56 protein-coding genes and 1 tRNA gene (1 of these 57 running past the window's edge) are annotated in these 55,805 nt (G+C 67.9%); 30 read left to right on the top strand and 27 right to left on the bottom strand.

The window, feature by feature from the left end; genetic code table 11:
• A protein-coding gene (gene pheT / locus VGC56_RS08655; RefSeq protein WP_464124493.1) for a phenylalanine--tRNA ligase subunit beta crosses the window boundary here: on the bottom strand, positions 1-148 show its start. 2,228 nt of this gene lie to the left of the window's left edge; 148 of the gene's 2,376 nt are visible here — the first part of the coding sequence; its start codon is at positions 146-148; its stop codon lies off the left edge, out of view.
• Complete coding sequence (pheS, locus tag VGC56_RS08650; protein WP_464124492.1) at positions 145-1,239, bottom strand: phenylalanine--tRNA ligase subunit alpha; 1,095 nt, start codon at positions 1,237-1,239, stop codon at positions 145-147. Before pheS ends, pheT begins: the two co-directional genes overlap by 4 nt.
• A 50-nt stretch (positions 1,240-1,289) precedes the next feature.
• On the opposite strand from pheS, the gene VGC56_RS08645 reads away from it, so the two are divergent.
• Positions 1,290-2,219 (top strand): DUF5996 family protein, encoded by a 930-nt coding sequence (locus VGC56_RS08645; protein ID WP_464124491.1) that lies wholly within the window; start codon positions 1,290-1,292, stop codon positions 2,217-2,219.
• Positions 2,220-2,222: 3 nt separating this feature from the next.
• Here VGC56_RS08645 and VGC56_RS08640 read toward each other — a convergent pair whose 3' ends face one another.
• From VGC56_RS08640 to VGC56_RS08615, 6 genes are all read right to left on the bottom strand, one after another.
• Positions 2,223-2,816, bottom strand: coding sequence for a hypothetical protein (locus VGC56_RS08640; protein WP_464124490.1), 594 nt, complete (start codon positions 2,814-2,816; stop codon positions 2,223-2,225).
• 130 nt (positions 2,817-2,946) lie between these two features.
• Positions 2,947-3,327, bottom strand: coding sequence for a 50S ribosomal protein L20 (gene rplT / locus VGC56_RS08635; RefSeq protein ID WP_464124489.1), 381 nt, complete (start codon positions 3,325-3,327; stop codon positions 2,947-2,949).
• Positions 3,328-3,339: 12 nt separating this feature from the next.
• The gene (gene rpmI, locus VGC56_RS08630; RefSeq protein ID WP_464124488.1) at positions 3,340-3,543 is read right to left on the bottom strand and encodes a 50S ribosomal protein L35; all 204 of its coding nucleotides are present in this window, start codon (positions 3,541-3,543) and stop codon (positions 3,340-3,342) included.
• Positions 3,544-3,871: 328 nt separating this feature from the next.
• Entirely contained in the window at positions 3,872-4,429 is a 558-nt protein-coding gene (locus tag VGC56_RS08625) for a hypothetical protein (RefSeq protein ID WP_464124487.1), read from the bottom strand.
• A 1-nt stretch (position 4,430) separates the two neighbouring features.
• Positions 4,431-5,366 carry a ribose-phosphate pyrophosphokinase gene (locus tag VGC56_RS08620; RefSeq protein ID WP_464124486.1) on the bottom strand — a complete coding sequence of 312 codons (936 nt, stop codon included), beginning with the start codon at positions 5,364-5,366 and terminating at the stop codon, positions 4,431-4,433.
• Positions 5,367-5,433: 67 nt separating this feature from the next.
• A complete protein-coding gene (locus VGC56_RS08615; protein ID WP_464124485.1) occupies positions 5,434-5,661 on the bottom strand; it encodes a hypothetical protein in 228 nt (75 codons plus the stop codon).
• 65 nt (positions 5,662-5,726) lie between these two features.
• On the opposite strand from VGC56_RS08615, the gene gltX reads away from it, so the two are divergent.
• The 6 genes from gltX (at position 5,727) to VGC56_RS08585 (ending at position 13,701) form a co-directional block, all read left to right on the top strand.
• Positions 5,727-7,052: a glutamate--tRNA ligase gene (gene gltX, locus VGC56_RS08610; protein WP_464124484.1), complete on the top strand. Its 1,326-nt coding sequence runs from the start codon at positions 5,727-5,729 to the stop codon at positions 7,050-7,052.
• A 61-nt stretch (positions 7,053-7,113) separates the two neighbouring features.
• Positions 7,114-8,031 (top strand): sulfite exporter TauE/SafE family protein, encoded by a 918-nt coding sequence (locus VGC56_RS08605; protein ID WP_464124483.1) that lies wholly within the window; start codon positions 7,114-7,116, stop codon positions 8,029-8,031.
• On the top strand, positions 8,028-8,795 hold the full coding sequence (locus VGC56_RS08600) for a TIGR02186 family protein (RefSeq protein WP_464124482.1): 768 nt from the start codon (positions 8,028-8,030) through the stop codon (positions 8,793-8,795). The genes VGC56_RS08605 and VGC56_RS08600 overlap by 4 nt, the downstream gene beginning before the upstream one ends.
• Positions 8,796-8,876: 81 nt before the next feature.
• A complete protein-coding gene (locus tag VGC56_RS08595) occupies positions 8,877-10,568 on the top strand; it encodes an ATP-binding protein (protein WP_464124481.1) in 1,692 nt (563 codons plus the stop codon).
• A 297-nt stretch (positions 10,569-10,865) separates the two neighbouring features.
• Positions 10,866-13,421 carry a helicase-related protein gene (locus VGC56_RS08590; RefSeq protein ID WP_464124480.1) on the top strand — a complete coding sequence of 852 codons (2,556 nt, stop codon included), beginning with the start codon at positions 10,866-10,868 and terminating at the stop codon, positions 13,419-13,421.
• Complete coding sequence (locus VGC56_RS08585) at positions 13,411-13,701, top strand: RNA-binding S4 domain-containing protein (protein ID WP_464124479.1); 291 nt, start codon at positions 13,411-13,413, stop codon at positions 13,699-13,701. The genes VGC56_RS08590 and VGC56_RS08585 overlap by 11 nt, the downstream gene beginning before the upstream one ends.
• On the opposite strand, the gene VGC56_RS08580 is transcribed toward VGC56_RS08585, so the two are convergent.
• Together VGC56_RS08580 and VGC56_RS08575 are read right to left on the bottom strand one after the other, a co-directional pair.
• The gene (locus tag VGC56_RS08580) at positions 13,653-14,015 is read right to left on the bottom strand and encodes a gamma-glutamylcyclotransferase family protein (protein ID WP_464124478.1); all 363 of its coding nucleotides are present in this window, start codon (positions 14,013-14,015) and stop codon (positions 13,653-13,655) included. The genes VGC56_RS08585 and VGC56_RS08580 overlap by 49 nt on opposite strands.
• Before the next feature lie 129 nt (positions 14,016-14,144).
• A complete protein-coding gene (locus tag VGC56_RS08575) occupies positions 14,145-15,023 on the bottom strand; it encodes an RcnB family protein (RefSeq protein ID WP_464124477.1) in 879 nt (292 codons plus the stop codon).
• 116 nt (positions 15,024-15,139) lie between these two features.
• On the opposite strand from VGC56_RS08575, the gene VGC56_RS08570 reads away from it, so the two are divergent.
• The 3 genes from VGC56_RS08570 to VGC56_RS08560 all read left to right on the top strand — a co-directional run bounded on the left by VGC56_RS08570 (position 15,140) and on the right by VGC56_RS08560 (position 17,207).
• Positions 15,140-15,955, top strand: coding sequence for an enoyl-CoA hydratase-related protein (locus VGC56_RS08570; RefSeq protein WP_464124476.1), 816 nt, complete (start codon positions 15,140-15,142; stop codon positions 15,953-15,955).
• A 148-nt stretch (positions 15,956-16,103) separates the two neighbouring features.
• Positions 16,104-16,316 carry a 30S ribosomal protein S21 gene (rpsU, locus tag VGC56_RS08565; RefSeq protein WP_464124475.1) on the top strand — a complete coding sequence of 71 codons (213 nt, stop codon included), beginning with the start codon at positions 16,104-16,106 and terminating at the stop codon, positions 16,314-16,316.
• 261 nt (positions 16,317-16,577) lie between these two features.
• Complete coding sequence (locus tag VGC56_RS08560; protein ID WP_464124474.1) at positions 16,578-17,207, top strand: FKBP-type peptidyl-prolyl cis-trans isomerase; 630 nt, start codon at positions 16,578-16,580, stop codon at positions 17,205-17,207.
• 8 nt (positions 17,208-17,215) lie between these two features.
• Here VGC56_RS08560 and lepB (VGC56_RS08555) read toward each other — a convergent pair whose 3' ends face one another.
• The 5 genes from lepB (VGC56_RS08555) to pyrE form a co-directional block, all read right to left on the bottom strand.
• Positions 17,216-18,112, bottom strand: coding sequence for a signal peptidase I (gene lepB, locus VGC56_RS08555; RefSeq protein ID WP_464124473.1), 897 nt, complete (start codon positions 18,110-18,112; stop codon positions 17,216-17,218).
• Positions 18,113-18,216: 104 nt separating this feature from the next.
• On the bottom strand, positions 18,217-19,122 hold the full coding sequence (lepB, locus tag VGC56_RS08550) for a signal peptidase I (RefSeq protein ID WP_464124472.1): 906 nt from the start codon (positions 19,120-19,122) through the stop codon (positions 18,217-18,219).
• Positions 19,119-19,535: a holo-ACP synthase gene (acpS, locus tag VGC56_RS08545; protein WP_464124501.1), complete on the bottom strand. Its 417-nt coding sequence runs from the start codon at positions 19,533-19,535 to the stop codon at positions 19,119-19,121. The genes lepB (VGC56_RS08550) and acpS overlap by 4 nt, the downstream gene beginning before the upstream one ends.
• Positions 19,536-19,638: 103 nt before the next feature.
• Positions 19,639-20,367: a pyridoxine 5'-phosphate synthase gene (locus VGC56_RS08540; protein WP_464124471.1), complete on the bottom strand. Its 729-nt coding sequence runs from the start codon at positions 20,365-20,367 to the stop codon at positions 19,639-19,641.
• Positions 20,364-20,948 (bottom strand): orotate phosphoribosyltransferase, encoded by a 585-nt coding sequence (pyrE, locus tag VGC56_RS08535; protein ID WP_464124470.1) that lies wholly within the window; start codon positions 20,946-20,948, stop codon positions 20,364-20,366. Before pyrE ends, VGC56_RS08540 begins: the two co-directional genes overlap by 4 nt.
• A 184-nt stretch (positions 20,949-21,132) precedes the next feature.
• Here pyrE and coxB point away from each other — a divergent pair, with 184 nt between their 5' ends.
• The 12 genes from coxB (at position 21,133) to VGC56_RS08475 (ending at position 30,571) form a co-directional block, all read left to right on the top strand.
• Entirely contained in the window at positions 21,133-22,332 is a 1,200-nt protein-coding gene (coxB, locus tag VGC56_RS08530) for a cytochrome c oxidase subunit II (protein WP_464124469.1), read from the top strand.
• 1 nt (position 22,333) lies between these two features.
• Entirely contained in the window at positions 22,334-24,001 is a 1,668-nt protein-coding gene (gene ctaD, locus VGC56_RS08525) for a cytochrome c oxidase subunit I (protein ID WP_464124468.1), read from the top strand.
• A gap of 68 nt (positions 24,002-24,069) precedes the next feature.
• The gene (locus VGC56_RS08520; RefSeq protein WP_464124467.1) at positions 24,070-24,333 is read left to right on the top strand and encodes a type II toxin-antitoxin system Phd/YefM family antitoxin; all 264 of its coding nucleotides are present in this window, start codon (positions 24,070-24,072) and stop codon (positions 24,331-24,333) included.
• On the top strand, positions 24,330-24,722 hold the full coding sequence (locus VGC56_RS08515) for a type II toxin-antitoxin system VapC family toxin (protein ID WP_464124466.1): 393 nt from the start codon (positions 24,330-24,332) through the stop codon (positions 24,720-24,722). Before VGC56_RS08520 ends, VGC56_RS08515 begins: the two co-directional genes overlap by 4 nt.
• A gap of 55 nt (positions 24,723-24,777) precedes the next feature.
• Entirely contained in the window at positions 24,778-25,683 is a 906-nt protein-coding gene (locus VGC56_RS08510) for a heme o synthase (RefSeq protein ID WP_464124465.1), read from the top strand.
• Entirely contained in the window at positions 25,680-25,838 is a 159-nt protein-coding gene (locus VGC56_RS08505) for a hypothetical protein (protein ID WP_464124464.1), read from the top strand. The genes VGC56_RS08510 and VGC56_RS08505 overlap by 4 nt, the downstream gene beginning before the upstream one ends.
• Positions 25,835-26,401, top strand: a complete 567-nt coding sequence (locus VGC56_RS08500; RefSeq protein ID WP_464124463.1) for a cytochrome c oxidase assembly protein — start codon at positions 25,835-25,837, stop codon at positions 26,399-26,401. Before VGC56_RS08505 ends, VGC56_RS08500 begins: the two co-directional genes overlap by 4 nt.
• A 45-nt stretch (positions 26,402-26,446) precedes the next feature.
• The gene (locus VGC56_RS08495; RefSeq protein WP_464124462.1) at positions 26,447-27,265 is read left to right on the top strand and encodes a cytochrome c oxidase subunit 3; all 819 of its coding nucleotides are present in this window, start codon (positions 26,447-26,449) and stop codon (positions 27,263-27,265) included.
• 67 nt (positions 27,266-27,332) lie between these two features.
• Positions 27,333-27,752: a DUF983 domain-containing protein gene (locus VGC56_RS08490; RefSeq protein WP_464124461.1), complete on the top strand. Its 420-nt coding sequence runs from the start codon at positions 27,333-27,335 to the stop codon at positions 27,750-27,752.
• On the top strand, positions 27,749-28,345 hold the full coding sequence (locus VGC56_RS08485) for an SURF1 family protein (RefSeq protein WP_464124460.1): 597 nt from the start codon (positions 27,749-27,751) through the stop codon (positions 28,343-28,345). The genes VGC56_RS08490 and VGC56_RS08485 overlap by 4 nt, the downstream gene beginning before the upstream one ends.
• Positions 28,346-28,381: 36 nt before the next feature.
• A complete protein-coding gene (locus tag VGC56_RS08480) occupies positions 28,382-29,605 on the top strand; it encodes a M16 family metallopeptidase (protein ID WP_464124459.1) in 1,224 nt (407 codons plus the stop codon).
• Between the two features lie 45 nt (positions 29,606-29,650).
• Positions 29,651-30,571 (top strand): class I SAM-dependent methyltransferase, encoded by a 921-nt coding sequence (locus VGC56_RS08475; RefSeq protein WP_464124458.1) that lies wholly within the window; start codon positions 29,651-29,653, stop codon positions 30,569-30,571.
• 225 nt (positions 30,572-30,796) lie between these two features.
• Here the strand turns inward: VGC56_RS08475 and VGC56_RS08470 are convergent, their stop codons facing one another.
• The 3 genes from VGC56_RS08470 to VGC56_RS08460 are packed head-to-tail and all read right to left on the bottom strand — an operon-like array spanning position 30,797 to position 32,402.
• Positions 30,797-31,438 carry a heme exporter protein CcmB gene (locus VGC56_RS08470; RefSeq protein WP_464124457.1) on the bottom strand — a complete coding sequence of 214 codons (642 nt, stop codon included), beginning with the start codon at positions 31,436-31,438 and terminating at the stop codon, positions 30,797-30,799.
• Positions 31,435-32,004, bottom strand: a complete 570-nt coding sequence (ccmA, locus tag VGC56_RS08465; protein WP_464124456.1) for a heme ABC exporter ATP-binding protein CcmA — start codon at positions 32,002-32,004, stop codon at positions 31,435-31,437. The genes VGC56_RS08470 and ccmA overlap by 4 nt, the downstream gene beginning before the upstream one ends.
• A complete protein-coding gene (locus VGC56_RS08460; RefSeq protein WP_464124455.1) occupies positions 32,001-32,402 on the bottom strand; it encodes a metallopeptidase family protein in 402 nt (133 codons plus the stop codon). The genes ccmA and VGC56_RS08460 overlap by 4 nt, the downstream gene beginning before the upstream one ends.
• Positions 32,403-32,429: 27 nt before the next feature.
• Between VGC56_RS08460 and VGC56_RS08455 the strand changes: the two genes are divergently transcribed.
• From VGC56_RS08455 to VGC56_RS08445, 3 genes are all read left to right on the top strand, one after another.
• Positions 32,430-32,750: a 4a-hydroxytetrahydrobiopterin dehydratase gene (locus VGC56_RS08455; RefSeq protein ID WP_464124454.1), complete on the top strand. Its 321-nt coding sequence runs from the start codon at positions 32,430-32,432 to the stop codon at positions 32,748-32,750.
• A 23-nt stretch (positions 32,751-32,773) separates the two neighbouring features.
• Positions 32,774-32,864 (top strand) — tRNA-Ser (locus VGC56_RS08450).
• Positions 32,865-33,316: 452 nt separating this feature from the next.
• Positions 33,317-34,342, top strand: a complete 1,026-nt coding sequence (locus tag VGC56_RS08445; protein ID WP_464124453.1) for a UDP-glucuronic acid decarboxylase family protein — start codon at positions 33,317-33,319, stop codon at positions 34,340-34,342.
• Positions 34,343-34,365: 23 nt separating this feature from the next.
• Here VGC56_RS08445 and VGC56_RS08440 read toward each other — a convergent pair whose 3' ends face one another.
• Positions 34,366-35,628 carry a glycosyltransferase family 4 protein gene (locus tag VGC56_RS08440; RefSeq protein WP_464124452.1) on the bottom strand — a complete coding sequence of 421 codons (1,263 nt, stop codon included), beginning with the start codon at positions 35,626-35,628 and terminating at the stop codon, positions 34,366-34,368.
• A gap of 49 nt (positions 35,629-35,677) precedes the next feature.
• Between VGC56_RS08440 and VGC56_RS08435 the strand changes: the two genes are divergently transcribed.
• The gene (locus VGC56_RS08435) at positions 35,678-36,727 is read left to right on the top strand and encodes a UbiA family prenyltransferase (protein WP_464124451.1); all 1,050 of its coding nucleotides are present in this window, start codon (positions 35,678-35,680) and stop codon (positions 36,725-36,727) included.
• Here the strand turns inward: VGC56_RS08435 and VGC56_RS08430 are convergent.
• The 4 genes from VGC56_RS08430 to VGC56_RS08415 form a co-directional block, all read right to left on the bottom strand.
• On the bottom strand, positions 36,724-37,620 hold the full coding sequence (locus VGC56_RS08430; RefSeq protein ID WP_464124450.1) for a sulfotransferase: 897 nt from the start codon (positions 37,618-37,620) through the stop codon (positions 36,724-36,726). The genes VGC56_RS08435 and VGC56_RS08430 overlap by 4 nt on opposite strands.
• Positions 37,617-38,639: a hypothetical protein gene (locus tag VGC56_RS08425; RefSeq protein ID WP_464124449.1), complete on the bottom strand. Its 1,023-nt coding sequence runs from the start codon at positions 38,637-38,639 to the stop codon at positions 37,617-37,619. Before VGC56_RS08425 ends, VGC56_RS08430 begins: the two co-directional genes overlap by 4 nt.
• On the bottom strand, positions 38,636-39,856 hold the full coding sequence (locus VGC56_RS08420) for an ABC transporter ATP-binding protein (protein WP_464124448.1): 1,221 nt from the start codon (positions 39,854-39,856) through the stop codon (positions 38,636-38,638). The genes VGC56_RS08425 and VGC56_RS08420 overlap by 4 nt, the downstream gene beginning before the upstream one ends.
• Before the next feature lie 66 nt (positions 39,857-39,922).
• Positions 39,923-40,933, bottom strand: a complete 1,011-nt coding sequence (locus tag VGC56_RS08415; protein WP_464124447.1) for an ABC transporter permease — start codon at positions 40,931-40,933, stop codon at positions 39,923-39,925.
• Between VGC56_RS08415 and VGC56_RS08410 the strand changes: the two genes are divergently transcribed.
• A complete protein-coding gene (locus VGC56_RS08410; RefSeq protein WP_464124446.1) occupies positions 40,926-41,819 on the top strand; it encodes a phytanoyl-CoA dioxygenase family protein in 894 nt (297 codons plus the stop codon). The genes VGC56_RS08415 and VGC56_RS08410 overlap by 8 nt on opposite strands.
• 3 nt (positions 41,820-41,822) lie before the next feature.
• On the opposite strand, the gene VGC56_RS08405 is transcribed toward VGC56_RS08410, so the two are convergent.
• Positions 41,823-43,049 (bottom strand): methyltransferase domain-containing protein, encoded by a 1,227-nt coding sequence (locus VGC56_RS08405; RefSeq protein WP_464124445.1) that lies wholly within the window; start codon positions 43,047-43,049, stop codon positions 41,823-41,825.
• Positions 43,050-43,223: 174 nt separating this feature from the next.
• Between VGC56_RS08405 and VGC56_RS08400 the strand changes: the two genes are divergently transcribed.
• Positions 43,224-44,333, top strand: coding sequence for an acyltransferase family protein (locus VGC56_RS08400; RefSeq protein ID WP_464124444.1), 1,110 nt, complete (start codon positions 43,224-43,226; stop codon positions 44,331-44,333).
• Positions 44,334-44,413: 80 nt separating this feature from the next.
• On the opposite strand, the gene VGC56_RS08395 is transcribed toward VGC56_RS08400, so the two are convergent.
• The 3 genes from VGC56_RS08395 to VGC56_RS08385 form a co-directional block, all read right to left on the bottom strand.
• Positions 44,414-45,853 (bottom strand): DUF6056 family protein, encoded by a 1,440-nt coding sequence (locus VGC56_RS08395; protein ID WP_464124443.1) that lies wholly within the window; start codon positions 45,851-45,853, stop codon positions 44,414-44,416.
• A 142-nt stretch (positions 45,854-45,995) separates the two neighbouring features.
• Entirely contained in the window at positions 45,996-47,036 is a 1,041-nt protein-coding gene (locus VGC56_RS08390) for a cytochrome P450 (protein WP_464124442.1), read from the bottom strand.
• A gap of 626 nt (positions 47,037-47,662) precedes the next feature.
• The gene (locus VGC56_RS08385) at positions 47,663-47,986 is read right to left on the bottom strand and encodes a DUF2218 domain-containing protein (RefSeq protein ID WP_464124441.1); all 324 of its coding nucleotides are present in this window, start codon (positions 47,984-47,986) and stop codon (positions 47,663-47,665) included.
• A 131-nt stretch (positions 47,987-48,117) separates the two neighbouring features.
• Between VGC56_RS08385 and VGC56_RS08380 the strand changes: the two genes are divergently transcribed.
• The gene (locus tag VGC56_RS08380) at positions 48,118-52,125 is read left to right on the top strand and encodes a non-ribosomal peptide synthetase (RefSeq protein ID WP_464124440.1); all 4,008 of its coding nucleotides are present in this window, start codon (positions 48,118-48,120) and stop codon (positions 52,123-52,125) included.
• 128 nt (positions 52,126-52,253) lie between these two features.
• On the top strand, positions 52,254-55,805 hold a 3,552-nt coding region (locus VGC56_RS08375; protein ID WP_464124439.1), incomplete at its 3' end, for a type I secretion C-terminal target domain-containing protein.

Here is a 55,805-nt window from a genome sequence, read left to right as displayed (position 1 = left end):
CCTTGGCGATGGTGAAGGGGGCCAGCTTCTCCGCGGGGTTGTCGACGCCTTCGACCTCGAGACCGATGCGGGTCAGCGTCTCGACGATGGTGTCGAGGGAGGCATCGGTGTCGAGATGCTCCTTGAGCCAGGACAGGGTGAACTTCATGCCCCCACTCCCCCGCTCAAGGTCGGCACGTCGAACGCCGAGAAGCCGTAGTGCCTGAGCCAGCGCAGGTCGCCGTCGAAAAAGGCGCGCAAATCGTCCATCCCGTATTTGAGCATGGCGAGGCGGTCGACGCCGGTGCCGAAGGCGAAGCCCTGCCACTCGTCCGGGTCGAGCCCGCAGGCGCGGATTACGGCGGGATGGACCATCCCGGAGCCGAGCACCTCCATCCACCCTTCCGACCCGCCGACGACCCGGCGCCCCTTCTCCCACGAATAGCCGACGTCGACCTCGGCCGACGGCTCCGTGAAGGGGAAATAGCTGGGCCTGAGGCGCAGGACGATGTCGTCGCGCTCGAAATAGGCCTTGAGGAAGGTCTCCAGCGTCCATTTCAAATGGCCCATATGGATGCCGCGGTCGATCACCAGCCCCTCGATCTGGTGGAACATCGGCGTGTGGGTGGCGTCGCTGTCGGAGCGGTACACGCGGCCCGGGGCGATGATGTAGAGCGGCGGCGGCTGCGCCTTCATGGCGCGGATCTGCACCGGCGAAGTGTGGGTGCGCAGCAAATGCCGCACCGCATTGCCGGCGAAACCCGGATCGAGCTCGCCCTTCTGAGGGAAATAGAAGGTGTCGTGCATCGCCCGCGCCGGGTGGGTCTCGGGAATGTTGAGCGCGGTGAAATTGTGCCAGTCGTCCTCGATCTCCGGTCCGGTGGCGACGGAGAAGCCCAGGTCGGCGAAGATCTCGGCAAGCTCGTCCATCACCTGGCTCACCGGGTGGACGGAGCCTTGCGGACCGGCCGAGACCGGCAGCGTCATGTCGAGGCCCTCGGTGGCGAGCTTCTTCTCCAGCGCCTCCGCTTCGAGGGCGGCCTTGCGGGCCGAGATCGCCTCCGCGACCTGCTCGCGCAGGGCATGGATGCGCGGCCCTTCGGCCTGCCGCTGCTCGGGAGTCATCGCGCCGAGGGTCTTGAGGAGCTGGGTGATGGCGCCCTGCTTGCCAAGCGCGGCGACGCGCTCCGCCTCCAGCGCCTGGAGATCGGGGGCGCGCTCGATCCTGCCGATCAGTTCCGCATGCGTGTCACTTGCCATGCCCCGCGCCGTAGCCGAACCTGCGCCCGGATTGGAAGGCGGAGTCGAAGATGGCCTGGCCCGAACTCAGCGCCGAGCGCGACGGCGGGACGATCGCGACGCTGCACATGGCGAGCCAGATGGTCGGCAAGGCGGCGGCGGCGTTGCTGCCGTGGCGCAACCATGGTTGGCACCTGACGCTCCATCTCCACCCGCGCGGGCTGAGGACCGAGCCGCTCTACGGAGCCGGGGCGCCGTTCGAGCTCGGGCTGGACCTAATGGAGGGCGCTGTCGTGCTGACCGAGCCGGCGGGGGAGCGGCGGGTGCAGCTGCGGGCGGCCTCGGTCGCCGACCTTTGGCGGGAGCTGCTGGACATGCTCGGCGCGTCGGGCCGGACGGTTGCGCTCCATCCGCTTCCGAACGAGCTCGATCCGGCCGTGCCGTTCGCCGAGGACCGGGAGGCGCGCGCCTGCGAGCCGGACAGCGCCCGGCGCCTGCTGGGGGCACTGCTGGAGGCGGACCGGGTCTTCCGCCTGTTCCGCTCGTCCTTCCTGGGCAAGGTCAGCCCGGTCCATTTCTTCTGGGGCAGCTTCGACCTCGCCGTCACCCGTTTCTCCGGCCGGAGAGCGCCGCGCCACCCGGGCGGAATTCCCAACCTCCCGGACGCGGTGACGCGGGAGGCCTACAGCCACGAAGTCTCCAGCGCGGGTTTCTGGCCGGGCGGCGCGGGAGCAACGGGCGGACCGTTCTTCTATTCCTACGCCTATCCCGTGCCCGAGGGGTTCGCGGCCGCGCAGGTGGCGCCGGCGGAGGCGCGGTTCGATGCCGAACTCGGTGAGTTCGTGCTGGACTACGAGGCTGTCCGCGCCGCAGCCGACCCCAACGCGGCGCTGCTCGGCTTCCTGCGCAGCACCTACGCGGCGGCGGCGGAGCTCGGCGGCTGGAACCGGGGCGATCTCGAATGCGCCGCGGGGAGACCGCGGGTGCCGAGGGCGGTCTAGCCGTCAGCGGCGGTAGGTGAGTTTTGCGCGTGCGAAGGCGGCGGCCTGCGCGGCGCCGCAGCGGGAAACGTCGCGCACGAACACCGGGTCTTTGGCGATGATGTCGCCGCTGCCCTGGACGCCGGTTGCAAAATCCCTCGCTTCGGGGTGCGCCGCCATGACGCGGCTGAACTCCTCTTCCTGCGCCGCGGAAAGGACCGCACCCTTCTGCCGCTGCGTGTCGACGGAATCGAGGCGGCGGAACTCATCGCTGCGGTAAAAGGCGATGAGGCGCCGCAGCTTGTCCGGACCGAGCCGGGCGCCGACGACGCGAAGCGCACGCCTGGTGCCAGCCTCGATGACCGGCGCGCTGCAGCGGGCGCTGTCGGTCAGCACAGCGCGGACGTCCTTTTCGCGGCCCGGGTTCAGGGCTTCGATCCGCGCGAGCTCCTCCGCATCGGGATCGGTGCTCATCGCCCATTCCTCCGGGTGGGGTAAGGCGGCGACGAATTCGTCGAGCAGCGCCTCGGACACGGTGAAAACGGGGGGCTGGGCCAGCAAGCCCTGGGGGAGGGCGGCGGCGGAAAATATCAATGCGGCCAAGACGATACGAGGCAAGGCTCTGCTCCAACACTGTGTCAGGGCAGTCTTCCCGCGGTTCCGGGGAACTGTCCAGCCCCCCGTCCATAAGAAAAGGCGCCGGGATTGCCCCCGGCGCCTCGTCTTGATCCTGCGCGAGCAGCGAAGCTCAGGCCGTGGCCTGCGCCCCCTCCTGCGGAAGCGCGCCGCGGGCCTGGGCGATGATGGCGCTGAACGCCTCGCCCTCGTGCATCGCGATGTCGGCCAGGACCTTGCGGTCGAGGTCGACTCCGGCGAGCTTCAGCCCGTGCATGAACTGGCCGTAGGTGAGGCCTTCGGCCCGCACCGCGGCGTTGATGCGCTGGATCCAGAGCGCCCGGAACGAGCGCTTCTTCACCTTGCGGTCGCGATAGGCGTACTGGCCGGCCTTCTCGACGGCCTGCTTGGCGATGCGGATCGTGTTCTTGCGACGGCCGTAATAGCCCTTCGCCTGTTCCAGGATCCTCTTGTGGCGGGCCTTGGTGGTGGTCCCGCGCTTGACGCGTGCCATGTCGGGTCCTCCTTACTTCAGGCCGTAGGGGGCCCAGGCCTTCACCCGTGCCGTGTCGGCGTCGGAGAGAACCTCGGTCCCGCGATTCTGGCGGATGTATTTGGCGTTGTGGCTGATCAGCCGGTGGCGCTTGCCCGCGACACCGTGCTTCAACTTGCCGGTCGCCGTGAGCTTGAAGCGCTTCTTGACGCCGCTCTTGGTCTTCAGTTTGGGCATTTTCGTCTCCTTGTGCGCAATGAAGCGCGACGTTTGTGAACGGCCACGGCAGCCCTTTCAGCCGGGCCGTTCGATTCTTCCAAAGCTGGAAAGAAGCGGCGCCTATAGAGGCACAGGCGAGCGTGCGCAAGGACCGGCGCCTTTCCGTTCCTCCCGAAACGCTAAATCCCGCCGCGACGAGGCGGGTCTGACCTGCCGCTCGGACAATGCTTCGTCCGCTATATGCGTGGCGGAACGATGTAACCTGGAATGTACCTGCGCGGCGGCGCTGGCGGCGGCGGTGGCGGTGGCGGCGGCGAGGGAGGAGGGGGAGGAGCAGGAAGCGCTGTCATCTTGGCTTCTCCAAACGCCCGTTCAGCACGGCATGCTGCACGTTTGCATCCTGCTGTTCCGACTTCACGATGAGGTATGGAACAGCTGCAATACCTAATAAGCAAACCGCGACGATGATGCAAATCCGGGTGTCCTCGAGATACCCGGCTTTTTTGTCGTTGTTGGTTGCATTCACATGGGCACATTCCGCATATTCACGCTCCATCATTTGCCTTAGCTCTTCCTCAGCCTTGAATCGCGAGGCTCCCCGGCTAACGAAATCGTCTCTCCAGCTAAGTTGGGCCGCGATCGTCGCAGGGTGTGCATATCGATAGCGGACTGAGGCCCGGATGAGGTTCACGATGGCTATGATGAGGCTCAGCGCTGCTCCCATGCACAGAGCCACGAGAGCAACCTCAGCCCACCGACTGGACTGGATCTGGGACACCATGGAAATCAAAGCCGTGATTAGCCCGGTGATGAGGGCTAGCGGCAGGGACACGGACTGACTGAGCGCACCGTACCGATCCGCTTCGTGCAGGTAGTGACGCTCCGCTAACTCAAAGCTGTCCATCTCAGTCGAACAAGCTCGACACGGAGGTTTCGTCGGCGATGCGCTTGATTGCTTCGCCCAGCAGCGGGGCGATGGTCAGGGTCCTGATCTTCTTCGACGCGGCGGCGGCTTCCGAGGCCTGGATCGAATCGGTGATGACGAGCTCGGTCAGCACCGAATTGTCGACCCGCGGTACGGCGGCGCCGGAGAGGACGCCGTGGGAGCAGTAGGCGACGACGCCGTCCGCCCCGGCCTCCATCAGGGCGCCGGCGGCGTTGCACAGGGTGCCGGCCGAATCGACGATGTCGTCGATGAGGATGCAGAAGCGGCCGGCGACGTCGCCGATGATGTTCATCACTTCCGATTCGCCGGGCCGCTCGCGGCGCTTGTCGACGATCGCCAGCGGGGCGTTGTCGAGCCTTTTGGCGAGCGCGCGGGCGCGGACGACGCCGCCGACGTCCGGCGAGACGACGGTGATCGGGCGGCGGCCATGGTGAGTCTTGATGTCCTCGGCCATCACAGGCGCCGCCCAGAGATTGTCGGTGGGGATGTCGAAGAAGCCCTGGATCTGGCCGGCGTGGAGGTCGACCGAGAGGACGCGGTTGGCGCCGGCGACGGTGATGATGTTCGCCACCAGCTTGGCCGAAATGGGGGTGCGCGGGCCGGGCTTCCGGTCCTGCCGGGCATAGCCGAAATAGGGGAGGACGGCGGTGATCCGCTTGGCCGAGGCGCGGCGTAGCGCGTCGATGCAGATCAGCAGCTCCATGAGGTTGTCGTTGGCGGGGAAGGAGGTCGACTGGACGACGAACACGTCCTCGCCGCGGACATTCTCGTTGATCTCGACGAACACCTCCTCATCCGCGAAGCGGCGGACGGAGGTGTCGGTGACCTTCATCTCGAGATAGGCGGCGATGTCCCGCACCAGCGGCAGGTTCGAATTGCCGGCCATCAGTTTCATGCGCGCTTCCCCTCGCCCAAGGCCGGTTCCGTGCTCCTTAGACAGGGGCACCCCGCGGGGAAAGGCCCTAGGGTTTGTACGGGCGGCGGAGCAGCAGGACGCACCCGGCGAGGAGGAGCACCGCGCCGGCGAGTGCCGCCACCACCCAGCCGAGATTCTGCTCCAGCAAGTCCGAGCTCCAGGGAATCCCGCCGAAGGGGGCCATGACCCGCCCCAAGTCTATCAGCATCGCCGCGACCAGGCCGAGCAGTGCAAGTCCGGTCAGGATCAGGACGAGGGAGAGCAGCAGCCGCATGGGCCGATGCTAGCGCAAGGGCGCGCCTCCTTGAAGCTTAGCGCCCTCGCGACTAGGCCGCCACGATGCGTGTCGTCACCCGCTTCGCCCCCGCGCCGACGGGACGGCTCCATGTCGGCAACATCCGCACCGCCGTCCACAATTGGCTGTGGGCGCGCAGGAATGGCGGGACGTTCATCCTGCGGCTCGACGACACCGATCGCGAGCGGTCGCGCGAGGAGCATGTCGAGGGGATACGGGAGGATCTCGCCTGGCTTGGGCTCGCGCCGGACGAGGAGCACCGGCAGTCGGCGCGCTTCGCCCGGTATGAAGCCGCGCTGGAGCGGCTGAAGGCGGCGGGGCGGGTCTATCCGGCCTATGAGACGGCGCAGGAGCTGGAGCTCAAGCGCAAGGTCCAGCTCGGCCGCGGCAAGCCGCCGGTCTACGACCGCGCCGCGCTGGCGCTGACGGAGGCGGAGCGGGCGATTCTCGAGGCGGAGGGGCGGCGGCCGCACTGGCGGTTCCGGCTCGATCACGGCGCGCCCATCGCATGGGACGACCTCGTGCGCGGGCCGCAGCATTTCGATCCGGCCTTGCTGTCGGATCCAATCGTGCGGCGGGAGGACGGCTCCTGGCTCTACATGCTGCCGAGCGCCGTCGACGACATCGATCTCGGCGTCACCCATGTCGTGCGCGGCGAGGACCATGTCGCCAACACCGCGCTGCAGGTGCAGATGTTCGAGGCGCTCGGCGCCGCCCCGCCGGCCTTTGCGCACGAGGCGCTGCTCGTCGGCTCGGAAGGCAAGCTTTCCAAGCGGCTCGGCTCGCTAGGCGCCGACACGCTGCGGGAGCAGGGGATCGAGCCGATCGCGCTCGTGGCCAAGCTCGCCCGCATCGGCACCAGCCTGCCGGTCGAGCCGGTGGCGGATGCCGGGCCGCTGATCGAGACGTTCGATTTCTCCACCTTCGGGCGGGCGCCGGCGCGGTTCGACCTGGACGAGCTCACGGCCCTAAATGCGCGAGTCGTTCATCTCCTGCCCTATGCGGCTGTGGCCGAGCGGCTTCCGGAGGGAATGAGCGAAGCGGACTGGCTGGCGGTCCGGCCGAACCTCAGGACCGTTGCGGAGGCGGCGGACTGGTGGGCCATCCTCCACGGGCATGTCGAGGCGGCGGCCGATCCCGGCGATGCGCACTTCCTTGCCGCCGCCGCCGCCGTGGCCGCCGAGATCGACTGGGAAGCCGACCCGTGGCGGCAGCTCACGACCTTGCTCAAGGAACGCACCGGCCGCACCGGCAGGGCGCTGTTTCACCCGCTGCGCCGGGCGCTGACCGGCCGGGACAGCGGACCGGAAATGGCCGCGCTCCTCCCGCTGATCGGCCGCGACGAGGCGATCGCGCGCCTGGGCGGGTAAGTGCGCGGCTAATTCGCCGCTGCGCCTTGCCGCTCCGCCCGCCAAGCGGCTAGGTCGGGGCATGGACGTCTATCTCCCGATCGCCGGGCTGTCGGTGAACGCTCTGGTGATCGTCCTCCTCGGCGGCGTGGTGGGGTTGCTGACCGGCATGATCGGCGTCGGCGGCGGCTTCCTGACGACGCCGATCCTCATCTTCTACGGCATCCCGCCGGCCGTCGCCGTCGCCTCCGCGACCACCCAGATCACCGGCACCAGCGTCTCGGGCGTGCTCGCCCACCGGCGCCGCAAGGGCGTCGACTATCGGATGGGGGCGGTGATCATCACCGGCGGCCTGTTCGGCGCGGCGGCGGGGGGCGGCATCTTCCGGCTGCTCCAGGATACCGGGCAGATCGATACGGTGATCAACATCCTCTACGTCGTGCTGCTCGGCTCGATCGGCGTGCTGATGGCGAAGGAATCGGCGACCGCGCTCGACATCCTGAAGCCCAAGGGCGGCGCGGGGGCGAAGAAGGTGCGGCGGCACAATCCGCTGATCGCCTCCCTCCCCATGCGGTGGCGCTTCTATTCGTCGGGCCTCTACATCTCGCCGCTCGCGCCTCTGCTGCTCGGCTTCGTCGGCGGCATGCTGACGGTGCTGCTCGGCGTCGGCGGCGGCTTCATCATGGTGCCGGCGATGATCTACCTGCTCGGCATGTCGGCGCAGGTGGTGGTCGGCACTTCGCTGCTCCAGATCTTGTTCGTCACCGCCGCGACGACCCTCATCCACGCCACCACCACCAAATCGGTCGACGTCGTGCTGGCCGGCCTGCTGCTGCTGGGCTCGGTGATCGGCGCCCAGTTCGGCGCCCGCTTTGCCCAGAAGGCCAAGCCGGAATTGCTGCGCATGTTCCTCGCCATCGTCATCCTCGCCGTCGCCCTGCGCATGGCGATCGGGTTGGGTTGGCGGCCGGAAGAGATCTACACGGTGCAGCTGCTGTGAGGGCCGCGGCGGCGCGGGCCCTCCTGCTCCTCGCGCTGGCCCCGCTGACCGTGGGTGCCGCCAAGCCGCGGCTTGTACCCGACGTCTCGCAGAGCCGGATCGAGATCCGCTATTCGTTCACCGGAGTCGAACTGCTGCTGTTCGGCGCCATCCTCTATCCCGGCGGCCGCGCCCCGGCCGAGCAGGCGGACATCGCCGTGGTGGTGAAGGGGCCGGTCCAGCCTTTGGTGGTGCGCGAGAAGCAGAAGGTCGCCGGCATCTGGATGAACGTCGAGAGCGCCCGCTTCCGCTCCGCGCCTTCCTTCTATGCGGTGGCGTCGTCCCGGCCGCTCCCCAAGCTCGTCGACGACCGCGCGGCGGCGATCTACGAACTGGGCCTGCGCAACCTTCAGCTTTCGCCGGGCCCCGGCTCCAGCCCCGAGGTGCAGCGGCGGTTCGAAAGCGGATTGGTCGAGCTGATGCAGCGCCGCGGCCTCTACGTCGAGGACCCGAAGGGCGTGGAGATCACCGAGGGCGTCCTCTACCGCGCCCACATCGCCATTCCCGCGCGGGTCCCGGTCGGGAATTACACGGCCGAGACCTTCCTCATCAAGGACGGCCGGGTGCTCGCCGGCGCCACCCGCGACATCCGCATCGAGAAACTCGGCTTCGAGCGCGTCGTCGCCCAGGCCGCGCGCAGCTGGTCCCTCGCCTACGGCATCGTCGCCGTCGGGCTTTCCCTGCTGCTCGGCTGGGGCGCCAGCGTCATGTTCCGGCGGCGGTGACGTCGGAGCCGTCGCAAATCAGTTGTTTACCGCTTTCGTTTATGCCGCTGCTCCAGGACGAACAGGAGACGGCGCGACGTCATGACAGACATGATGAATTTCCAGAGCCTCAGCCCGGCGGCGGATGCCGAAGAGCTGGCGCCGACGATCCGCCCCGTCCTGGTCCGCGCGACCCGCCATGCGCCGCTCGGCCGCGTCGTCGATATCGGCGGCGGCGGGGCGAAGGTCGAGCTGGAGCTCGGCCGCCTCAACGAGATTTCGAAGGACCCCGATCCCAGCATCGCCCTCTCCGGCCAGGTCGGCGGCCATGTGAAGCTCGAACTCGGCAATCGCTGGCTGCTCGCCAACGTCCGCACCCTGAAGCTCCACGACGGCGAAGGCTCGATGGTCGTCGCCGAGATCGACTTCCTCGGCGAGGGCGAGGAGCATGAGAATTCGGGCAAGCTGATGAACTTCCGCCGCGGCATCACCGGCTATCCGGTGCCCGGCGCCCGCGTCTTCCCCGTGTCGGGCGACGACATGAAGCAGATGTTCGCGGCGGACAATCGCGCCCATATCGAGATCGGCACCGTCTATCCGACCAAGGACGTGCGCGGCGCGCTCTATGTCGACGCGCTGCTCGGCAAGCATTTCGCTCTTCTCGGATCGACCGGCACCGGCAAGTCGACTTCGGCGGCGCTGATCATGCATCGCATCTGCGACCTCTCGCCCGAGGGTCACATCGTCATGATCGACCCGCACGGCGAATATTCGGCGGCCTTCAAGGGCGTCGGCGAGCTGTTCAACGTCGAGAACCTCGCCATGCCCTATTGGCTGATGAACTTCGAGGAGCATTGCGAGGTGTTCATCACCTCGTCCGATTCCGAGCGGCAGCGCGACATGGACATTCTGGCGAAGTGCCTGCTCCAGGCCCGCGCCAAGAACCGCGCCGCGGACGGCATGACCAAGCTCACCGTCGATTCGCCGATCCCGTACGCACTGTCGGACCTGACCTCCTCGATCAACAACGAGATGGGGCTGTTGAACAAGGCGACCGACACCGCGCCCTACATGCGCCTCAAGACCAAGATCGACGAGTTGAAGGCCGATCCGCGCTACCATTTCATGTTCTCGGGCATGCTGATCGGCGACAGCATGACCAGCTTCATCTCCAAGATCTTCCGGCTTCCCGCCAAGGGCAAGCCGATCTCGATCGTCGATGTCTCGGGCGTCCCGTCGGACATCGTCTCGGTGGTGGTCGCGGTGCTGTCGCGGCTGGTGTTCGACTATGCGATCTGGTCCCGCAACGAAGTGCCGCGGCCGGTGCTGCTGGTCTGCGAGGAGGCGCACCGCTACGTCCCCTCCGACAAGACCGGGGGCGGCCAGGCGGTGCGCAAGATCCTCGAGCGGATCGCCAAGGAAGGCCGTAAATACGGGGTGGCGCTCGGCCTCATCACCCAGCGCCCGTCCGATCTCGCCGAGGGCGTGCTCTCCCAGTGCGGCACGATCATCGCGATGCGCCTCAACAACGAGCGTGACCAGGCGTTTGTGAAGTCCGCCATGCCGGAAGGCGCGCGCGGATTCCTCGACGTCATCCCCGCGCTCCGCAACCGCGAATGCATCGTCTGCGGCGAGGGCGTCTCGATCCCGATCCGCGTGTCGTTCGACGACCTCGAGATCGGCCGTCGTCCCGCCTCGTCGGACCCCTGCTTCTCCGAGCTGTGGCGCCAGAGCGGCGAGGAAGACGCCATGGTCGCCCGCGTCGTCAAGCGCTGGCGCAGCCAGGGGCGGTAGCTTTTCTGCCTCCCTGCGAGCGAAGCTCGTGGGGAGGGGGACCACCCGAAGGGTGGTGGAGGGGTAGGCGCGCTGAACTCAGCTTGTCTCCTGCTCGATCCTCTTACCTTACGACATCTACCCCTCCACCACCTTCGCCGACGGCTGCCGCGCAGCCGGTTCCGGCTCTCGGCATGCCCCGGCATGCCGACCCGCCTACACCCCCCTCCCCATCCTGGCGGATGGGGAGGCACTGGGCGGCACCCCGCGCGTTATTCCGGCATTGCACCGGCGGCGCGGAGGCACGATCTTAGCCAGATGAGCGACTTCGCCCGGGCCCCCCTCACGGCCATTCTGGGGCCCACCAACACCGGCAAGACCTACCTCGCCGTCGAGCGGATGGCGGCGCATTCGAGCGGGATGATCGGCTTCCCGCTGCGCCTGCTCGCCCGCGAGGTCTACGACCGGGTGGTGCGGATGAAGGGTGCGAACCGGGTCGCGCTCCTCACCGGCGAGGAGAAGATCGTCCCCAAGGACGCGCGCTGGTTCCTGTGCACCGCCGAAAGCATGCCGGTGTCCCGCGCCGCAAGCGGCACGGGTGGGCCGATGGAGCGGGACTTCGCCTTCGTCGGGCTCGACGAAGCGCAGCTCGGCGCAGACCCGGAGCGCGGCCACGTCTTCACCGACCGCATGCTGCATGCGCGGGGGCGGGAGGAGACGATGATCCTCGGCTCCGAGACGCTGGCGCCGATGGTGCGAGGCCTGCTTCCCAAGGCGGAGATCATCGGCCGGCCGCGCTTCTCGACACTGAGCTATGCCGGGCCGTCCAAGCTTTCGCGCCTGCCCCCGCGGTCAGCGATCGTCGCCTTCTCCGCCGAGCAGGTCTACGCCGTCGCCGAGATGCTGCGGCGGATGCGCGGCGGCGCCGCGGTGGTGATGGGCGCGCTGAGCCCGCGCACCCGCAACGCCCAGGTGGCGATGTACCAAGCCGGCGAGGTCGACTATCTCGTCGCCACCGACGCGGTCGGCATGGGCCTCAACATGGACGTCACCCACGTCGCCTTCGCGGGCCTTGCAAAGTTCGACGGCCACCGCCGGCGGCGGCTGACGCCGGCGGAGATGGCGCAGATCGCCGGGCGTGCCGGGCGGCACCAGAAGGACGGCACGTTCGGCGTCCTCACGCTGGACGGGGACAACAGCGCCGAATTCCGGCCCGAGGAGATCGAGGCGATCGAGGAGCATCGCTTCGCGCCGCTCGATCATCTCTACTGGCGCGAGGGCGACCCCGATTTCCGCAGCCTCGAGGCGCTGATCCGTTCGCTCGAGCGCAAGCCCGACCGGCCGGGCCTCCGCGCCGCGCCGGAGGCGGTGGACCTTGCGGTCCTGAAGCGGCTTGCGAGCGACCCGGAGGTGGTGGCGCGGGCGAAGGGCGGCGATGCCGTCCGCCGCCTGTGGGCCGCCTGCGGCCTGCCGGATTTCCGCAAGACCGGCGCCGACCACCATGCCCGCCTCGTCGCCCGGCTCTATCTTCACCTGACCGAGGGCGAGGGGCGGATTCCTGCGGCCTGGTATGCGAGCCAGCTGACCCAGCTCGACAATGTCCAGGGCGATATCGACACCCTCGCCGACCGGCTCGCCGGGGTCAGGACCTGGGCCTATATCGCCCACCGCTCCGACTGGCTCGCGGAACCCGAAGCGATGGCGGAGCGGGCGCGGCAGGTCGAGGAGAAGCTCTCCGACGCCTTGCACGAGCGGCTGACCCAGCGCTTCGTCGACCGGCGCACGTCGGTGCTGCTGCGCGACATCGGCCGCAAGGGCGCCGGCGAATTCCCCGTCATCGTCGACGAGCAAGGCGAGGTCACCGTCGGCTCGTTCGCGATCGGCCGGATGGAGGGCTTCGCCTTCGAGGTCGATCCAAGCGCGCGCCATGCCGACCGCAAGATGCTGCTTGCGACGGCGGAGCGGCGCCTCGGCGGCGAATATGAGAAGCGCGCGGCGGCGCTCGTCGCCGACACGGACGAGCATTTCACCCTGCGCACCGAGGCCGAGAAGCCGGTCGCGATCCTGTGGCGCGGCCATGAGGTGGCGCGGCTCGGGCCGGGCAAGAATCTGCTGTCGCCGCGGGTGCTGATCGACCGCAAGCTCGACCGCCTGTCGGAGCGGGGCCGGGGCGCGATCGTCGAGCGGCTGAACCTCTGGGTGCGCCACCAGGTCGAGCGGAGCCTCGCGACCCTCCGCCGCGCCGGCCAGGCCGCGCAGGACCCCGCCTCACCGCCGGCGGTGCGCTCCATCCTGGCTTTGCTGGTCGACGAAGGCGGCATCGTCGCGCGGGAAGCGGTGGCGAAGGCGCTCGCGTCGGTCGAGCGCGAGCAGCGCAAGCTGATCACCCGCCTCGGCGTCCGTATCGGCGCGCTCGACCTGTTCATGCCCGACGTGCTGAAGCCCGAGGCGCGGCGGTGGCGGACCGCGCTGAAGGCCGCCGCGGCCGGCGCGGCCATGCCGCTGCTGCCGGCGGAGGCGACCGTCGTCCTGCCCTGTCCGGCGGATGCGGAGCGCGCGCTTCTCCAGCGGCTCGGGTTCCGGGCGCTGGGGCCGCAGATGCTGCGCGTCGACATGGCCGAGCGGCTCGCCCGCCACGCCCATGAGGCGCGGTCGGCGGCGGACCGGCCGGTGGTCGACCAGGCGCTCGCCACCTCCCTCGGCCTGCAGCCGCAGGCGGTCGCGCGGCTGATGCGCGATCTCGGCTTCCGCCCGGCGGCCGAGGAAGGCGCATGGGTCTGGCGCGGGCCGAACCGCCCCCGGCGGCGGGAGGGCGGCCCCGCCGATCCTTCGCACGCCTTTGCCGCGCTCGCGGGACTGCGGCGTGGCGGATAGCCTGAGGCTCGACAAGTTCCTGTGGTTCGCGCGGATCGTGAAGACGCGGGGGCAGGGGCAGGCGCTCGCGGAAGGAGGGCGGCTGCGGATCGACGGACGGGTGATCGACCGCGCCCATGCGCCGGTGCGAATCGGGGACGTGCTGAGCTTTGCCCTGCGCGGGCACGTGCGCGTCCTCCGCGTCGAGGCGCTTCCGGCGCGCCGGGGCCCGCCGGCCGAAGCGCGCGCGCTCTACTCGGAAATCCCGGAATCCCCCGACGAGAGCGGCGGCCCGACATAGACGAAGGCGCGGGTGCCGGAGGCGAGCTCCGCCTCGACGCGGGCGTAAACGTCGACCTCGTAGCGGTCGGTCGCGGCCAGTTCGGCGGCGGTGAGGCCAAAGACGACGCCCTCGATTCGGTCCCCGGGATCGCCGCTGCGGCAGGCGATGGTGTGGACGGCCTTGCCGCTGATCCGGACGACCTCGGGATCGGTGATCGCGAGGGGCGCAAGGCGATAGCCGATGAGGACGTCCTCGTGACCTTGGAGAAGGCGGCCATAGGTGGCGCGCTGCACGCCGGCCTGGCGCAGGGTTCCGTACGAAAAAAGGAGCACGGCTTCCTCAGCCTGCTCCTGACGCAAAGTGTCGGTTGTCATAGCGGCGCAGCTTCCAGTTCCGGCCAGGCCCGGCACGCCAGGGACGTGCGGGCGGCCTCCTGTTGGGGAGACCGCCCGCCGCAATCCTTACCAGAAGAAGTCGTAGATCACGTCGACGACTTCGCCGGTGTAGACGTCGACCAGCACGACGTCGTTATAGTAGCGGACCCACTGGGTGCCGTAGGGCGCCGGCGGCAGGCGATACTCGTAGGGATCGCCGATCCAGTAGTTCTGGCCCCAGAAAATCTGGTCCAGCAGCCCGCCGATCGACAGGCGGTTATAGCCGTAGCCGTAACCGCGCGGCGCGTAATAAGGCGAGCGGAAGATGTCGCGGTTGCTGTAGCGGTACCGCTGCCAGTCGTAGCGATTGTCGTTCCGCCAGGTCCGGTTCCACTGGACGCGCGCCCCGGAGCGGCCGCCCTGGTAGTTCTGGCCATCATAGCCCTGGCGGCCCTGGTAGCCCGAAGAACCGCTGCGCTGGCCCTCACGGCCGTAGCGCTGCTGGGTCAGCTGCCGCTCGTAATTGGCCTCGTTCTCGGCCGCCCGGCGCTGGTAGCGCTCCGGCATGCCCTGCGAAACCTGGCGGTTGGCGGCGCGGCTCGCCTCGATCTGCTGGCGATAGGCGTCCTGCTGCCCATTGCCGCCGCGATAGGCCTGCTGGCCCTGATAGCCCTGGCGGTAGGCGCGCTGCTGCTGCACCGCCTGCTGCTGGACCTGGACCTGCTGCTGCTGGGCCTGCGCCTGCTGCCGGCCCTGCCAGCCGCCCTGGCGCTGGCCCTGCTGGACCTGTTGCTGGGGCTGCGCCTGCTGCGGAGCCTGCTGCCGCTCCTGGCGGGCCGGCCGCTGCTGGCCCTCGGCGCGCTGATGGCGCTCGCCGTCGCCGCGGCCGTGCCAGCCATTGTCCTGCGCCGCCAGCGGGCTCGCCGCGGTCGTCGCGATAAGCAATCCGATCAATGCCTTGCGCATCGATTTCACTCCATCAACCCGGCCGGCGACGATCGCCTGCCCCATGTGCTGACCTTTACGTAAACCTTGCTGAGCCGTTGCTGAACTGTAACGTCAGCCGATTGAAAGGAACGGACATGAGCGAAGACCGCATCTGCATCGCCCGCGACGGCGGCGTCGCCCATGTCGAGCTGGCGCGCGAGGACAAGCTGAACGCCATGGACGGCGGCATGTTCACCGCGATCGGCGAAGCCTTCCGCACGCTCGGCGCCGATTCGTCGGTGCGCTGCATCCTCCTCTCGGCGCGCGGACGGCATTTCACCGCCGGGCTCGATCTCCAATATGCCGGCAGCCAGTTCACGCCGGCGCAGGATCCCGGCCGCGCCTCCGAATCGCGCCTCCGCCACATCCGCTGGCTGCAGGATTGCTTCACCGCCGCGGAAGAGGCGCGGCCGCCGGTGATCGCCGCCATCCACGGCGGCTGCATCGGCGCAGGGGTCGACCTCGCCACCGCCTGCGACATCCGCCTCGCCTCGGCCGACGCCTTCTTCCAGGTCGCCGAAGTCGATGTCGCCATCACCGCCGACCTCGGCACGCTGCAGCGGCTCATCCGGCTCATCCCCGAAGGCGTGGTGCGCGAGCTGGCTTATACCGGCCGCCGGATGGAGTCGGAGGAGGCGCTTCGCCTCGGCCTCGTCAACCGAGTGGAATCGGACCGGCAGGCGGTGATCGCCGCCGGCCTCGCCCTCGCCCGCACCATCGCCGCCAAGTCGCCGCTCGCGGTCGCCGGGGCCAAAGCGAGCCTCAACTACAGCCGCGGCCGCACAATCGAGGAAGGCCTGCGCCACGTCGCCTTGTGGAACGCGGGCACCCTCGCCAGCGCCGATCTCGGTACCGCCGTGCAGGCGCGGCTGACGAGGAGCGAAGCGACGTTTCCCGATCTCGACGCTTGATACCAAAGGGCGCGCCTGCTATCGGCGCCGCGCGTCGTCGTGGGAGGAGTCTCGCGGCGAACCCTTTTTTATGGTATCGAGGAATATTCGGGGCGGCGCCTCGCGGCGGCCGCCTTGCTCCTTTCGAAGCGGAGAGTGACGGGACTTTATGCAAATCATCGTTCGCGACAACAATGTCGACCAGGCGCTGCGCGCGCTCAAGAAGAAGCTGCAGCGTGAGGGCGTCTATCGCGAGATGAAGCTGCGCCGCCACTATGAGAAGCCGTCCGAGAAGCGCGCCCGCGAGCGCGCCGCGGCGATTCGCCGGGCCCGCAAGCTCGAGCGCAAGCGCGCCGAGCGGGACGGCGGCGCCACCCGCTAAGCGGCGCCGTGTCCGGGCTCTAGGGGCCCTGACGCCTAGCACACTCCGTCACCCCGGACTTGATCCGGGGTCCACCTGTCGTCCGGCGCGTCCGCAGGAAAGAAGGTGGATGCCGGATCAGGGTTCCCATCAAAGTACTACTTTGACGGGGTCCCTCCGTCGGCATGACGGCATTCGGGTGGCGTTGCCTCCAATACACCACCACTTTCCTTTCGGGGCGGCGATAGCTATCGCCGCCCTTCGCATATCCGGGGAAGAAACATGTCCGTCACCGCCGTCCCGCTCCGCCCGATCAAGAAGGGCTCGGTCGCGAAGCTGTGGGCGGCGCTCGTCGTCCTTGGCCTGCTCGCCGCGGCGCTCGCCTGGTGGACGACGGGGCATCACCGATTCACCCGCACCGCCTCGGGCCTGCGCTTCCAGGTGGTGAAGGAGGGCGAAGGCCCGACTCCGGGGCCCAAGGACTTCGCGCTTGTCAATTATGTCGGGCGGCTCCCGAACGGCACGGTGTTCGATTCGAACGTCGGCCAGCAGCCGGCGCCGTTCCCGGTGGCGGAAGGCGCCACGGTCAAGGGCTTCTCCGAGGCGCTGCGGATGATGCGCAAGGGCGGCATCTACCGTGTTCGGATCCCGCCGGAGCTTGGCTATGGCAGCCGCGACATGGGCCAGATCCCGCCCAATTCGACGCTCGAATTCGACGTCGCCGTGCGCGCCGTCATGTCCGAGGCCGAGATCCGCCAGATGATGCAGCAGCAGATGATGATGCAGCAGATGCAGGGCCGCGGCGCGGGCGGACCGGGCGGACCGGCCGGCGGCGCTCCGGCGGGCGGCGATGCGGGTCCGGACGCGGCCGGTGCCGCGGGCGGCCAGGCACAGCCGGCGCCGGGGCAGTAAAGCCCCGCCTAGTGCGGGGCGTGCGGGTGCAGTGAGGTGCCGGCGCGGCCGCCGCGCAACGCGCTGAGCCAGCTCAGCGGGTTCAGCCAGGTCGACGATCCGTCGTAGGAGAAGGTGATGAACTCGGCGCGGCCGCCGATATTCTCCCACGGCACCGGGCCGCCGAGGCCCCCATTTTCCACCGCGACGCGGCTGTCCGCCGAATCGTCGCGATTGTCCCCCATCAGGAAGACATGGCCGGGCGGGACCCTGGTCGCCGGATAATCGTCCGCAGCGCTCGGCCCCAGATCGATCGTGTCATAGCTTTTGCCGCCGGGCAGCGTCTCCCGGTAGACGGGCAGCGCGCAGACGGGGCGGCCACCGGGCGCGCGGCTGCGGAAGCGGCCGGCACGGTCGAGGCACCGGACATTGTCGTCGAGGGGGATAGTGGCGGCGCCGCGCGCTTCGCGCTTCACCGGCCGACCGTTCAGGTAGAGCTGCCCGGCGGCCATCATGATCGTATCGCCCGGAAGGCCGATGACGCGCTTGATCCAGTCCTCCGAATGGCGGCTGGCGCCCGGCGGGGTGACGATGACGACGTCGCCGCGCTCCGGCATGCGGCCGAACAGGCGCCCGGAGGCATGCGGGAGGATGTGGAAGGAGGGCGAGACCCACGACCAGCCATAGGGAAATTTGCTGACGATCAGCCGGTCCCCCTTCAACAGCCCCGGCATCATCGATTCGGACGGGATGTAGAAGGGCTTGGCGACGAGGCTGTGGAAGAGGAGCACGCCGACGACGATCCAGACGATGCCCCTGATCTCGCGCCACCAGTCTATGTCCGCCTTCGCCTCGGCTTCGGCGGGCTTGGGCGCGCCTTCGCCCGGGGCATTGATGGTCGGCACGGGGGAATCGCTGCGGCTCACCCTCTACTCCTGATCGGGGATGGGCGACTTGCCGCGGATCGGGGCCGGGCGCGTCTCGTCGGCGGCGCGGTGGCGCGCGCCGACGGTCGCGTCAACCCTGCCGGCTATTTGCCGGCGGTCAGCTTAGGGGCGACGGCATGGGGGCGGAGCGATGTGCCGGCGCGGCCGCCGCGGAGCGCCTGGAACCAGCTGATCGGGTTGTACCAGTGCCACGAGCCGTCGGAGGAGTAGGTGATGAACTCGGCGCGGCCGCCGAGATTCTCCCATGGGATCGGGCCGCCGAGGCCGCCCTGATCGATCGACACCCGGCTGTCGGCCGAATCGTCGCGATTGTCGCCCATCAGGAAGACGTGGCCGGCGGGGACGGTGACCGGGCCGAAATCGTCGGCCGTCGACGGGCCCTCATCGATCGTGTCGTAGCTCTTCCCGTCCGGCAGCGTCTCGCGGAAGACCGGGAGGCGACAGAGGAGCTTGCCGTCCGGCGAAGGCTCACGGAAGCGGCCGAACTGGTCGGGGCAGGGCAGGTTCGGATCGAGCGGGATGGCGGTGGTGCCCCGCGCCTCGCGCTTCACCGGCTGGCCGTTGAGGATGAGCTGGCCGCCGATCATGCGGATCGTGTCGCCCGGAAGGCCGATGACGCGCTTGATCCAGTCCTCGGAATGGCGGGTCTCGCCGGGCGGCGTGATGATGACGACGTCGCCGCGCTGCGGCATGCGGCCGAACAGCCGGCCGTGGAATTCGGGAAGGACGTGGAAGGAGGGGGACACCCACGACCAACCGTACGGATATTTGCTGACGATAAGCTGGTCGCCCTTCAGCAGCCCCGGCATCATCGATTCGGACGGGATGTAGAAGGGTTTGGCGACGAGGCTGTGGAGCGCCAGCACGCCGAGCACGAGCCAGAGGATGCCCTTGATCTCGCCCCACCAGTCGGTCGGATTCTTCGCCGGCGCCTCGTCGACGGGAGTCGCGGCCGCGTCGGCGGAGGTGAGAGCGGGGTCGTCGGTCACGTCGGTTCCTTTTCGAGCGGCACGGCGGTGATGATCACGAAGGCCTGAGCAAAGGGGTGATCGTCGGTCATTGTCAAATGAACCTCCGCACGATGCCCCGCCGGCGTGAGCGCGTCGAGCCTTTCGCGGGCGCCGCCGGCAAGCGCCAGGGTGGGCGCGCCGGATCTTTGGTTCACCACGCCTATATCGCGCATGAACACGCCGCGCTTGAAGCCGGTGCCCACCGCCTTGGAGAAGGCCTCCTTGGCGGCGAAGCGCTTCGCGTAGGTGCCGGCGCGGGTGAAGGGGCGGCTCTCCGCCTTGGCGCGCTCGACATCGGTGAAGACGCGCTGCGTGAAGCGATCGCCGAAGCGGTCAAGCGAATTCTGGATCCGCTCGATGTTACACAGGTCCGAGCCGATGCCGATGATCATCATCTCGCCGCCCCAGCGAAGGCTGGGGCCCCAGGGGGTGATGATCGCAGGTGCCTTTCACCCGCTGGGGTCCCAGCCTTCGCTGGGACGACGTGACAGGCCCTCACCGCGCCGCGTCCATCAGTTGGCGCATGTGGGCGACGCTGTCTTCGAGGCCGCAGAAGATCGCTTCGCCGATCAGGAAATGGCCGATGTTGAGCTCGCGCACCTGCGGGATGGCGGCGACGGGCTGGACGTTGTCGAAGGTGAGGCCGTGGCCGGCATGGGCCTCGATGCCGTTCTTGGCGGCGAGCGCGGCGGCGTCGGCGATGCGGCGCAGCTCGGCCGCACGCGCGTCCCCGTCGAGGTGGGCGTAGCGGCCGGTGTGGAATTCGACGACCGGCGCCTTGAGGCGGATGGCCGCCTCGATCTGGCGCGGGTCGGGCTCGATGAACAGGCTGACGCGGATGTTGGCGCCGGCGAGCCGCTCGATGAAGGGCTTCAGGTGATTGTCCTGGCCGGCGGCGTCGAGGCCGCCCTCCGTCGTCCGCTCCTCGCGCCGCTCGGGGACGATGCAGGCGGCGTGGGGGCGATGGCGCAGCGCAATCTCGAGCATCTCCTCCGTCGCCGCCATTTCGAGGTTGAGCGGGATGGTAAGCCGCTCGATCAAAGCGGCGATATCGTCGTCGCGTATGTGGCGGCGGTCTTCCCTGAGGTGCGCGGTGATGCCGTCGGCGCCGGCCTCGGCGGCGATGAGGGCGGCCTTAACCGGATCGGGATGGTCGCCGCCGCGCGCGTTCCGGATGGTCGCGACATGGTCGATATTGACCCCGAGGCGCAGCGCGTCGCTCATGCCGCCTTGCGGCTGCCGGGCTTTTCGGCGGGGGTGGCGGCGAGCTCGGGCGGAAGCGCATCGGCCGCGTAGGTGGGGACGTCGAGGCGGATCAGCGGGAAGAACGGCACGCCGAGATCGGCCTTGCCGCTCGACCGGTCGACGAGGCAGGCGGCGGCGATCACCTGACCCCCGGCCGCCTCGACGGCGGCGATCGCTTCTCGCGAACTGAGGCCCGTGGTGACGACGTCCTCGACCAGAAGCACCTTCTGTCCCGCATCGAGCCGGAAGCCGCGGCGCAGCTCGAACGTGCCGCTCGGGCGCTCGACGAACAGCGCTTCCACCCCGAGCGCGCGGCCCATTTCATGGCCGACGATCACCCCGCCCATCGCCGGCGAGACGACCACGTCGATCTCAGCGCGCAGGTCCGGCGGGATCGTGGCCGCGATCGCTTCGGCGAGGCGGGCGGCCCGCTTTGGGTCCATGAGTACGCGGGCGCATTGCAGGTAGCGGGGGCTGTGGAGGCCGGAGGAGAGGATGAAATGGCCTTCGAGCAAGGCGTCGGCGGCGCGGAACTCGGCGAGGATCTCGTCTTCACTCATCGCGGCGCAGGTTCCTTATCGGCTCCGGTGGTGAATAGGGGGGCGACAAGCCCTCTTCAAGGCGCGGGCAAATGCGTCCAAAGGGGCGCTTGAGGCGCGGGGGCACCCTGCCTATAAGGCGCCGCGATCCGCCGCCACTGGCACCGACCAATCCCGCTCCGCCCGGAGGCTGCAAGGGGTATAGATGAAGAACCTCATTAAGCTTTTCGCCGTCGCCGCCGCCTTCGGGATGATGCCGGCCGCCGCCGCGGCGCAAGCGCCGGCCCCCGCGCCTGCGGCGAGCGCCAACAGCGCCGCCGCGCCGGCCGCCCAGGCGCCACGCGATGCGATCAGCGCCAAGAGCCAGGCGCAGCCGGCCCAGCCGCACGACGTCTCCGGCCCCGCCACCGGCCCGTTCAACACGACGAACCCGAGCGACGCCACCGTCGCCAATTCCGCCCTCGCCGCGCGGACCTCGCCGACCGTCGGCGTCGGCCAGCCGCAGGCGGGGACGATGCGGCTGCAGGAGCAGTTCACCCCGATCGGCAAAGAGGCGGCCCGTTTCCACAACAAGATCCTGATCCCGCTGATCACCGCGATCTCGCTGTTCGTCCTCTTCCTGCTGCTGTTCGTGGTGATCCGCTACCGCCGCGGCGCCAATCCGGTGCCGTCGCGCAACACCCACAACACCTTCCTCGAAGTCGCCTGGACCCTGGTGCCGGTGCTGATCCTGGTGGCGATTGCGGTGCCGTCGATCCGGCTCCTCGCCCACCAATATTCGCCGCCCAAGCCGGACGTGACGGTGAAGGTCACCGGCAACCAATGGTATTGGACCTATTCCTACCCCGACAATGGCGGGTTCGAAGTCGTTTCGAACATGCTGTCGAAGGAGGATGCGGCCAAGCGCGGCGAGCCCCGTCTGCTCGGCGTCGACGAGCGCATGGTGGTGCCCGCGGGCGCCGTCGTGAAGCTGATCGTCACCTCGTCCGACGTCATCCACTCGTTCGGCGTCCCCTCCTTCTGGGTTAAGATGGACGCCGTCCCGGGCCGCTTGAACGAGACCTGGTTCAAGGTCGACAAGCCCGGCGTCTATTACGGCGTCTGCTACGAGCTGTGCGGCGCCCGCCACCCGTTCATGCCGATCGCGGTCGATGTCGTGCCGCCGGCGCAATATGCCGCGTGGATCGCGTCCAAGGGCGGCACCATGCCCGGGCAGAAGAAGCCGACGTCGCCCGACGCGACCCAGAATTCGCCGATCAGCAATCCGGCGCCCGCGGCAGGCGCGACGACCACCGCCCCCGGCGGCGGCACCTCCGCCACCCCGACCCCGACCAACGTCTCTGCTGGAACCGCTACGCCCGCGGCCACCAACCAGAGCCAGGCCCATTCCAGCCGCGGAATCTAAAATGACCGATACGACCGCCAACGCCGCCTATTTCCACGCGCACGACGCGCATGACGCGCACCACGATGCCGATCACAAGCCCGGCTTCTTCGCGCGCTGGTTCATGTCGACGAACCACAAGGACATCGGCACCCTCTACCTCATCTTCGCGATCGTCGCGGGCATCATCGGCGGCACCATTTCGGGCCTGATGCGGCTCGAGCTGATGCATCCCGGCGTCCAGTATCTGCAGAGCTGGGCGGGCGCCCACGCGACGCAGGACGAGGCGACCCACATGTGGAACGTGCTCGTCACCGCCCACGGTCTGATCATGGTGTTCTTCATGGTGATGCCGGCGATGATCGGCGGCTTCGGCAACTGGTTCGTGCCGCTGATGATCGGCGCGCCGGACATGGCCTTCCCGCGGATGAACAACATTTCCTTCTGGCTGCTCGTCCCCGCCTTCCTGCTGCTGCTTGGCTCGACCCAGGTCTCCGGCGGCACCGGCAACGGCGCCGGCATCGGCTGGACCGCCTACGCCCCGCTCTCGACCTCCGGCTCGTCCGGGCCAGCCGTCGACATGGCGATCTTCTCGCTCCACCTTGCGGGCGCCTCGTCGATCCTCGGCGCGATCAACTTCATCACCACCATCTTCAACATGCGCGCGCCAGGCATGACGCTGCACAAGATGCCGCTGTTCGTCTGGTCGATCCTCGTCACGGTCTTCCTGCTGCTGCTCGCCCTCCCGGTCCTCGCCGGCGCGATCACCATGCTGCTGACGGACCGCAATTTCGGCACGCACTTCTTCGATGCGGCCGGCGGCGGCGATCCGATCCTCTACCAGCACCTCTTCTGGTTCTTCGGCCACCCGGAGGTGTACATCATGATCCTGCCGGGCTTCGGCATGGTCAGCCAGGTGATCGCCACCTTCAGCCGCAAGCCGGTCTTCGGCTATCTCGGCATGGCCTATGCCATGGTCGCGATCGGCGTGATCGGCTTCGTCGTCTGGGCCCACCACATGTTCACCGTCGGCATGGACGTGAACACCAAGATGTACTTCACCGCGGCGACGATGGTGATCGCGGTGCCGACCGGCATCAAGATCTTCTCGTGGATCGCGACCATGTGGGGCGGCTCGATCACGTTCGAGACACCGATGATGTGGGCCTTGGGGTTCATCTTCATGTTCACGGTCGGCGGCGTCACCGGCGTCGTGCTCGCCAACGGCGGCGTCGATATCGTCTTCCAGGACACCTATTACGTGGTGGCGCACTTCCACTACGTGCTGTCGCTGGGCGCGGTCTTCTCGCTCTTCGCCGGCTTCTATTACTGGTTCGCGAAGATGTCGGGCCGGATGTACAACGAGGTGCTGGGCCAGCTCCACTTCTGGTTCTTCTTCATCGGCGTCAACATCCTGTTCTTCCCGATGCACTTCCTCGGCATGGAGGGGATGCAGCGCCGCGTGTCGGACTATACGGACGCCTACGCGCACTGGAATTACGTCGCCTCGATAGGCTTCTTCATCATGGCGGCCAGCATGGTCTTCTTCTTCGTGAACGTGCTGTGGTCGCTGTTCGCCGGCCGCAAGGCGCCCGACAATCCCTGGGGCGAAGGCGCGACGACGCTCGAATGGACCCTGTCGAGCCCGCCGCCCTTCCACCAGTTCGAGACGCTCCCGCGGATCGATTGAGGCGCTCAATCTTGCTCCCCCCGCGAATTGTGACTACATGAGGTCACAATTCGCGGCGGAGATAATTCATGGCGCTCGAACTTTCGGTACGAGAGGCAAAGGCCCGCTTCGCGGAGGCGATATCTGCGGCGGAAGGCGGCGAGCGGGTCGTCATCACCAGGCACGGCAAACCGGTCGTCGAGTGGGTCCCGGCACGCCCGAGGGGCGGACATGACTTCGCGAAGACTGCGGAAGTCCGAGAGCGGCTCGGGCTGACCGGAGTCAAGATCATCCTCCCGGACGATTTCGACGATCCGGCATTCAGCCGCCGCGTCCTCGGCCTCGAAGAGTGAGGCTGCTGCTCGACACGCACTTCGCCGTCTGGCTCGCATCGAACGAAGCCCGCGTCTCGAATGCCGAGCGCGCTCTCGTCGCCCGCCGAGACGTGGAGATCGTCTGCTCAGCCGTGAGCATCTGGGAGCTGCGGCTCAAGTGGAACCGCGTCACGCTGGAAGGGGTGCGGAAAGGACCTGCCTCCCCCGACGCGGTCATGGCGTTCGGACAGGCAATGAATTGGACTTTCCTCGCGCTTCTGCCGGAGCACGCTGCGTCGCCGTTGGACGTGCCAGTGGCGCATAAGGACCCATTCGACGAACTCCTGCTCGTTCAGGCGCAGGTCGAGGGGATGCGGCTGCTCACCCGCGACCGGGCGCTCGTCGGTCATCCGCTCGCACTCCACTGAAGCGAAGCGACGGCTTCCGCTCCGGCTCCGTCCGGACTATAGGGCGCCCGTTCCCATGGCCGCCGCCCACCTTTCCCCCGCTTACCCCGCCGATTGGCGCGATTTCCTGGCGCTGACAAAGCCCCGGGTGATGAGCCTCGTCGTCTTCACGGGGCTGTGCGGGATGCTGGCGGCGGGGGTGCCGGTCAATCCGGTGCTCGGCTTCACTGCCATCCTGTGCATCGCGCTCGGCGCCGGCGCGGCGGCGGCGCTCAACATGTGGTTCGAAGCAGACCTCGACGCGAAGATGAAGCGGACTGCCAAGCGGCCGATCCCGGCGGGGCGGATGGACCGGCAGGCCGCCTTGCACTTCGGCGTCGGCCTCTCCTTTTTCTCCGTCATCCTGATGGAGCTGGCCATCAACCGCGTCGCTGCGGCGGTGCTGGCGGTGTCGATCCTGTTCTACGTGCTGGTCTACACGGTGTGGCTGAAGCGCAGGACGCCGCAGAACATCGTCATCGGCGGGGCCGCCGGGGCCTTCCCGCCGGTCATCGGCTGGGCCGCCGCGACGGGGCACATCACGCTTCTGCCGGTGCTGCTCTTCCTGCTCATCTTCCTGTGGACGCCGCCGCATTTCTGGGCGCTGTCGCTGTTCGTCCGCTCGGATTATGCCGCGGCCGGGGTGCCGATGCTGCCGGTCGTGTCGGGCGCGAAGGTGACGCGGCAGCAGATCCTGCTCTATTCGCTGCCGATGGCCGCCGCCGCCGTGGCGCCGTGGCCGCTCGGGCTCGCCGGCGCGTTCTACGGCATCACCGCCGCCGCCTTCAGCCTGGTCTTCGTCGGCATCGCGGTGCGCGTACTCCTCAACAAGGGGAGCGAGCCGGCGCAGATGAAGCCCGAGAAGCAGCTCTTCGCTTTCTCCATCCTCTACCTTTTCGGCGTGTTCGGAGCGCTGGTGATCGACAGGATCTGGCTGACATGACCGAACCGACCCGCCCCAACGACCTCACCCCGCCGACCGACGCCGAGATCCGCCGCCGCCAGAAGGGCCGCGCGATCATCATGGCGGTGCTGCTCGCCGCCTTCGTGATCCTCGTCTACGCGATCACCATCGCGAAGATGTCGATCAACCGGTGAGCGCGGTGGCGAGCGCCGCCACGCGCAGGAACGGCCGCACGGCCGCCTTGATGGCGCTGCTCGTCGCGGCGATGGTCGGCCTCGCCTTCGCCAGCGTGCCGCTCTACCGCGTCTTCTGCCAGGTCACAGGCTTCGACGGCACGCCCGGCCGCGCCATCGGCAAGCAGGCGCCGGGCGTGGTCGCCGGCAAGACGGTTTCCGTCCGTTTCGACGCCAACGTCTCGCCGTCGCTGCCGTGGCGCTTCGGGCCGGAAAAGGCGACGCAGATCGTGCCGATCGGCGGCCGGCAGATGGCGATCTTCCTCGCCCGCAACCTCACCGCGCGCTCGATCACCGGCCGCGCCAGCTTCAACGTGTCGCCGACCCAGGCGGCCAAATATTTCAGCAAGATCCAATGCTTCTGCTTCACCGAGCAGACCCTGAAGCCGGGCGAGGAAGCGCGCATGCCGGTGATCTTCTACGTCGATCCGGCGTTCGCCAAGGACCCGGACACAAAGGACATCAGCGAGATCACCTTGAGCTACACCTTTTACCCGGTGGACCAGCCCGGCGGGCGGAGCTAGAGCACCGTCGCCCGCTGGGGCGACCGGAATGAAGACGAGGAAGCGATGGCCGGAGCGAAGAACCACCAATACCACATCCTCAACCCGAGCCCGTGGCCGCTGATCGGCTCCTTCTCGGCGCTGGCGCTGACCGGCGGTGGGGTGATGTGGATGCATTCGGTCGCCGGCGGAACGCCGGTGCTGCTGCTCGGCCTGCTCGGCGTGCTCTCGACCATGTTCCTGTGGTGGTCGGACGTCATCAAGGAAGCCCATGCGGGCGACCATACGCCGATCGTCCAGCTGCACCTGCGCTACGGCATGATCCTGTTCATCGCTTCGGAAGTGATGTTCTTCGTCGCCTGGTTCTGGGCGTGGTTCGATTCGTCGCTCTTCCCCTCGAGCGTCGATGCGATCGGCGGCGTCTGGCCGCCCAAGGGCATGGAGGTGCTGAACCCGTTCGGCTTCCCGCTCCTCAACACCCTCATCCTGCTCTGCTCGGGCACCACCGTCACCTGGGCGCACCATTCGCTCATCCATGGCGACCGCAAGGGCCTCATCCAGGGCCTCATCGTCACCATCCTGCTCGGCATGCTGTTCACCAGCATCCAGGCCTGGGAATATGCCCACGCGCCGTTCGCGTTCAAACAGAATGTCTACACGTCGGCCTTCTTCATGGCGACGGGGTTCCACGGCGCGCACGTGCTCATCGGCACGATCTTCCTGATCGTCTGCCTGATCCGCTCGATTCGCGGCGACTTCACGCCGCGCCAGCATTTCGGCTTCGAAGCCGCCGCCTGGTACTGGCATTTCGTCGACGTCGTGTGGCTGTTCCTGTTCGTCTGCATCTACGTCTGGGGCGGTTGGGGCGCGCCGGTCGCGGGATAGGCATCCCAGCGGAAAAAACCTCCCTTCCCGGTGTTCCGGGAGGGGATTGAGGGATGGGCTCTTTACGATGACCAGTGCGTCTCCGCAGGGCCCACCCCCAGCCCCTCCCGGAAACCCGGGAGGGGAGAAAGTTTCTCCCGCCCTCGCTGCTCTCCGCGGGCAATGTCCGCAATGCGGGGCGAAGACCCTGTTCAGCGGCGTCGCCTCCTTCGCACCCCGCTGCCGCGCCTGCGGGCTCGATTATTCGAGCTTCAACGTCGGCGACGGACCGGCGCCCTTCCTGATCTTCCTCGTCGGCGGCCTCGTCGTGCTGCTCGCCATCCTTCTCGAGCTGAAGGTGGGTCCGCCCTTCTGGGTCCACATCCTGCTGTGGGTGCCGCTGACGGCGGTGCTGGTCGTCGGCGGCTTGCGCTTCTCGAAGGGGCTGCTGCTCATCCTCGAATATCGGAACCGCGCCCGTGAGGGCCGGATCGTGGGCGGCGAATGAGGCGCTTTCCCGTCGTCGCCACCGCCCTCGTCGCCCTCGCCGTGGCGGCGATGATCGTGCTCGGCATCTGGCAGCTGCGCCGGGCGGCGTGGAAGACGGGGCTCATTGCCACCTACCAGGCGAACCTGCACAAGCCGGCCATGCCCTGGCCGGCGCTGCTGCCGAAGGACGACAGCGAACTCCTCTACCGCCGCGCCACCGGCTTTTGCGTGCAGCCGGTCGCCTGGCGCGATGTCGTCGGGCACAATCCGAAGGGCGATCCGGGCTGGAGCCACATCGCCTCGTGCCGCACCAACGGCGCCGAAGGGCCGGGCATGGAGGTCGACATCGGCTGGTCGGTGGCTCCGAAGTATCGGGACTGGAAGGGCGGCGCCGTCGCCGGCCTCATCGTGCCCGATCACAAGCATCGCATCCGCCTCGTCGCCGACGAGCCGGCGCCGGGGCTCCAGCCGAGCACGCCGACCTCACCGGCGGACGTCCCCAACAACCATTTCGCCTATGCGGTCCAATGGTTCCTGTTCGCCCTCACCGGCGCGATCATCTTCGTCGTCGCGGTGCGGCGGCGGCAGGCGGAGCCGGCACGGTCCGGTTGAACCGGCGGGAGGGCTGGCCTATCTGGCGAGCCTCCCATGCAGCTCACCATCCTCCCCAACGGCCTCAGGGTCGCCAGCCGCCAGATGCCGGGCCTCGAGACCGCGGCGGTCGGCCTCTACGCCGATGCTGGCGCCCGCCACGAGCCGGCGCGGTTGAACGGCATCGCCCATCTGTTCGAGCATATGGTCTTCAAGGGCGCCGGCGGCCGCTCGGCCCGCGAGATCAGCGAGACGATCGAGGATGTCGGGGGCGAGCTCAACGCGGCAACCGACCGCGACGGCACCAGCTTCTCCGCCTCGGTGATGGCCGAGCATGTGCCGCTCGGGGTCGAGATGATCGCCGACCTCGTCCAGCGCCCGCTCTTCGCCGCCGCCGATCTCGAGCGCGAGAAGGAGGTCGTGCTCCAGGAATTGGGTGAGGCGCGCGACACGCCGAGCGACATCATCTTCGACGACCTCTGGTCCGCCGCCTTCGACGACCAGCCGCTCGGCCGCTCCGTCCTCGGCGACGAGGACAGTATCGAGGCGATCGGGCTAGACGACCTCCACGAATGGCGCCGCGCCCGCTACCGCGCCGGCAGCCTGGCGCTGGTCGCCGCCGGGAGGGTCGAGCATGAGGCGCTGGTAGCGCTCGCCCGGGCGCACTTCGCCGAGCTTCCCGCCGGGACGATCGACGATCCCGCTCCGGCGCGCTTCACCGGCGGCACCCGGGTCAGCCGCATGTCGAGCGAGCAGGCGCACCTCACCCTTGCCTTCCCGGCACCCTCCCAGCGGGACCCGGGCTATTTCGCCGCCCGCCTGTTCGCCGATGCAGTCGGCGGCGGGATGTCTTCGCGCCTCTTCCAACAGGTGCGCGAGGACCGCGGGCTGGCTTATTCCGTCTACGCCTCGCTCCAGCCTTATTCCGACACCGGCATCTTCTACGCCTACGCCGCCACGGCACGCCGCGAATCGGCCTCGGCCGCGCAGCTGATCGAGGACGTCATCGCCAAGGCCGCCGAGGACGTGACCCAGCGCGAGCTCGACCGCGTCCGCACCCAGTCCCGCGCCGCCCTGCTCATGTCGATGGAGAGCCCCTGGGGGCAGGCCCATTACGTGGCGCGCCAGCTTTCGGTGTGGAGCCGCCTCGTCGAGCCGTCCGAAGTGGTCGCAGCCCTCGACGCGGTGACGCTGGACGCCGTCCGCGCCGCCGGTGCGGCGATGCTCGCCGGCCCCCGCGCCCGCGCCACCATCGGCTTTCCCGCCGTGAGGGCGGCGTGAGATACTCCTCTCCCCTTCAGGGGAGAGGCTGGGAGAGGGGCCGTCATGCCGCCTGACCATCGACACCCCCTCTCCCCGACCCCCTCCCCTGAAGGGGAGAGGGGGCTTGAGGTGCTCGTCGGCGAGCCGTGGGCCGATTACGGGCTCGTCGATTCCGGCCATGGCCGCAAGCTGGAGCGCTACGGCCGCTACCGCTTCATCCGCCCGGAGCCGCAGGCAATGTGGGCGCCCGCCTCCGCCGACTGGGACGCGGACGGCGAGTTCATCCCCGGCTCGGACGAGGAAGGCGGGGGCCGCTGGTCCTTCGAGCGGCCGGTGCCGCGCGACGGCTGGGAGCTCGGCTGGGAAGACGTTCGCTTCCGGGCCCAGGCGACGCCGTTTCGCCACCTCGCTTTCTTCCCGGACATGGCGCCCCAATGGGCGTGGATGCGCGCGCGGCTCGGCGAGGGGACGGAGGCGCTCAACCTGTTCGGCTATACCGGCGTGGGCACGCTGGCGATGAGCGCTGCCGGCGCGCGGCTCACCCATGTCGATGCCTCGAAGAAATCGGTCGAGGCGGGCAAGGAGAATGCGCGGCTCGCCGGAATGGCGGACCGCCCGATCCGCTGGATGGTCGACGACGCGGTGAAGTTCACCGCCCGCGAGGTGCGGCGCGGCAAGCGCTATGACGGCATCATCCTCGATCCCCCCAAGTTCGGCCGTGGGCCGACCGGGGAAGTGTGGCGGCTGGAGGAGGGCCTGCCGGGCCTCATCGCCGATTGTCGGCGCCTGCTCGATGCGGAGAGCCGCTTCCTCGTCCTCACCGTCTACGCGGTGCGGATGTCGGCACTGGCGATCGGCGAACTCCTCCGCCAGGCGCTCGCCGACCTGCCGGGACGGGTGGAATGCGGCGACATGGCCGTCCGGGAGGAGGCCCGCGGCCTGCTCCTCCCCACCGCCATCTTCGCGCGCTGGTCTCGGAATTGATTATGCCTCCCTGCGAGCGAAGCTCGTGGGGAGGGGGACCACCGAAGGTGGTGGAGGGGTAGTCACGCGCTCCCGAAGAGGTTGAGTAGCCTGGCTGCTCTACGAAAATACCCCTCCACCAGCTTCGCCCGCGGCTGCTGCGCAGCCGGTTCCGGCTCTCGGCAGTCCCCCCGGACTGCCGACCCGCCTACACCCCCCTCCCCATCCTGCGGATGGGGAGGCAGGTTAGTCTCTGGCCGCCCGTATCGCCGCGCCTGCGGCGAAGGGGGCGATCGCCACAAGCAGCAGCGAGACGGCAGCGAGGAGCTTGGCGGCGCCCATGCCGCCGCCTTGCTCGGTCATGCCGGCGCCGAAGATGAGGAGCGGCACCGCGAGCGGCAGCATCAGCAGGCCGGCGAGGGCGCCGGTGGCGCGGAGACCCGCCGTCAGCGCCGCCACCATCAGCGTCAGCGCGGCGAGGCCGGGGGTGCCGGTGAGGAGGCCGAGCTCGAGGCGCAGGAGGAGGTCGGCGGGAAGCTTGAGCAAGGCCGCGGCGGGGAGCGCGGCCAGCATCAGCGGCGGACCGAAGCTCAGCCAATGGCCCAGCAGCTTAGCGAGCGCCACCAGTTCCTCGGGGCTGCCGCGCACGGCGAGCTGGTCGAGGACGCCGCTCGTGCGATCCGGTTCGACGAGACGGTCGACGGGGAGCAAAGCGGCGAGGAGCGCCGCCATCCACAAGGCGCCGCCGCCGGTGCGGGCGAGGAGCGGGGCGTCGGGTCCGACGGCGAACGGGAAGAGGGTGGCCACCAGGAGGAAGAAGAGGAGCGGGAGCAAGGCGCTGCCGCCGGCGGCCGCGAGGCGCAGTTCGCGCAGCAGGAGGGCGGTCACAGGGCCACCCGCTTTGCCCCATCGAGGCCGAGCGGCTGGTGGGAGGCGGCGAGGATGGCGCCGCCCCCGGCGAGGTGATTCGCCATCGCTGCCGCGAGGCGCTGCTCGCCATCCGTGTCGAGGCCGTTGGCCGGCTCGTCGAGCAGCCACAGCGGCGCGCCGCTCGCGATCACCCGCGCCAGCGCCGCGCGTTTGCGCTGGCCGGTCGAGAGCATCCGCACCGGGACCGCGGCGAGGCGGGTGAGGCCCATCGCCTCCATCGCGGCACCGGGGGCGGTGCCGTCGAGCCTGGCCCAGAAAGCGAGGGCGCGGCCGAGCGGCAGCTTCGCGTCCAGCGCCAGGCCTTCGTCGGCCAGGGCCGCTTCGCCGTCGCGAGCGACGGTGCCGGCAGAGGCACGCAGCAGGCCGGCAGCGATCCGGATCAGGCTCGATTTGCCGGCGCCGTTGGGCCCTGTCACCAGCGCCGCCTCGCCGCGCTCCAGCACCAGGTCCAGCCCCTCGAACAGCAGCCGCCCGCCGCGCAGGCACGCGACCCGCTCCATCCGCAGCAGCGTGGGCTCGCTCATCCGGCGGCGTCCTCGATGGCGTGCATGTCGGCGTCGGAGAAGCCGAAATGATGGCCCGCCTCGTGGACGATGACGTGGGTGATGAGGTCTTCGAGGCTCACCCCGGTCTCCGCCCATTCGTCGAGCAGCGGCCGGCGGTAGAGGTGGATCATCGCCGGCAGCTCTCCCGAGAGCATCGACGAACGCTCGCCGATCGGCCGGCCGGTGTAGAGGCCGGTGAGGTCGAACGGGTCCTCGATGCCGAGCTCGTCCAGCACCGCCTCCTCCGCGAAATCGTCGACGCGCAGGACGACGCCTTCGAGATGGCGGCGGAAATGGCCGGGCATGCGCGCGATGGCCGCGTCGGCGAGCCGCTCGATGTCCGCCGCCGAGGGCGCATAGGTTCCGCTTGCGGCCATGGCCCGAGGGCATAAAGGGAGGAGGCGATGGAGAAAAGGACGCTGCTCACCGACGCCGACCGCGAGGCGGCGCTCCAGGACCTGCCGGGCTGGAGCTACGACGCCCACGCCCGCGCCATCCGCCGCCAGTTCGCCTTTGCCGATTTCTCGGAGGCCTTCGGCTTCATGACCCGCGTCGCCCTCGCCGCCGAGAAGATGGACCATCATCCGGACTGGTCGAACGGCTGGAACAAGGTCGACATCGCCCTCTCCACCCACAGCGCCGGCGGCGTCACCGCGCTCGACATCGTCCTCGCCCGCGCCATCGACGCGGCCTCGCGGCTTGCCCTGACCGGCGCGGGCAATTAGAGGAGCCCGCTTCCAGAGCATGCGGAGCGGTGGCCGAGTGGTCGAAGGCGCTCGCCTGGAAAGTGAGTATACGGCAAAACCGTATCGAGGGTTCGAATCCCTCCCGCTCCGCCACTTACCTGCTTGCTGCTGGTCGCTGCCCTCCGCCGGAGGCAATGCCGCAGGAGACAGCGTGAGCAGGTGACCACCTGCGCCTGATCTCCCAGCAGACCGCTGTCGGGTGAAAACGGCGGGCGGGACTGGTCAGGGTGCATGGGCGCGCGATTACACCCTAACCGCAGTCCGGATGGCAGAAGCGGGGTCGCCGGCGGATCGGCCGTCCGTCGTTACGTGGCTGCCGCGGAAACGAGAAAAGTCCTGACTCCCCGACGAGCGCCGGAGCTTCTTCTGGTCCACAGCGGACCATCTGAAGAAGGGTAGCTGCGACTGGAACCTAAGCGATTCGGGGGCAAATGGAGGCCTTCCGTTGTTGCGCCGTTCATGTGCAACCCTCATGGAAATTCGAGTGGTATGACAGCGTACGGTGCTGTCGCTACCGTCGCGGAAGAAGATCAGAGGGAGCGGACGTGAACGACGAGAAGGAACAGGTCGCATTGGTCACCGGCGGCGCGGGCTTCATCGGATCGCATATGTGCGATGCGATCCTGGCCCGCGGCGGTCGCGTCGTCTGCGTGGACAATTTCATATCGAGCGCCCGCGAGAACCTGCGCCACCTCGACAGCGAGAGCCGCTTCGAATTCTTCGAAGCCGACGTGATAGACGGGGTGCCTGCGGCGGTCGATGCCATCCGCTTCACCCACGTCTACCATCTCGCCTGCGCCGGCTCGCCCGCCCACTATCAGCGCGACCCCGAGCATACGATGCTGACCAATGTCGTCGGCACGCGGAACCTGCTGCGCGTGGCGGAGCAAAATCAGGCGCGTTTCCTGCTGACCTCCACCAGCGAGGTGTATGGAGATCCCGAAGTCCACCCCCAGCCGGAAAGCTATCGCGGCTCGACGAGCTGCACCGGGCCCCGCGCCTGCTACGACCAGGGCAAGCGGGCGGCGGAGGCGCTGACCTTCGACTATCAGCGCGCAGGCCGCGCCGATGTCCGGGTGGCGCGTATCTTCAACACTTACGGTCCTCGAATGCGTGCCGACGACGGCCGCGTCGTCTCGAACGTCATCTGCCAGGCGCTCGCCGGCGACGACATCACCGTTTATGGCGACGGCTCTCAGACCCGCAGCTTTTGCTACGTTTCCGACCTGGTGGATGGATTGATGCGGCTGATGGACAGCGGGGTGACCGACGGTCCGGTCAACCTGGGCAACCCGGTCGAGCTCACCGTCAGCGACTTGATCGACCGCGTCCTGGCGCTGACCGGCTCGCGATCGCGCATCGTCAACAGGCCGCTTCCGGTGGACGATCCCCGCCGCCGCCGCCCCGACATCGGCCGCGCCCAAGCGCTGCTCGACTGGCAGCCAAAGGTGGCACTGCAGGAGGGGCTGGAATCAACCGTCGGCTGGTTCGCCAAGGAGATTGGCCGGTCTGCGTTCAGCTCGAGCGGCGCGCCGGTGCCGGCGCAGAGCTTTCGTACGGCAGCCGGGTAGCAGCGCGCCCAGCAATCCTAGGCTCAGCCGAAGAGGCGCGCATCCTCCACCGTGTCATGGTGCCCGCCGGGCGCGCCGCTGCTCCGGCTGACAGGGCCGGCCCCACGGACGCCGGCGTCGGCGATGTCCAAGAGCTGATCGGCGAAGGCGGCCGCTGGATCAGCTGGAACGAGCGCCCGGATCGCCGCCGCAGCGCGCAGGCCCATCGCCTCCAAATTTCCCCGTGCCTGCCACGCACGCTCCATTGCCTCGTCCATAGCGGCTTCGGTCGGTGCGGCGGCAAGGAAACCGGTCTCTCCGTCGGCGATCACCTCTGCGTTTCCGGCAACATCCGTGACGATGGGAACGCGGCCGCTCAGCATCGCCTCGACCACGACCAGCGGTAGCCCCTCGGCACGCGACCCCAGGACGAGGGCATGATGCTCCGCCCAGACGCCGACTATGTCGTTTACATATCCCCGAAAGACGACGTTTCCGAGATCGAGATGCTCCGCCATGCCGCTGAGCGCACGAAGATGCTCGCCGGCTCCGTAGACGGAGAGGGTGACGTCCCGCCGGCGCCATTTGTCCAATGCCAGCACACGAAGCAGAATGTCCTGGCCTTTTTCCTTTGCATAAAGACGGCCGATGCAGGCCAGGCGCAGCGCTCCCTCGCGGTGCGCCGGCCACGTATGACGCTGCGCCCAGGGCACCTTGAAGGGATTGCGTACGATCGACGCGTTCGGGATAGGCTGCCCGGTCTGCTCTTCGGTCAGCCGGCGATTGTGCTCGGCAACGAAAAAGCAGTGGACGGCGCCCGTGTAGAGCGCCTGCACCCACGGCAGCCAGGCATCATCAGGCCAGTAGAGGTCACTCGCCTTCTGACTGACGACGACGTAGGGCAGGTTGAGCCGCCGGCAGACAGAGCCGAGCAACCACCCGTCCTGATTGCCGCCTTGCGACAGAATGACGAGGTCCGGCGCCCGGCGCAGTTTGAGGCAAGACCAGAGCCGCACCGCCTGATAGCCAATGCTCAGCCGGTGCGCGAGCATCGCGACGGCGGAATAGGCCTTGTTCGGGAGAAACGGGAACCGGGCCAGCTCGGTGACGCGGCAGCCGACTTCGACAAGCCTGGCGACATTCCCCTCGGAGCGCTTGAGCCGGTTTTTGTAGACGTGGACATCATAGCCCGCGGCGGCCAAGACCGCCGCCGTCTCACTCCAGAGATCCTCACTGCCTCCCCACGTGAAGTTGCTGCTTATGAACGAGAATCGAATTCGGCGGCGGTCCGCCGGACGCTTCATCATTGAGGCTCAACCCCGCTTGCTCTAGCTGTGGGGGAACGGGTGGAGGAGAATGGCGGCGAGTGCAATCGAACAGGTTCGCGCCGCATTCCGCCGTCTGGTCGCCGTCTCGCGCAGCGGCGAATGGTGGGAATATAAGCTCGTCCCGATTTTCGCGATTTTCTACGCCACCGCCCTCCGGACGGGCATACCGCTGTGGACGTTATGGCCTGCTGCTCTGGCGCTGATGGGAGCCCTGGTGCCGGGCGCCATCTATGTCAGCATCCTCAACGATCTTACCGATCAGGAGGAAGATGCCGCGGCCGGTAAGCCTAACCGAATGGCCGGCCGGCCGCTGTGGCAAAAACTGCCGATGATCATGCTGCCGGTGGCCGCTGGCCTCCTGTTCGGCCTGTTCTGGTGGGGCGATCTGCCGTTGCTCCTGGCATACCTGTCCGCCTGGATTGCCTATTCCTTCTACTCGCTGCCGCCGATCCGGCTGAAAGCCCGCGGTTTCGCCGGAATTATCGCCGATGCGTGCGGCGCGCATCTCTTCCCGACGCTGACCGCCGTGCTGCTGGTTTGGCACCAGGCGCGCCTTGCGATCGATGTCGAATGGACAGCGGCGGTAGCGCTGTGGTCCCTGGCATACGGCGTGCGCGGGATATTCTGGCACCAACTCATCGACGTCGACAACGATCGCGCTGCGGGGGTGGCAACCTTCGCGTGCCGCCATCAGCCCGAACGCTTGAAGGCGCTGGCCCGTCACATGGTCTTCCCGCTCGAAGCGATCGGGCTCGCAGCCATACTTTTCTTGATGGGCACCGTGTTACCCGCGCTGCTCCTGCTCGGTTACCTCGTTCTGACGCAGCGGCGCGTGGCGCGCTGGGGCATGAAGGCGGTGCTCGTACAGCCGGAGCCGCGCTACTTCATAATCCTGAGCGACTATTATGACGTTTTCCTGCCCTTGGGTCTTCTGGTCGCCGCTGTGCTAACGCACCCTCTCGACCTCGCCGTGCTGGCGGTCCACCTCGTCCTGTTCCCGAACCGGATCCGTCTGGTCTTCAAGGACATGTGGCGCCTGCGACATTCGTTCAGCCGCATCGCCGCCAAGGGCGTTTAAAGGAGGTAAGCGTCGGAACAGTCGGCGTAGAGCGGCCGGCCCCGCAGCCGCTCGGCCCTCCCCGAGAAGCCACGGATCAGGTCTTCGTCGAGCGATGCCGCGGACACCGGAGGTAGAGGGTGCAGCTTCTGCAGGACTCGTATCGCACGTCCCAGCCGGTTCGATGATGCGGCCCGGGCTGCGAGCCGGACGGCCAGGCGCCGCGCCAGCGGAAGCCGGGCCGCCAGCCGGCCGAGCCGAGGATACCACGCAAGCTCGTCCGGAGACAAAGAGGCATTCACCGCTCCGAGCGACACCGGTGCCGGGTCGAGATTCATCCGCCGCTCCAGGTGGCTCAAGAACGAGGCCGGATCGTCTGCGAGCAACTCGTAGGGAAGGACGATCACGTTGTCCGCCCCGAACGCCTCCTCGTAAAGGCGTATGACCTCGTCGTAATCCCAAGGCTGATAATGAAGAGCGGCGCCGACCATATCGGCGAGGCTGAGGGTGCCTCCGGCCCGCACATATTGCGAATAGGAGGAGAGGATCATCGAGCGGAAACCCCGCGTTACGATGAGGATCGTCGCATCGCTGAACAGGCTTGCGAGGAGTGCGCAGACCCGCGCCTGCGCTTCTGCGGAACTGGCCGGGCCGCGCGCTTCATCGCCGCGCGTCCCTGCCGCCGGGGTGGCCAGCGGCGCCGTCAGGGCCTCCGCGCTCGTGACGCGCCAGGGCTGCGCCGCCTCGCGCTGCGGAGAAGCGGGCGACAGAGCGGCGTCCACGATTTCATACGCCCCCTCGATCCCGGCGATGCCGCCCTTCGCGTAGGCGATCTGCGGGTGCGCCTCGAACCAATGCTGGAGGAAGGTCGAACCTGCCTTTGGAAAACCGATATGGATGAGGTGCCTCGTCATCGCTCCCCCATCTGAAGAAACCGGGCGAGCGCCTCCACCGCGAAGGCGGTCGTCAGCGCCTCCGAGCCCCAGTGCGGCGTATCGCGATGGACCGGCGCGAATCCGCCGTCGCCCAGGCGCGTACGGCCTCCGTGATAGAGAGCAACGGCGGGCCAGGAGCCGTCCGGCTGCTGGAGCCGAAGAAGCCTGAAGGCCGCCTCGCCGTCGGGACCTAGCCCCAGAGCCGTTGCGGCACAGAGCGAAAGCGCTTCGTCCAGCGGGGTATTCGATGTCGCGACAGCGAGCTTGGCGGCGAGCAGCGCTTCACCCTCTTCGGATCTTCCGGCGAGCGCCCGCGCAAGAAAATACCAGATCGCAAAGGGATTATCGTACCATTTGTCGCACGTCCGCTCGCGATCCTCCCGGAGCACGGCCACCAGGTGGTCGACGACCGCGGCGTCGCCCGGAAAGGCGCCGAGGCAGAACAAGGCGTTCGCGTTGACGACAGCGTCCACGTCGCCGGGCGAAGCCGATGTCTGGCGAAAAAACGCTATCAGTGTCGGCAGATGGGCGACCCGGCGCCAAGTGGCTGCCATGTGCCGCGCTCCGCTCCATCGCATCCGCGGGACGAACCACGTGCAGAACAAACCGCCCGCCTCCCGGTTCGCGAGCAACAACGCGCGGTTGTCCGGGCCAGGCAGCGCGCCGGCGGCGAGGGCGGCGCAAGCGCAGCTCGTGTCGTCCAGGTCGGCGGGAAGGCTCCTGTAGGAGGGATGGGCGCTCGGCCAGTGGCGCCACAGTCCGTCGGCGTCCATCTGCGCGATCAGGAAGTCGCAAATCCGTTCCCGCAGCGGGCGGGCGGGCGGCCAGAAGGAAAGGGAGAAGGCAGCAAGGGCGCTCGGGAAAATCGAAGGATCGAGGGAGGCTCTGGACGGATCATTGCCGGCGAACGCATAGATCGGAAGCTCACCGTTAGGGCGCTGCGAGGCCTCCAGAAAACCGATGGCGCGTCCGAGCGCAGCACGAACGGGCTCCGTCATGCTTGTGCGTCCCAGCAGACATCGACGGCGACGAGCTGCTGAACCTGGGCCTGCACATTCGTCGTGGCGGTTGCGGGCCCCGTGACATGCAGCGGGAGCCCACTGCCGTCGCCCCGGTCGAGCGTAAGCGGATATCGTGTCACCGGATCGAGGATCGCCACCCAGAGCAGATACCGCCCCGGCAACAGCGGCAACCGCTCGACCACGCAGGAAAGCCGGCCCGGACCGGCGGCCAGAGGCTGCACGGTCTCGCAATAGGCGCCGGTGATGCAGACAATCTGATCGCCCGAGTAGATTGCAAAGCTCCAGCAGACGCGGGTCGGCGCATCGCAGGAATAGTCCACGGCGATGCTGAGCGGCTCGCCCGTCCGCGGCGTGCCGCCGTGGGGGCCGGCTGCTCGAACGCTCATTATCGTCATCGGACCGTGCTGCGCCGGCCGCGGCACGCCCGAGCTGCTGGAGCGATTGCGCATCTCGAACAGCGCGTTGAGAGAATCGACCGCACTGCCTGCGAATGCCAGCCGTCCCTGGTCGAGGAGAATGGCGCGACTGCAGACCGCCTGGACCTGGAACGCGTTGTGGGAAACGAGCAGCAGCGAGCCCCCGCCATCGAGAAAGGCTCGCATGTGGTTCAAGCATTTGCGCTGAAAGGCGAAATCTCCAACGGTAAGCGCTTCGTCGACCAGGAAGAGGTCCGGCTTCAAATGGGCGGAGATCGAGTAAGACAGCCTCGCCTTCATGCCGGAGCTATAGGATTGGACAGGCGCTTCGATGGACGCGTCGAGCTCCGCGAAGTCGATAACTTCTTCCTCGAAGCGTGCGAACTCGCGCCGGCCGATCCCGTGGAGGCTCGCAGCCACGCGGATGTTCTCGCGCCCGCTCAGGAGCGGGTTGAACGCTGTGCCCAGTTCGATGACCGCTTCGGTGCGGCCCCGGCCCCGAATCTCGCCACGATCCGGCTTCAGCAGGCCGCTGATCAGCTTGAGCAGCGTACTCTTGCCCGATCCGTTGAGACCCAGGACGGCGACGGCATCGCCAGGATCAACCGCGAACGAGACGTCCGTAAGCGCCCAGAACTCGCCCGCCCGTAAGCCTGACGGCCCCTTGGCCCTCAGCTCGCGAGCAATGTCGCGCAGGCCGTAGCCAAGGCCGGTTTTGAGACCATGGCTATATTTCTTCGACAGGCCGGTGACTATCAGAATCGGCTCAGCGGCCATGTGAGGCTCTATGGCTGCCGGCGTGCAGCCGGCACGCTACGCCCACCCCCGACCCAAGCGCACAGATCATCCCAGTCGAGCTACCAGGTGCGGCCGCGCGATACGGTATGAAAGCCACGCCAGCACGAGCGCGGCCAAAGCCACGGTGGAAACGGCGATGAACGTAGCGGCTCCACCGCTGCCGCCGGTCAGCCAATCGCGCGATGTGTCGAGGAGGATGGCGACCGGATTTAGACGGAACAGGCCGCGCTCGGGGAGCGGATAGGCTACCGGAGTGACAAAGAACAGGAAGCTCACCGCCAGAAAAAGGCCGCGTCCCAAATCGTCGTAGAGCAGACCGAGCGGTGCGGTGGCGACGCCGACCGCCAGTCCTGTCACGAACATGGCGAGCAATCCGACCGGGAAGAGCCACGCGCCCCACCCAACGGGAACGCCGAAAGCCAGGATCAGGACTGCCAGCGCGCAGAGGCGAACGGCTGCGTTCAGCAGGGCCTGGAGCGCCCCCACGCCGATCACCGCCTCATGCGACACGACGCTTCGCGTGATCAGCTGTCTCGAGCGCTTTAGCTGGTCGAGAGGGGCGTTCAGCCCATCGACGAACACTTGCCAAAGAACCATGCCGCTGAAAACGAAAACCGGATACGGCAATTCGGTGCGGCCGACCGCCACCACCCGCTGGGACAGGATGAAGGTGCACAGCGTCGCCAAGCCGACCGCGGGGATGATCAGCCAGAGGTACCCGAACCAGGAGCGACGGTGCTCGGCGCGAAGGCTGGAGAGGAACAACGCCCACGCCGGTGCGGCGCTCGCCCCAAGGTCTCGAAACGAACGTCCCAGGAAATCGCGTGGCCGCTTCAGCTCAGGCTCGGCAGTGTAGATGAAAGTCGTCATTCGACGCTGCTGGTATGCGTGCGCGCCGACGAAGTCGAGCTTACCGCATGCCGGCCCTTCCCGATCCCGGCGGCGAGCGCCTGCGCCGACTTCGCGAGGTGGCGAGCGGCGCAGATTCCCGTGGTCGGCGCCCGACGCGGCAGCTAGACGCGAAGACCCAAGCTGGAGCATGCGGCGGATGTTCATCGATCCGGTACTTCAAGAAGAATTTCAGCGGACCGGTTTCGTCGTGGTTGACCTTCTGGCTGCGGCGGAAGCTGCCGAGCTGCTCGACAGGCTGACCCGCCTCGAGGCCGTCGCGCCGGACTGGCCGGCTGGAGGCGACGCGACCCTACGCCAATCCTTTTTTCACCCGGACCCCACCTACCGGGCTGAAGTCGACACGCTTGGGCGCGCCGCGCTGACGGAGGCGCTCGCACGACTGATAAGCGGGTACCGCATTCTGGCTGCCGGGCATTTCATCAAAGGCCCCGACACGCCGGCCATGAATCTGCACCGCGACTGGACAATCGTCCGCAATCTGGAAACGCCTTCGCTGAACGTCTGGTGTCCTCTGATGCCGGTCGACGAGCGAAATGGGACGCTCGCGGTGGTTCCTGGGAGCCAGGCGCTTCCCAACGTGGAATCCGCAGGGGTGAGTCGTTTCTACGCGAAGTACGGCGAAACCCTGAAGCGCCGGGGAGAGCGACCGTCGCTGCAGGCAGGCCAGGCCATAATATTCGACAACCGGCTGATGCACTGGTCGACACCCAACGAAACGGGGGCGCCGCGTCACGTGTTGCGGGGCATATGCATGCCTGAGGATGAGAGGGTCGTTTTCTACCGTCTCGAAGTGGAAGCGGGAGGCCGCCGGTTCGAAGTCCTGGACGTAGAGGATGGAGGCGTTCTCACCGGAATACCGGACGATCTCGAGCTGGGGGTCATCCAGAAGAAGTCACTGGGCTACGTTCCAAACCTCAACCGGCCTCTCACCTTGTCGCAATGCGAACGGCTTCTTCGCCACAGGAAGGAGGGGCGGCCCCGCCGGCCCATGACAGGCCTGCGGCGATGGGTATCCAACCTCGCCGGCTGATATTCAGCCGCCGCGTGGCCGTGCCAAAATCGCTGTCTGGTAGTAATAAGCGGACGGGGTCGCGGATACGACTTCGAACGCGGGATCCAGGAGGCGGGCAAAGTACCGGCGATCGTAGAATACCTGGGACAGGTCGTCCCGGCCGACCGTGAACATATCGCTGGCGTGCTTGAATGCCTTGAAGGAGGGCAGCTCCCTCAGAAACCGCATCATCGGCGAAGGGTCGGGTGCCATCTCGAGTTGCCGGATGGTGTCCTCGTCATGGATCGTCAGGTAGACGCGCCCGTTGGGCGCCAACAATCGCCGCAGTTCGAGCAGCCAGGCTTTTGCCAGATCGTCGATATGCGTGAAGAGCGAGCCGCAGTAGATCAGTCTGAAGTAGCCGTCGGGGAACGGGAGGTGCGGGGTCTTCGTGCTCGTCAGAAAATGGAATGGCGGCGTCAGGTTTCGTTGGCACCAGTAGATGTGGCGTGCGCTGATGTCGGCGCCCCAAATCTCGCATGAGCGGGCAAAAGGGGCGAGGTGCCGTATCATGCGTCCGGCCCCGCAACCGAGGTCCAGCACCCGATCGCCGGCTTGAAGCGTGAACCCCGAAGCTTCCGCGATCTCGAGCATCGTGCGCACATGGAAAGCGCCGTGGGCAGGATATTTGTATCCGAGCCACAGATCCTCGGGCGGCACGGGAAGATCGGCCTCGTCGTAGACGGGCGCGCGGGCTTCGCTCAGCGGCAGTGCGTAATCCTCGCCCGGCGCGTAAGCGAAGTAAGCGGAATCCTGGAACGGAGAGCGCGCCGGCTTACGGCGGAGCGGGCGGGCCAACCGGGCGCGGAGACGTGCGGGCAACGACCTCAGAGTTCGCCGGCTGCCGTCCGGCTCCGCCGGCTTGCGCATAACGAAGGACCTGGCACGCCATGCACCGTCTTCGCGCACGAGCGCCATGCTGCAGCAGAGAACTTCCGAAAATGGGCCGTGAGGCCCCTCGGCACTAACGTCGAGCGTGAACGAAATGCGGGTTTCGCGGTCATCCCCCGCAATTTCGGCGACCTGCGTGGCGATCCTTAGCGGCCGGACATCGGAGGCCGCGATCGCTGCCAGTTCCTCTGCGGATGTGAGGCTATTCCCATCGGGCCAAGTCGCCCGATAATCCTTCGTACGCAGCCGGGCGGCTGCTTCGACATCCCCTGCAACGGTCGCTTCAGCCCAAGATGCGAGGAAGGCGGTGATTTCCAATCGGCGGCCCTCGCCTTGCGCATCCATAGCTCGCCGATCCGATCTTCATCCCCCGTCAGGCCCATCCCCGTAACGTGCGGACCTGGCGATTGCCAGCCTGGTCGCACCGGTCGTCGACGCTGCCGCCACCGTCTCGCAACGGGGGTGGAGGCGAGGCTTGCCGCCTCTCCGGCCTTGTGGCAGCATTTTCTATCCGCGACGGCCTCGGAGGCGGTGCGCAGCGATCGCGAGAAAAATCCGTTGTTCCATTCGCAACCGGGCGCCTCTCAGTCTTTGATGTCGCGGGATATCCACATGGTAGAATCGCTGCGTGGATTCGCGGCTTTGTCCGTCTGCCTCTTCCACCTGACGGGTGACGGGCTGCCCAACGTCGCGGTTCCCGAGTTCCATCGGCTGTGGTCGTGGGGCTGGGCGGGCGTCGATGTGTTTTTCGTGATTTCCGGCTTCGTCATCCCGTACGCGATGCTGCGGGACGGTTACGTCTTGAGGCGATGGCCGGGCTTTCTCGGCCGCCGGATAATGCGGGTCGGGCCACCGTCATGGATCATGCTCGCGCTTACTATTGCTACATTCCTGGCCCTCGACACCGCCCGGGGGAGGGGGCCGCTCTGGTCCAAGGACCTTTCCGTCGTTCAGTTCCTTTGCAACGCAACGTACATCATTCCGTTCACGCACCTGCACTGGATAAGCTTGAACCTTTGGACGCTGGCGGTGGAAGTGCAATTCTACGTCGTCATAGCGGCCATATTTCCGGTGTTATTCCGTAACATACCCTCGTTCATCGGCTGCACCCTTGCACTGTGCTTGGTAAGATACCTGCCGCTTCCGCACGGCTTGGTGTTCTTTTGGTACGCACCTCTGTTTCTGACCGGGGCTGCAACATTTCTCTACGTCGGGAGAAGGGTGGGCGCGTTCTGGTATCTGGGTTCCCTGCTGGCGCTGGCGCTGGTCACTTATGTTCAGCTCGGCCTCACTCCGACGATTGCGGGAGTGTTGACTGGCCTCGCGATTGCCTTCGTGAAACTGAAACGGCTGACCGGCTTTTTCGGCAAAATCTCTTACTCTTTGTACCTGCTTCATCCCTTGGTCGGAGCGACGGCCGCTCTTCTCGTCGAGCGCGTTACTGGGTCCGGCGGCTCCGCGGCGAAGCTCTTGATCGTCGGGTCGGCGGTCGGCGCCTCCATCCTCGCGGCGTGGCTGTTTCACCAGCACGTCGAGCGGCCGTTCATCGCGCTTTCGAAAGCTCTGTTCGGGCGACGACATGACGCACAGCCAGCCCTATGACGGAGATGATGAAGGCCTGCGGTCTGCTCGAGGTGACCGCGGCGCGATCGAGCGGGAGGTTTGAGGCAGCCGACGGGATTTCATTCCCCACGCCACAGCCGCCGACCCGAATCCTCGCCCGGAGCGGCCCGTACGGTCCGCACGCCCATCAGTCTGGCCACCGATCGATTTTCGATGCGCCGAGGATCGTTCGGCAGCCCCTGGCTCATCAGCAGCCGCGGATGCGACGGCACCCTCCTCAAAATGATATCGGCTTCCCCTCGTCCACGCCGGGTCCGAACGTCCGCCAGTTGCTCGCGGTTCGCGGCCAGCCACGCCCCATGAGCGTATGGAAGTTCCGCAAAGGCCGTCCGCGTGTTCGCGGAGAGAAGCAGAGCAAGTCCGAACAAGCCCGCGGCGCATGTACCGAGGAGACCGCTGCGCCAGCCAGGGGCGGTCGCCGCATCGACCTTCTCGCGCAGAACCAGGCTCGTCGCAGCCCAGCCGATGACGAACAGGGCGTAGAGCAGCGTCTGCAACCTGCCGGGTGGCGGAAAACCCAGCGAATAAGCGACGAGAAACCAGACGGTGAACGCGCAACCCAATGTGAGGGTCGGCAGGACGACGAGCCACGGAAGGCCGATCCTTGCCCAGGCCGGCTCAACCCTGCGCAGCGGACCTGCGGTCAGCAGCAGCAACGTCAGCGCGACCAGACGCAGGTCGAGGAGCCAGGCGACGGGCGTGCTTCGGAAGCCGAATGTCAGAGCGGCGCCTCGGGCAAGGCTGCCGCCGTAGGGAAACACGGCGGCGCGGGCGGCATTGCCCGGCGCGAGAAGGTTGACGGCAAGCCCCGCCGCCACGAGCGCCGCCGTCACGAGGCACGGGATGAGCGCGGCTTTTCGGCCCAGGTGCCAATTGGCCAGTCCCGTGCACGCCGCCGCGGCGAGCAGAACGATTCCAGCGGCCTCGTGCGCACCGCTCGACAAGGCGCCGACGGCTCCGGCCGCGATCGCATGGCGCAAGGACGGCTGCTCGCCGACCGCGCGCGCCAGGAGCCGCAGGGAGACCATCAGCAGGAGGAACGGAATGCCATATTCAAACGCGCCGCTAAACCAGTAGAATACCTCCGAAGGCGCCGGCGCCCCCGCCCAGAAGACCGCAAACAGCATGGCTGCAAAGCCCGCCACCTGACCACGCGACGCGCGCTCTCCCAACAGGAGGCCCGACGCAAGGAAGAAACCGGATAACCATACCAGAAAAGCGGCCAACAGCGCGACGGTATAGCCAGGTCCAAAGATACCGATCCTCGGCGTGAGCACGGCATAAAACAGGCTGGTAAGCCAGCGGCCCGTCCAGAATTGATAAAGGGAAGCAACTTGCGATGCTACATTTTCGTGCTTGTCCGTAGCCCTCCAAAAATCGTCTAGCGCAGGAAATGCTATAAACGTATAGCTCAGAGCAACTGCTAAAAGAGCCGCAATAAAAATACAGATTATAATAGACTGGGCACGGCTGCTCGCTTGGGCAATTTTCAAATTCACTGCTACAACTCCGTTAGCAGATTGGACGGGATCGCTTCTGGCTATCTTGCTACCGCCCGAGAGGCGGTGAACGAGATCAAGACGATGTGCAGAACGTTCGTGACGAGCCCGCTCGCGCATTCAACCCGGGGATTGCCGGCCATCAGGTCCACACGATCAGCCGCGTCGGGGTGGCGATCCCCTGGACGACTGCCAGCTCCGCAGACTCGCCTGGCGCGGCCGAACGCGCCAGAAGCTCGCGAAGCGCGACGAGCGTCAGCTGTCTGCCGATGCCGGCGCCGAGGCAATGATGAGGGCCGGCGGAAAAGGCGAGGTGCGCCGTTCTCTCCCGGTCGAGCCGCAACTCGGCAGGGTTGTGGAACGTCGAGGGGTCCCTGTTAGCGGCGAGCAGCGAGAGAAAGATCGTGGTGCCCCCGGGCAATTCGACACCGCCGAGGCTTACCGGCCGGACCGTCCGCCGGAGCACGTTCGGCTCCGGGGGATAGAGGCGCGCAACCTCGTCCACAAAAGGCGCAAGCCCGGCCGGGCTTTCTCGTAGCGCCGCGTGCAGCGACTGCTCGCCGAGGAGGGACCAGGCCGACCGGACGATGAGGCGCTCCGTGGTCTCGGCGGCCGCGCGGCACATCAGGCGCACGAGGCTGAGCGCCGCGGCCTCTCCGATCGCGGCGCCTTGAGCGCTGACGATCCATGCGAAGAGGCGAGCGCTCGCCAACGTGTCTCGTGACTGTTCGCCGATACGGTCGGGCGGCAGGTTGAGGTCGTCGCCGTCGAGGACGAGGCCGATCTGCCGCTCGCCCAGCCCCACCAGACGCGCGGCGGCGCGGCGGGCCAGGGGCGCCGCGAAATCGGCGACCAGGTCGAACTGCGGACGGATCAGGTCCCTCGCGTCGGTGGTCGCTTGGGAGCCGATGTCCGCCAGCCTCGCCCGGGTAAGATAGGTCGCGAGAAGACGCCGGATGATTCCGTGGCCAGGTTGGTCCGCGCCCAGCAGGACCGGATCGATCGTGTTCTGCGGCGTGCTGGAAAAGATGTGCGACGCCTCGAGGGCCTCTCGCACCGCATCGTGAGATACCGCAATCCACACGCCGTGACGGGTGAGGAAGACCACCGGGCCGCTGCTCCGTAGCTGGTCGAACGCCGCAAAGGGCGGGTGGGTAGCGGCCACGCTCGCAAAGTCGAACACTCTCGCCGGATCGTATGCGTCCTCATCGCCGCATGGCGCTCGAGGAGCTTTCCACAGCGAGGCGAACGAGGCGCGTAGGCTCATGGAGTCACCCGCAGGTATCGCCGGCAGCCGAGGTCGGCTCGGAAGCAGAAACAGCGACCTCACGAGCAAGCGCCGCGACGCCCTGGGCCAAAGGCGGCGCGTAGCCGGCGTGGAACGGTAAGCGGGGTCGGATCAGCATTCTGACATTGGCCTACCTAGCATAGAGCGCATTCGCTCTAAATGTCGGCGATCGGTCGAAAGCCGACACGTGGTCCGCGCCCTTGTGCCACGAAAGGGGCAATTGTGCAGTTTACAAACGCCCTCGGGCGCGATCTGCGCCGACGAGCCTCACCAGCCCCACCTCCAAGGCCGCGCCAATGAGAGCGGCTACCGCACCCCGAAGGCAAGGACGTAACGCCACGGCTCGTCAGCAAAGGCACCGACGGCACCGCCTGAACGCACATCTGCGAGCGCCAAGAGCGGCCATTCGGTTCCGAGTGGATTTCGAACCGCTGCGCGGACGTATGTGGAAACAAGCTCACGTTCCCAAGCAAGCCTCTGAGTTCCGGCGGACCTACTGTCCGCCAGCCCTTCGGGCCCGCTCAGCCCTCGCGCCAGTCGAAGGGGAGCGGAGCCTCTCGAAAGGCGAACCGGTCGAGGTGGCGGGCGACCGCGCCTTCTATGGCGCCAAGCTGCTCCGCCGACGTCGCGTCTACCCGGACGCTGAGCGCTTCCGCCGCGGCGTCGAAGGTTACGACCGCATCGCCCGGAAAGTCGGCTCCACGCGCGTCTCTCGGGAAGGTGACGGTGCCGTGCTCGGCGGTGAATTCCACTGCCAGATTGTGCGCCCAATGCTTGCAGAGCTGCTGGAGATACCGGCTGCCGCTCTTGGTCGGAACGAGGGCGGTGGCGGCGTAGGCGGTCATGGGCACGGCTCCTTAGCGGCGGGCGGCTTCCCTCGGACGGCCGCCCTGCACGCGCGGTGAACGCTCGACACCCGAGTCGGCTGCCAAGGCGCCCGTGTTGACGGCCCCGGTGGCGCCGCTACGTCGGGCGGATGGGAAGGGACGATCCACGAATCCGGCACGCGGAAGCGGGCGAGGAGCGGCTGCTCCATCACTTCCTCGCCCTTCCCGCCCGGCTGACGCCGGACGCGCCGGCCATCGAGGTCCCGCCCGCACGGGGGCGGAGCGAGCGTCAGGCGCTGAGCTACGGCGCCCTCGAAGCGCTTTCGGATCGCCTCGCCCTCCACCTCCTGCCCCTGCTCGAACCGGAAGCCATCGTGCCGCTGCTCCTGCCGCGCACCTCGCCGCTCCTCCACGTCGCGCAGCTTGCGGTGCTGAAGGCCGGCGGCGCCTTCACCTGTCTCGACCCCAATTTCCCGTTCGAGCGGATGAAGGAGATCGTCGCCGACGCCGATGCCCCGGTGCTGCTGTCGGACGTGCAGGGCCTCGCGCGCCTGGCGCCGCTGGCGGGCGAGGCGGTCCGGCTGATCGACGTTGCCGGCCTGCTGGAGCGCGTTCCGGAGGCGGCAGCGCTGCCGCACGACATATCCCGCGACCGCCTCGCCTACGTCATCTACACGTCCGGCACGACGGGCCGCCCCAAGGGGGTGATGATCGAGCATGGCAGCATCGCCAACCTCGTCCGCTCCGACCTCGAGGAATTCGGCCTGACGCCCGCCGACCGTGTCGTCCAGGGCTCCTCGCCCGCCTACGATTCGTTCCTCGAGGAGACCTGGCTCGCCTTCGCCGCCGGCGCCACCCTGGTGGTGATGGACGACGAGGCGGCGCGGCTCGGGCCGGATCTCGTGCCGTGGCTGCGGATCGAGCGGGCTACGGTCTTCTGTCCGCCCCCCACGCTGCTGCGCAGCACCGGCTGCGCCCATCCAGCGGAGGCGCTGCCGGATCTGCGGCTGCTCTATGTCGGCGGCGAGGCGTTGCCGCACGACATCGCCGATTTGTGGGCGCAGAAGCGGCGGCTGGTGAACGGCTACGGCCCGACCGAATGCGCCGTCACCTGCCTTCGTGGCGACGTCCGTGCCGGGGAGCCGGTCACGATCGGCCGTCCGGTGCCGGGGATGCAGGGCTGGGTGCTGGACGAGCATCTCGCCTTGGTGCCGGACGGCGGCCGGGGCGAATTGTGCATAGGCGGCCCCGGCGTGGCGCGCGGCTACCGCAACCGGCCGCAGATCGAGGCCGAGAAGTTCGTCCGGCACCCCGAGCTGGGCCGCATCTACCGCACCGGCGACCTCGTTCACCGGGACGATGCCGGGGACTTTCACTGTCACGGCCGCATCGACGCGCAGGTGAAGATACGCGGCCACCGCGTCGAACTCGCGGAGATCGAGGCGCGGCTCGCCGGGCTGGAGGGTGTGCGCGGGGCGGCGGCGCGCCTCCAGGGCGAGGGCGGGGCGGCCGAGCTCGTCGCCTGGGTCGTCCCCGACGATCCGTATTCGCCGCCGGAGCCGGAGGTGCTGAGGACGGCGCTCGGCGCGACTCTGCCCCGCCACATGGTGCCGCGGCGCATCGGGATGCTGGAGGCGCTGCCGACGACGGTGGGCGGCAAGCTGGACCGGGCGGCGCTGCCCGAGATCGACGCATCCGGACATGCTGCCGCAGCCCCGTCAGCCGCGCCCGCTACGCCGCTCGAGCGCCAGATCGCCGCCGGCGTCGGCGATATCCTCAAGCGCCCCTCACGCGTCTCGGTGGATGCGGATTTCTTCGAAAACCTCGGCGGCGACTCGCTCTCGGCTGCGATGCTGGTGACGTTGCTGCGGGACGATCCGGCAACGGACTGGATCACCGTCAGCGACGTCTACGAAGCGCGCACGGTGCGCGCCTTGGCGGAGATCGGCGCCACCCGCCTCGCGCCGGATGCCGCTGCAGAACCGGCGCTTCGGCGCGAGGGGCAGCCACGGCCTCTGCTCGCCGGCATCGTCCAGCTCCTGTGGCTGGCGGGCGAGCTCCTCGTCGGCTCCTGGCTCGCCTGGCTGACCGCGTTCAAGCTGCTTCCGCCGCTCTTCGATTCGATGGGCCTCGTCCTCTTCGTGCTGCTGGCGCCTTTGCTCGCCGTCGCGGGCGCCGCGCTCTACATCCCCGCTTCCGTCGGCATGGCGGTGCTGGTGAAGCGGCTCGTCATCGGCCGCTACCGCCCTGTCCGCGCCCCCGTCCGCAGCGCCTATTACCTGCGCCACTGGATCGTCATGCAGGCGGCGCGGCTGATACCCTGGCCGCTTTTGCAGGGGACCAGTTTCCAGCAGACGGCGCTCCGGGCGCTCGGCGCGAGGATCGGCCGCCGCGTCCATATCCACCGCGGCGTCGATCTCGGCCGCGGCGGCTGGGATCTGCTCGACATCGGCGACGACGCCTCGCTCGGCCAGGACGTCCATATCGGGCTGGTCGAGCTGGACCGCGGCGACATCGTCGTCGGGGGCGTCGCAATCGGTCCCGGCGCGGCGCTGCGGGTCCGCTCCTCCGTACAGGGCGGCTGCAGCGTCGGGGCAGACGCCGAGCTCGCACCGCTCTCCGTGCTCAATGCGGGAGAGGCGATCCCGCCCGGCGAGCGCTGGGACGGCGTCCCCGCCTTGCCGGCCGGATTCGCGGAGCCGCCCCGGCCAGTCTCCGGAGGCCGCGCCATGTCGCCGGCTATGCACGGCTTCCTGATGATGCTGGCGCGAGGGACGGCATCCTCGCTGACCCTGCTGCCCGCCGAGCTGCTGACGCTCGCACTCTGCCGGATGAGCGGCGTCGGCATTGAGCAGGTCTGGCGCTGGCTCTATCACCCGAGCCTGGACGCGACGGTGATCGCCATCGTCCTCGGGCTGACGGCGGTGAGCGTGCCTCTCACGCTCGTCGCGACCGCTCTCATCCTGCGTGCGATGGGAGAGGTGCGGCCCGGCACGATCGACCGCTGGAGCGCTGCCTATGTCCGCGTGTGGCTGAAGACGGGCATGCTTTTCAGCGCCGGCGAGTGGCTGAGCGGAACCATGTTCTGGCCGGCCTGGCTCCGGCTCGCGGGGATGCGCATCGGCCGCAAATGCGAGGTCAGCACGATCATCGACGTGGTGCCGGAGCTGGTCGAGATCGGGCCGGAGACCTTCTTCGCCGACGGCATCTATCTCGGCGGCGCCGAGGTCACCCGCGGCGCGGTGCGGCTGGCGCCGGTCTCGCTCGGGCGCAACACCTTCCTCGGCAACCATGCAGTGGTGCCGGGCGGCGAGCGGCTGCCCGCCGACATCCTGATCGGCATCGCCACCGTCGCCGATTCACGCCAGATCGCCAGCGGCCATTCGCGCTTCGGGCATCCGAGCTTCGACCTGCCCCGCCGTGAGGTGGTGGAGGTCGACCGGCGCTTCACCCACGACCCGTCCGCCATCCGCACTGCGAACCGCGCCTTCTGGGAGCTGCTCCGCTTCGCCCTGCCGGTGGTGCCGCTGCTGCTGACCGTCGCCTGGTATGCCATCCTCGCGAGCGGCGGACGCTCGGCCGGCCCCTGGACCTTCGCGCTGCTCGTCATACCCGCTGCGACCTTGCTGCCGCTCGCCGCACTCTGCCTGACGGTGCTGGCGCTGAAATGGCTGCTGATCGGGCGGGTCAAGCCGGGCCAGCATCCGCTCTGGTCCTGCTGGTGCAGCCGCTGGGACTTCGTCTACGTCGCCTGGGCCAAATATGCGAACCGCATCCTCCAGCAGCTGGAGGGCACGTACCTGCTCATGGCCTATCTGCGGCTGATGGGCCTGAAGATCGACCGCGGCGCGGTGCTCGGACCCGAATTCGCCCAAGTCGTCGATCCTGACATGATCGACATCGGCGCCGGCGCGACGGTCAGCGCGATGTTCCAGGCGCATACGTTCGAGGATCGCGTCCTCAAGGTCGGCAAGGTGACGATCGGGGCGGGGGCTACCATTTCCGCCGGCACCGTGCCGCTCTACGGCGCGGCGATCGGCGAGGGCGCTTATGTCGGCGCCCACAGCGTCATCATGAAGCACGAGCATCTCCGCCCCGGCCTTCGCTACCAGGGCGTCCCGACGCGGGTGTTCGGGAGGGAAGCGGAGGAGCCCTAGCCGTCCTGAGGTTTCGGAGCGGCGCCTGTGCCTCGCAAAAAACGCTGGCGAAACAAGTCTCTGCCCAATAATATTGAGGACGAAGGGGCAGGCGGACGGATGATCGCGCCTGGGTGGGGGGACAGCGCATGATCAGGAAAACCGGCAGCCCGGTGGGCGAGACGATCGTCGCGAGCCTGCTGAGGACGCGGATCGACGCCGGGGGCGGCAACGATACGCTCATTGGCGTGAGCGAAGATCAGCTGTTCGGCGGCGACGGCAATGACGTGATAACGGCGGGCGCGGGCGACAGCTTCCTCAGCGGCGACAGCGGCGATGATCGGCTCACCGACGGCGCCGGCAACGACGCTTTGTACGGCGGGGACGGCAACGATATATTGGTGAGCCGCGCCGGAAGCGATTGGCTCCAAGGGGACGCCGGCAACGATTCCTTCACCATCATTCGCAGCGCGAGCGGACAAGCCGGCGACGGAATCCTGGGCTCGGGCGGCAGCGGCAATGACGATTTCTACATCGATACGAGCGGCAGCTATTACAGCTACGTCGCGGTCTACTGCGGCGACGGCGACGACGTGGTCGAGATCGGCGGCGTCAGCGGGTGGCTCGACCTGACGCTGGGCGCGGGCTCCGACACGATCCGGTTCGACAGCGTTCCCCACGGAGAATTGTTCGCCTCGGTCACCGTATCCGACTTCCAGGTCGGCGACGGCGGCGACCGCCTCGACTTCAACCGGCTCCTGGGATTCCTGGTCGGGAACGTGACCGCCAGCCCGTTCACGCTCGGCTATCTCCAGCTCGTCCAGAACGGCGCCGATACTTTGGTCACGTCGAAGTTCGGCGATCTGGCGACGCTCAAGAATGTCGATGCGGCGTCTCTGACGGCCTGGAATCTGGGCGGCTACGGCCAGGACGGCTCTCTGCAAGGGCCGACGACAGTGGGCGGCACGCCCGGCGACGACCTTCTGTTCGGCGGCTCCGGGGCCGACACGATCGACGGCGGCCCCGGTAACGATACCATCTGGGGCGGGATGGGGAACGACACGCTTACCGGGGGCGACGGCAACGATCAGCTCAGCGCCGACTTCGGAGACAATCACCTCGATGGCGGGGCCGGCGACGACATCCTCGCCGACGGAACGGGTTCGGACGTCCTGATCGGCGGCGACGGCAATGACACGATCATCGCCGAAGGGAGCGACACGATCGACGGCGGCGACGGCGACGACCGGCTCACCTCGCTGGTCGGAGACGGCGACACCGCCCACGCCGTCACCGGCGCGGGGGCCGACCGGATCACCCTCTTCAGCGAAGGCGGCGTCGCAACGCTCGACACGGGTTCCGACAACGACACCGTCAGCATCGCCGAGCTCGACGGATCTCTGCAACTGACGCTCGGCAGCGGCTCGGATCTCGTCACCTTCAACACCAGCCTGACCTCCGGAAGCGTGGTGATCACCGATTTCCAAACGGGTGACGCCGGCGATGTGCTCGACGTGGTGCCCCTCCTCACCATCGGCACCAACTGGAACCGCACGAGCAATCCCTTCGCGGCGGGAAATGTCCGCCTCCTGCAGGCGGGTGCGGACACGTTGCTGCAGATCGACGGCGCGGCGGGCGACGGCCATTGGGTGACGCTGGCGACGCTGCAGAACACCGTCGCCACATCCTTCACCGCGGCCAACCTGCGCGGTCTTCCGACGGACGGGTCGAGCGCGCCAGGCATCGTCATCTCCGGGAGCGGCGGCATAACGGGAACGATCGGGCCCGATTCGATCACCGGGAGCGAGGGCGCCGACAACATCAAGGGCGCCGCGGGCGACGACATGATCTTCGGCAACGGCGGCAACGACAGGATCGATGGCGGCCCCGGTGTCGATACCGTCCATGGCGGCGGCGGTGACGACACGATCACCGTTGGCAGCGGCGCCGATACCGTCCACGGCGACGATGGCGCCGATCATCTCACCGGCAACGTCGTCGGTGCCCATCTTTTCGGCGACGACGGCAACGACCGGATCGACGACAATGCCGGGGCGGCGGAAGTGGACGGCGGCGCCGGCGACGACGTGATTCAAATCTGGGTACCCGGATCGCCGACGGTGACCGTGCGCGGCGGCAGCGGCGACGATGCCATGTTGAGTGTCGGCGGGGGCACGCCCAACCTCATCGTCGACATGGGCGATGGGCGCGACAGCGTTGCTCTCTTCTCCTTTTCGGCGGCGACAATCACCCTCGGGGCCGGAGCCGACGCGCTGTCGCTTATCTATTCCCTGATCGGTGCCACCGCTCCCAGCCTCGTCGTCACCGATTTCGCGGCTGGCGCGGCGGGCGACTGGCTCGATCTCTCCGGCTTGCTCTCGTTCAATGCGGGCGGCTGGAACCAGGGCATGAACCCGTTCGACAGCTTCTATCTGCGCGTCGTGCAGAGCGGTCCCGACACGCTCGTCCAGTTCGATCGCGACGCCGCTGGAAGCAGTGCCGATTACGTCACCGTCGCCGTCCTTCAGAACGTCGTCGCCACCGCCCTGACGAAGGAGAATTTCGGCTACGGCAGCGACTCGGCTGACTTTTTCGACTTGAGGGCCGGCGCGCCGGGTGTCTGGCACGGCCTTGGCGGAGACGACGTCTTCTACCTCGGCGACGCCGGCGCCCAGTTTCCCGGCGGCCGTTACGACACCGTGTTTGCGGACGGAGGCGCCGGCGCCGACACGGTCGTCCTGCAGGGCGATTACTCGACGGGGCTGCTGCTGGCGAACGGTGCGCTCGGCGACATCGAGACGCTGAGGGTGCTCAGCCATCTCGACGCCACCTATGGCGGCGCGGGAGCGGACCCGTTCAGCTACGTCCTCCAGACCGACGACGATGAAGTCGCCGAGGGCGCGCACTTGCTGGTCGACGCGAGCGGGCTGCAGGCCGACGAACCGCTGACCTTCGACGGCTCTTCCGAAACCGACGGCTTCCTCCACGTCGTCGGCGGCGCCGGCGCGGACGACATCACCGGCGGCGGCGCCGCCGACCTGCTGGAGGGCGGCGACGGCAACGACACGCTCGACGGCAGCTACGGCGACGACGTGATGGCCGGCGGCGCAGGCGACGACACCTACTTCGTCGACGATGCGGGCGATCTCGCGGTGGAGCAGAGCGGCGAAGGCACCGACACCGTCTTCACGTCGCTCGCCGCCTACACGCTTCCGGATAATATCGAGAACCTCACCGCCGAGCTGTATGCCGACGAGACGCTGACCGGGAACGCCTTGGACAATATCATCACCGGCTTCCTCGGCAACGACACGATCGACGGCGGCACCGGCGCGGACACGATGGCGGGAGGCGTCGGCGACGACGTCTATTTCGTCGACAATGCCGGCGATGTCGTCACTGAGATTGCGGGTGAAGGCACAGACGAGATCCGCACCACCCTTGCGACCTACACCCTCCCCGCGAATGTCGAGAAGCTGACGTATGCGGGGAGCGGCAACTTCACCGGCATCGGCAGCACTGGCGACGACATCATTACGAGCAATGGGGGCAACGACTTTTTCGACCTGACGCAGGGCGGCGCCGACAAGGCGTCGGGCGGCGGCGGCACCGATGCCTTCTCGTTCGGCGCGGCGTTCGGGGCCGGCGACTCAGTGGACGGCGGCGCGGGCGCCGACACCGTCGGCATCCGCGGCGATTAT

Origin of the sequence: Allosphingosinicella sp. (genome assembly GCF_036403745.1) — a bacterium.
Taxonomy (GTDB): domain Bacteria; phylum Pseudomonadota; class Alphaproteobacteria; order Sphingomonadales; family Sphingomonadaceae; genus Allosphingosinicella.
This window is presented reverse-complemented; position numbering and strand designations above follow the sequence as displayed.

Excerpts from the sequence above, each read along its gene's own strand:
- VGC56_RS08380 (WP_464124440.1), top strand. The coding sequence starts at position 48,118 with ATGGGAAGGGACGATCCACGAATCCGGCACGCGGAAGCGGGCGAGGAG.
- VGC56_RS08410 (WP_464124446.1), top strand. The coding sequence starts at position 40,926 with ATGTTCATCGATCCGGTACTTCAAGAAGAATTTCAGCGGACCGGTTTC.
- VGC56_RS08570 (WP_464124476.1), top strand. The coding sequence starts at position 15,140 with ATGAGCGAAGACCGCATCTGCATCGCCCGCGACGGCGGCGTCGCCCAT.
- VGC56_RS08490 (WP_464124461.1), top strand. The coding sequence starts at position 27,333 with ATGACCAGTGCGTCTCCGCAGGGCCCACCCCCAGCCCCTCCCGGAAAC.
- coxB (WP_464124469.1), top strand. The coding sequence starts at position 21,133 with ATGAAGAACCTCATTAAGCTTTTCGCCGTCGCCGCCGCCTTCGGGATG.
- pyrE (WP_464124470.1), bottom strand. The coding sequence starts at position 20,948 with ATGAGTGAAGACGAGATCCTCGCCGAGTTCCGCGCCGCCGACGCCTTG.
- rpsU (WP_464124475.1), top strand. The coding sequence starts at position 16,104 with ATGCAAATCATCGTTCGCGACAACAATGTCGACCAGGCGCTGCGCGCG.
- VGC56_RS08595 (WP_464124481.1), top strand. The coding sequence starts at position 8,877 with ATGACAGACATGATGAATTTCCAGAGCCTCAGCCCGGCGGCGGATGCC.
- VGC56_RS08475 (WP_464124458.1), top strand. The coding sequence starts at position 29,651 with ATGCCGCCTGACCATCGACACCCCCTCTCCCCGACCCCCTCCCCTGAA.
- VGC56_RS08455 (WP_464124454.1), top strand. The coding sequence starts at position 32,430 with ATGGAGAAAAGGACGCTGCTCACCGACGCCGACCGCGAGGCGGCGCTC.
- VGC56_RS08435 (WP_464124451.1), top strand. The coding sequence starts at position 35,678 with ATGGCGGCGAGTGCAATCGAACAGGTTCGCGCCGCATTCCGCCGTCTG.
- VGC56_RS08625 (WP_464124487.1), bottom strand. The coding sequence starts at position 4,429 with ATGGACAGCTTTGAGTTAGCGGAGCGTCACTACCTGCACGAAGCGGAT.
- VGC56_RS08540 (WP_464124471.1), bottom strand. The coding sequence starts at position 20,367 with ATGAGCGACGCGCTGCGCCTCGGGGTCAATATCGACCATGTCGCGACC.
- VGC56_RS08495 (WP_464124462.1), top strand. The coding sequence starts at position 26,447 with ATGGCCGGAGCGAAGAACCACCAATACCACATCCTCAACCCGAGCCCG.
- ctaD (WP_464124468.1), top strand. The coding sequence starts at position 22,334 with ATGACCGATACGACCGCCAACGCCGCCTATTTCCACGCGCACGACGCG.
- VGC56_RS08590 (WP_464124480.1), top strand. The coding sequence starts at position 10,866 with ATGAGCGACTTCGCCCGGGCCCCCCTCACGGCCATTCTGGGGCCCACC.
- VGC56_RS08575 (WP_464124477.1), bottom strand. The coding sequence starts at position 15,023 with ATGCGCAAGGCATTGATCGGATTGCTTATCGCGACGACCGCGGCGAGC.
- VGC56_RS08420 (WP_464124448.1), bottom strand. The coding sequence starts at position 39,856 with ATGGCCGCTGAGCCGATTCTGATAGTCACCGGCCTGTCGAAGAAATAT.
- VGC56_RS08480 (WP_464124459.1), top strand. The coding sequence starts at position 28,382 with ATGCAGCTCACCATCCTCCCCAACGGCCTCAGGGTCGCCAGCCGCCAG.
- pheS (WP_464124492.1), bottom strand. The coding sequence starts at position 1,239 with ATGGCAAGTGACACGCATGCGGAACTGATCGGCAGGATCGAGCGCGCC.
- acpS (WP_464124501.1), bottom strand. The coding sequence starts at position 19,535 with ATGATCATCGGCATCGGCTCGGACCTGTGTAACATCGAGCGGATCCAG.
- VGC56_RS08645 (WP_464124491.1), top strand. The coding sequence starts at position 1,290 with ATGGCCTGGCCCGAACTCAGCGCCGAGCGCGACGGCGGGACGATCGCG.
- rplT (WP_464124489.1), bottom strand. The coding sequence starts at position 3,327 with ATGGCACGCGTCAAGCGCGGGACCACCACCAAGGCCCGCCACAAGAGG.
- VGC56_RS08485 (WP_464124460.1), top strand. The coding sequence starts at position 27,749 with ATGAGGCGCTTTCCCGTCGTCGCCACCGCCCTCGTCGCCCTCGCCGTG.
- VGC56_RS08520 (WP_464124467.1), top strand. The coding sequence starts at position 24,070 with ATGGCGCTCGAACTTTCGGTACGAGAGGCAAAGGCCCGCTTCGCGGAG.
- rpmI (WP_464124488.1), bottom strand. The coding sequence starts at position 3,543 with ATGCCCAAACTGAAGACCAAGAGCGGCGTCAAGAAGCGCTTCAAGCTC.
- VGC56_RS08620 (WP_464124486.1), bottom strand. The coding sequence starts at position 5,366 with ATGAAACTGATGGCCGGCAATTCGAACCTGCCGCTGGTGCGGGACATC.
- VGC56_RS08615 (WP_464124485.1), bottom strand. The coding sequence starts at position 5,661 with ATGCGGCTGCTGCTCTCCCTCGTCCTGATCCTGACCGGACTTGCACTG.
- ccmA (WP_464124456.1), bottom strand. The coding sequence starts at position 32,004 with ATGAGCGAGCCCACGCTGCTGCGGATGGAGCGGGTCGCGTGCCTGCGC.
- VGC56_RS08415 (WP_464124447.1), bottom strand. The coding sequence starts at position 40,933 with ATGAACATCCGCCGCATGCTCCAGCTTGGGTCTTCGCGTCTAGCTGCC.
- VGC56_RS08440 (WP_464124452.1), bottom strand. The coding sequence starts at position 35,628 with ATGATGAAGCGTCCGGCGGACCGCCGCCGAATTCGATTCTCGTTCATA.
- VGC56_RS08605 (WP_464124483.1), top strand. The coding sequence starts at position 7,114 with ATGGACGTCTATCTCCCGATCGCCGGGCTGTCGGTGAACGCTCTGGTG.
- VGC56_RS08510 (WP_464124465.1), top strand. The coding sequence starts at position 24,778 with ATGGCCGCCGCCCACCTTTCCCCCGCTTACCCCGCCGATTGGCGCGAT.
- VGC56_RS08560 (WP_464124474.1), top strand. The coding sequence starts at position 16,578 with ATGTCCGTCACCGCCGTCCCGCTCCGCCCGATCAAGAAGGGCTCGGTC.
- VGC56_RS08425 (WP_464124449.1), bottom strand. The coding sequence starts at position 38,639 with ATGACGGAGCCCGTTCGTGCTGCGCTCGGACGCGCCATCGGTTTTCTG.
- VGC56_RS08430 (WP_464124450.1), bottom strand. The coding sequence starts at position 37,620 with ATGACGAGGCACCTCATCCATATCGGTTTTCCAAAGGCAGGTTCGACC.
- VGC56_RS08385 (WP_464124441.1), bottom strand. The coding sequence starts at position 47,986 with ATGACCGCCTACGCCGCCACCGCCCTCGTTCCGACCAAGAGCGGCAGC.
- VGC56_RS08505 (WP_464124464.1), top strand. The coding sequence starts at position 25,680 with ATGACCGAACCGACCCGCCCCAACGACCTCACCCCGCCGACCGACGCC.
- VGC56_RS08460 (WP_464124455.1), bottom strand. The coding sequence starts at position 32,402 with ATGGCCGCAAGCGGAACCTATGCGCCCTCGGCGGCGGACATCGAGCGG.
- gltX (WP_464124484.1), top strand. The coding sequence starts at position 5,727 with ATGCGTGTCGTCACCCGCTTCGCCCCCGCGCCGACGGGACGGCTCCAT.